The organism is Amycolatopsis sp. 3B14 (genome assembly GCF_050958625.1).
GTDB lineage: Bacteria > Actinomycetota > Actinomycetes > Mycobacteriales > Pseudonocardiaceae > Amycolatopsis_E > Amycolatopsis_E thermoflava.
In genome coordinates, this window is record NZ_JBHZEN010000020.1 from 1 (window position 1) to 56,779 (window position 56,779).

Below are 56,779 nucleotides of genomic sequence, written 5' to 3' on the forward strand. Positions count from 1 at the left end.
TGCTGCGGCCAGCCGTGCTGCTGGGGCGGCGGTGCGGACTGCTGGTAGGGGTTGTGCACCGGCGGCTGCTGGTGCGGCGCGCCCTGCTGGTACTGCCCGTGCTGGACCGGCGGCCCCTGGTTCGGGTGCGGGGGTGCGGGCTGCTGGTACGGGTTGTGGGGAACCGGCGCCTGCTGCTGCGGCCAGCCGTGCTGGACCGGCGGCCCCTGGTGCATGGGTCCGCCCTGGTGCGGCGGCTGCTGCTGGTGCACGTGCGTCGCGGGGGGTTGTTCCGACCGGCGGAACGGGTTCCAGCCGGCGGGCTGCGGCATTTCGCCGTCCAGCCGGTTCCGCAGCGCGTTGCCGTCCGCGGAGTTCCAAACTGGCTCGCTGCGCTCGGGACCCCCGCCGAGCAGCTCGCTGATCCGGTTGACCGACGGTTCCGGCTGGGCGGCCGGCGCCGGCTCGCTGCGGTTGGCCAGCGGAGTGCCGTCCCCGGTGTGGGTCTGCATCAGGTGCACACCGGACGGGTTCGGCGGCAGGTCGGCGAGCCGGTTCGTCATCGGGTCGACCAGCGCCACGCCGTGCTCGGTGTTGACCACGCTGAAGGCGCGCTGCCCATCCGGCGTGTCGACCGACAGCACGGCCCGCGAGCCGACCGGCTGCCCGGCCATCTCGCGCACCGCGCTGTTGTAGTCCGGCACCTGGTGGAATTCGCCACCGAGCTGCCGGGACAGGAAGTCCCTGCCGCGCGGGTCGTCCAGCTTGCCCGGTTGCGCGTCGACCTGGAGGCCGTCCATCCGCATCTCGAACGCGAGCACGGACTCGGCCGAGTTGTTCCGGTAGGCCTCCGGCATGCCGTCGGCGTAGTAGCCGCGGGTGTTGACGTCCGCGATCTCCGGCAGGTGCTCGCGGAGGAACCGCACCTCCTGGTGGGCGTTGCGGGTCGGGACGCTGGGACCGGTGCTCTGGACCGTCGGGTCCACCGGGTCCGTGCTGCGTGCGTGGATCGCCGGCTCACCGACGACGTCGGACGACCGGCGGATGTCGCCCCAGCCGTTCACCGGCTCGCCGATCTTCCGGGGCTTCGGCGTCTCCGTCCCGGGGCCGGTCTCCGGCTCGGACTTCGACGGGAGGTCGGCCACCGCGGCCTCGCCGCCGAACGCCCGCGCGAAGTCGCGCCTGGACGCCGCCGCGATCTCCGCTTCCTGGACATCGGCCAGGTCGCGGTTGCGGTCCATCTGCTGCTTGGCGGCATCCGGGGGGAGGTAGCGCGGGTCGTCCGGGGTGATCTCCTCGAGCCGGATCACCCACTTCTTGCCGCCGCTGGGGGTCTCGACCTCGATCTTTTCCTTGACCACCAGCTGGGTGCCGGGCTTGTACAGGACCTCGTGTTCCGCCTTGTTCGAGGCCAGCGACTCGATGTACCGACCGGTCTTGCCCTCGATGATCATTTCGACGTCGCCGGGCCACTTCGCCGAGCCGAGGTCGGCGCGGCTCGAACTGAGGAACTGCGATTCGACCACGACCGCGCCGGGCTCGTACCGGCCGGCGACGATAGCCGCCGCCTCGCCTCGCACGTTGACCCGGCGCACCGTCTCGCCCTGATAGGCGGGCATCTCGTTCAGGCCGGACGCGAGCGCACGGACCATCGGCATGACTTCGTCGAGGCTCCGGCCGGTGCGCAGCGCCTCGTTGATCTGGTCGAAGACCGCGCTCGAGGTGTAGCTGTGCACGGCGTAGGCGCCCTGGTCGCTCATGTGCCGCAGGGCCGCGTCCAGATCGCGCATCGCCAGCGCTTCGAGGAATTCGTGCTCGTGGGTGAGCCGGCCCGTGCGCTCGTCGACGATGCCGGTCGCGAGCTGGGCCTCGCCGAGGGCGTCGAAGTCGGCGCGGTCGTAGGTGCGGAAGTTCGGGTCCGCGATGTACGGCTCGTCGACCACCGGACGGTCGCTCCGGGGGGCCGCGTTGTCGGCGGCCCGCTCCGGCTGGGGTGCGCTGTCCTGGTGGGGCGGGCTCTGGTCGGTGGCCGGTGCCTCGTCGCGGGGCGGAGTGGGCTTGTCTTCGGCCGGGTCGGACTGGCTGCGCTCGGCCGCGGGGGCATCGTCCGTTCGGGGCGGCGCCTCGTCGAACGGGCTCCGCTCCGCGGTGGGTGTCTCGTCGCGGACGGGTGTGGCGGTGTCCTGGGCGGGGTCGAAGGGGGTCCGCTCGGTGGCGGGTGCCTCTTCGCGGCGTGGGGCGGCGGTGTCTTCCGCGGGGTCGAACGGGCTCCGCTCCGAGGCAGGGGTCTCGTCGCGCACGGGGGTGGCCGTGTCCTGCGCCGGGTCGAACGGGCTGCGCTCGGTGGTGGGTGTTTCGTCGCGCACGGGGGTGGCCGTGTCCTGCGCCGGGTCGAACGGGCTGCGCTCGGTGGTGGGTGTTTCGTCGCGCACGGGGGTGGCCGTGTCCTGCGCCGGGTCGAAGGGGCTGCGCTCGGTGGCGGATGGCTCCTCGCGGCGTGGGGTGGCGGTGTCTTCCGCGGGGTCGAACGGGCTCCGCTCCGAGGCAGGGGTCTCGTCGCGGACAGGGGTGGCCGTGTCCTGCGCCGGGTCGAACGGGGTCCGCTCGGCGGTAGGCGCCTCCTCGCGGCGTGGGCCCGCGTCGAACGGGCTGCGGTCGGTCGCGGGCGTCTGCTGTGCAGTGGGGGTCCGCTCGGCGGGCAGCGCCGTATCGCCGGTCCGGGGTGCCGGGGTCTCGGCGGGCGGGCCCGCCTGGTGGACCTGCTCCGGCGGGCGCGCCAGCATCCAGCGCGGGTCGACGGGCGCGCCAGGACGGCCACCCTGCTGCGTGGGCGGGCCGTACCCGCCCTGCGGCGGACGTTGCGTGGGCCCGTACGCCGGCGGCTGCCCACCTCGCGGCGGCTGTTGCTGCGGCGGACCGTAGCCGCCCTGAGGCGGATGCGGCGGACCACCGTTCGGCGGCGCACCCATCGGGCCCCGCGGGCCCTGCGGCGGCTGACCTTGGAACGGCGCACCCTGGACGGGACCGCCTTGGGGCGCGCGGTTCGGCCCGCCCTGGACGGGGCCGCCTTGAGGCGGCTGCACCGGGCCACCCTGCACAGGCCTGCCCTGGACAGGGCCGCCCTGGCGCGGTTGCTGGGGACCGCCTTGCGTGGGGTTCCCTTGGAACGGGGTGCCCTGGCGTGGCTGGTGAGGTGCGCCTTGCGTGGGGTTGCCCTGGAACGGCGCGCCTTGGATGGGGCCGCCCTGGGGCGGCCGGGTGGGTGTGCCTTGGGTGGGGTTGCCCTGGAACGGCGCGCCCTGGATGGGGCCGCCCTGGGGCGGCCGGGTGGGTGTGCCTTGGGTGGGGTTGCCCTGGAACGGTGCGCCCTGGCTGGGGCCGCCTTGCGGTGGCCGGTTCGGGCCGCCTTGGAAGGGTGTGCCCTGCGGGGGGCCGGCCTGAGGTGGCCGGTTGGGTGCGCCTTGGGTGGGGTTGCCCTGGAACGGCGCGCCCTGGGGCGGGCCGTACTGAGGGGCGCGCGGCGGCTGTCCGCCCGGCCCGTAGCCCTGCGGCGCGCCGCCGGGATAGCCCTGCACCGGCGCGGCGGGAGGCGTCTGTGGCGACTGCTGTTGAGGCGCTCGGTCGCCCGGTTGGGGGGCGCCGCCGGTCGGGCCGAAGGCGCCGGGGGCGTAGCCGGCGGCGGTCACGCCGTCCGGGCGCGTCGACGGCGGGTCGTTGGGCCCGAACCCGCTGCCCGGCTGCACCGGACTCGCTCCCGCCGGGACCGGCATCCGGTCCGCGCCGCTCACCGGGGCGCCATCCGACCCCACGGCCGACCCACGGGACGCCCCGGCCGAGGACGCGGAACCGGCCGACGAGCTCACCGGGGACCCACCGCCGATCGAGGAACCGGCTGAGGAACCAGCGGCGCCGGCTGAGGAACCCACCGAGCCTGCCGACGAGCCGGCCGAATAGGAGGCTGCCGAGGAGCTCGGCGAGCCCGCCGAAGAGGAGCCCGCGGAGCCTGCTGACGAGCTGGCTGCGCCTGCGGAGGAGCCGGCCGAACTGGCCGAACCTGCCGAGGAGCTCGGCGAGCCCGCCGAGGATCCTGCCGAACCGGCCGACGAACCAGCCGAACCGGCGGAAGAACCGGCCGAACCAGCGGAACCTGCCGAGGAGCTCGGCGAGCCCACCGAGGATCCTGCCGAACCGGCCGAGGAACCTGTGGAACTGGCCGAAGAACCGGCCGAACCGGCCGAAGAACCAGCCGAACCGGCCGAAGAACCAGCCGAACCGGCTGATGAACCGGCGGCCGAACCCGTCGACGAACCCGTGGAACCGCCCGAGCCGGCCGAACCGGCTGGTGAACCGGTCGACGAAACTCCCGCCGTTCCCGCTGGGGAACCGCCGCCCTGGTTCGATGCGGCGGGCGCCGCTGTCGCGGGGGGCTGGCTGCCCTGGTGCGTGCCGCCACCGTCCGAAGTGGACCGTGGGGCGTCCGTCGTCGCGGTGGCCGGGCGGTCCGCCACCACGGCGGACTGGCCGCTCACCCGGTCGTTCGCGATCGCGTTCGAGACCGAGCCCGACGAACCGTCCGAGTGGGACGACGACGCGCCCGCCAGCGCCGGCTCCCGGGCACCCGACGAGCCACCCGCCGAAGAACCGGAGTCCGAGCGCGACGAACTGCCCGAATCCGACGAACCCGACGACGAACCACCCGAGTCCGACGAGCCGGAATCCACCGGCGACCCGTCGACCTTGATGTTGCCCGCCCGCACGTCGGCGTTGAAGCTCTTGATCTCGTTGATCTGGTCCTTGGCGCCACCGGTCGCGCGGTCCACGGCGCCCGCGGACGCGCCCATCGCCAGGTCCTGCATCTTCAGGTTGCCGAGGTCGCCGGTCAGCGCGGCCTGCCCGACCGTTGTGGCCACGCCTTCGACGGCCCCGCGCGCGCCCTCCCGCACGGCGCGGTCCGCGATCTGCCCGGCGACGCTGTCCTGCAGCCCCTTGGTCGCGCCCTTCGGGATCGCGTGCCCGGCCGCCCCCGCGACACCCCCGGCCACACCGCTGGCCAGCGCGCCGGCGGTCTTGTCGAAGTCCCAGCTCTTGCGGTCGCCCTTGGCCATCTGCAGCGCCTGGATGCCGCCGTCCAGCGCCAGGTTCATCGCGACGTTCATCGCGATCTCCTTGGCCAGCCGCTTCAGCAGCTGCATCGCGACCTTGCGGAAGCCCTCCTGCAGCATCTTCTGCACGAGCTGCCGGAAGACCATCTGGACGGTCATCCGCGTGGCCATCTGCGCGGGCACGATGCCCGCCGTCGACCCGCCGAACGTCACCACGGCCGCCGCGATCATCGCGGCGATCTGGATCGCCAGGATGATCAGCGACGCGATGATCATGTACTTCGTGTACTCGACGTCGAGCGCCGTCGCGTCCGCCGACTGCGCCAGCGCCTCGCACGCCTTGGTCAGGTTCGTGAAGTAGGCCTCGTCACCGGTGACGAACTTGTCCCACATCTTCTGGAACTCGACCGCGGGCTGACCGGTCCAGGTGCTGAGCGCCTCAGCCGCGGCCCCGTTGGCCTTGTCGACGATCGGCCCCAGCGCGTCGCGGGCGGCCAGCCACGCGTCCCGGACCTCGCGCAGCTTGTCCTCGTCGCCTTCCGGCCAGTGCTCGCCGACGACGATGGGCAGCAGCCACTTGACGTCCTCGGGGAACTCCATCCCCATGGTCAGACCTGACCTGTGTTCTTGATGACCTTCTCGGCGTCCTTGTGCGTGCCTTCGGTCGCGTCCGCGGCGTCCTTCACGGCCTTCGCCACGTCCTTCAGCGCCTGGCTGAGGCTCCCGAAGGCCTCGGTGCAGTTCTTCGCGGCCGGTTCGTAGTCCTTGGCGAACGCCTGGCCGGACTCGTCGTTGCCCCAGCAGGCGCCCTGCGCTTCGAGCGCGGCCTTGAGCGCCGCGCCGGCGGCCTTCAGGTCGTCACCCGCGGGCGGGAACTTCCCCGCGCCGGACCGGACCGTGTCCGGGTCCATGTCGTGGCCGGTACCGGCTCCGGTCATCGGTCACCCCGCGTCATCCAGGTGTCGGGCATTTCGTCGTCGTCGTGGGTCGGACGCGGGCGGCGCGCCGCCGGTTTCGGCGCCGGCGGGGAAATCGGCGCGTCCCGGCGCATGATCGTCTGCGACTCCGGGTCCTCGGCGGGCCGGGGCTCCGGTTCCGGCTCGGGTTCGAGGAAGTCCGGGATGTCCGGCATCAGGCCGGCCAGCGACGGCGCGCCCTCGATGAACTCGGACAGGTCCGGCAGGTCCGCGGTCAGCGGCCGGAACAACTCGGCCTGCTGCTGCTTGACCTGCAGCATCCCGCGGCGCACCAGGTCGCTGATCGTGCGCGCGAGCGCCTCCGGCCGGGTGCGGTCGAACGTCGTCGGCGCGAGCTTGAGGTCGGCGAGCGTCCCCTGTGCGTCGATGGTGACCTTGACCAGGCCGTCCGGCGAGGACAGTTCCGCGGTGAGGGCGGACGCGGCCTGCTGCGCCTCCCGCAGCTGCGCCGTCTGCTGGTGGAACTTGTCCATCAACTGGTCGACGGTCTCACGCATCGCCGCGTTGCGGGCTTCCTTCTGCGCGCGGTCGTCCCCCGGGGTGCTCACGCGGGCCACTCTAGTGGGCCGCCTTCCGCCGGTCGGCGTAATCGGGAAAATTCCGTCACTCGGTGCGGGCGCGCCGCGCGATCACCAGGTATCCGGCTGCGCCGAGCAGGTACAGCGCGGTGGCGACGAGGAGCAGCGGCACCGACCGCCCGGTCAACGGCACGATCGTCGCGGCGAGTGAGACCGCGATCACCTGCGTGATGTTGAACAGCGTGTCGTACAGGGAGAACACCCGGCCGCGGGCCTCGTCGCGCACGTCGTGCTGGATCGAGGAGTCCACGCACAGCTTCACGACCTGGCCTGCGGCGGTGATGACGAACGACGCGACCAGCACGGTCGGCAGCTGCATCGGCAGGCCGAGCCCGGCCTGCGCGACCGCGGCGACCACCAGCGCGCCGGGGATCGCGCGGCGGCGGCCGAGCCTGCGCACCAGCCGCGGGGTGAGGAAACCGGCGAACAGGATCCCGGCGCCCGCCATCGCGGCGAGCTGCCCCAGCCCGGGCAGCCCGGCCTTGAGCAAGCCGTGGTCGGTGAAGGTGAACCGCAGCAGCAGCACCGTGATCAGCAGCGAGATGCCGTAGGACGCCCGGTGCGCGAGCAGCGCGACGAACCCGGCGACGACACTGGGCGCGCCGAGCGCGGCCCTGGCGCCGTCGACGAGGCCGCGGGCCACGGCGAGCACCGCGTCACTCGGCTCGTCGACGGTGTCCGGCCCGAGCGCGCCGCGGGCGAACCGGCGCGCGATCGCGGCGGAGACGAGCGTGCCGAGCACCGCGACGGCCGTCGTCCAGCCGGAACCGGTGTTCCCGGCGCCGATCAGCGACCGCAACCCGATGGCGACCCCGCCGCCGAGCACCGCGACCAGCGAGCCGAGCGTGGTCGCCACCGCGTTGGCCGTCACCAGGGTGCCCGGTGGCACGACGTGCGGCAGCGACGCGGACAGACCGGACCCGACGAACCGGGAGATGCCCTCGACGATCAGCGCGAGCACGAACAGTTCCAGGCCGGCGAACCCGAGCCCGACCGAGACCGCCGTCGCGACGATCGCCGTGCCGCGCAGCAGGTTGGCCACGATCAGCACGCGCCGCCGGTCCCAGCGGTCCAGCAGCGCGCCGGCGAACGGCCCGATGAACGAGTACGGCAGCAGCAGGACGGCGAACCCGCCCGCGATGGTCAGCGGGTCGGCGCCGCGCTCGGGGTTGAACAGCACCGCCCCGGCCAGCCCGGCCCGGAACATGCCGTCGGAGAACTGGGCGGCGAAGCGGGTGAACAGCAGCGTGCGGAAGCCCGCCATCGCGAAGAACGCGCGCGGTGACACCTTCTCGACGGGCTGTGCACTGGCTGTCACGGCTCACCAGCTTACGGTGCCGGGGCGCCGGAAGGAGGGGGAAGATTTCGAGGGCCGGCGCACTTGGTCGCCTCTCGGCGGCATTGCGCAGTGTGGCTCCTGCCGAACGGTATTCCACAAAGGCTTTTCTTCAGTGAGCCCGGGGGACACGGAGTGCGCCGGCCACCCCGTTCAACGGGTGGGGGCCGCGCATTGTTCCCGGCCGTGCGGCCCGGTTTTGCGGGAGTGGGATCATGGGGGCGTGCCAGCGGACGCCGAGGTTGAACCGGGATCGCTCCTGGTCGCCGCTCCTACGATGTTCGATCCCAACTTCCGCCGCACGGTGGTGTTCGTCATCGACCACCGGGAGGAGGGAACGCTCGGGGTCGTCCTGAACCGCCCGAGCGACGTGCCGGTCGACGACGTGCTGCCCAGCTGGGGACGGCACGTGGTGGAGCCGCAGTCGGTGTTCGTTGGCGGCCCGGTGGAGAAGAAGACCGCGTTGTGCCTGGCCGCGCTGCGAGCCGGGGAGACCGCGTCGGGCGTGCCGGGGCTGATCGGAGTGCGCGGTCCGGTGGCGCTGGTCGACCTGGACGCCGATCCGGACGCGCTGGTGCCGAAGGTGCGTGGCCTGCGGGTGTTCGCGGGGTACGCGGGCTGGGACTCCGGCCAGCTGGACGGCGAGATCGACCGCGGTGACTGGCTCATCGTCCCGGCGCTGCCCAGCGACGTGCTGGCCACGCCGGAGCGGGACCTGTGGGGCCAGGTCCTGCGCCGCCAGGGTGTGCCGACGGCCTTGCTGGCCACGCACCCGGGCGACTTGCAGCGAAACTAGGGCCAGCCCCTCGCCCGACCACCACCCCTCAAGGTGGCGCTGCGCGCCGCTGTCATGCCTGCACGGCGCAGCCACCGCAAGCGCAACCGGAGCACCCGGCCGGCGCGGCGGGAGCGGGCGGCGGCACGGCGGCCGCGGCCCGGTTGCCCAGCACGCCACCACCGGCGACCAGGGCGAACATGCCGACCAGGCCGATCGCGGTCGCGGTCAGGACACCCGCGGTGCCGGGCATGAGCAGGCCGGCGATCCCGGCCACGATCCCGACCACCCCGGCGACCATCGTGGGCAGCCCGGCGACCCGGTTCGCGACGCGGAACGCCTCGTCGGAGCGCAGGGTGGCGGCCGTGCGAACCCCGGCGCCGCGGTCGCGCGGGAGTTTCTCCCGCCAGCCGAGCAGGCCTCCCCAGCCCACGACGACACCCAGTACGAGCGGAACCAGCGCGACTACGAACACGTCAACGAGCATAAGCGTGATGTTGGCGCTACCCGCTGGACACCCACATGCGCTGTGCTGCACGCCATGCTGAAGCGACTCTCGGTCGGCGCACTCGCCGGCTCTCTGCTCTTGACCGTCGCTCCCGCCGCACAGGCCGCTCCCGCGCCCGTGCGTTTCCTGGGGGAACAAATCATCTCGCACGCGCTGCCCGTCGGCGACTACACGATCGGGGAGTTGTCGAGCATCGACTACGACCCGCGCACCGGCGAGTACGTGTTCATCGCCGACGACACCTCCGAGGCGCCCGCGCGGTTCTTCACCGCGAAGGTTCCGGTGTCCGCCAACGGGCTCGGCCCGGTCACCTTCACCGGCGCGCAGCTGTTCCGGCAGCCGGACGGCGGCACCTACCCGGAGGACTCGGTCGACCCCGAGGAGATGCGGGTCGACCCGTGGACCGGCGCCTACTTCTGGAGCCAGGAGGGCATCCGGTCGGACACCGCGCTGATCGACCCGTCGGTGCAGGTGGCCCGGCGCGACGGCGGTTACGTGCGCACCCTGCCCACGCCGGACAACGAGCGGATGCGCCCGGACTCCGGCCCGCGCCGCAACCTCGTGCTGGAAGGGCTCACCTTCGCCGCCGCGGGCACGCTCGTCGTCAGCTCGGTGGAGGGCCCGCTGCTGCAGGACGGCCCGGTGGCCACACCCGAGCGGGGCGCGCTGTCCCGGATCACCGTCCAGGCCCGCACCGGTTCCGTCCTCGCGCAGTACGCCTACCCGCAGGAGCCGGTCTTCGCCGACTCGAACCCGCCCGGCGGCACCACCGACACCGGCGTCTCGTCGATCCTCGCCGCCGATCCGCTCGACCCGACGCGCTTCCTCGTGATGGAGCGCTCCTACGTGTCCGGCGTCGGCAACAAGGTGCGGATCTACGAGATCGACACGGCCGGCGCCACGAACGTCCTGCACACCCCGTCCCTGGACGGCGCGAAGGTGCGGCCCGTGCGGAAGAAGCTGCTCCTCGACCTGGCCGACTACCCGCTGTCCAAGGTCGACAACCTGGAGGGGATGACCTGGGGGCCGCGTCTGCCGAGCGGCGAGCGGACCCTGCTGCTGGTCAGCGACGACAACCTGTCGACCCGCCAGATCACGCAGGTCATCGCATTCGCGGTGCGCTGAGAGCCGGGCAGGCCGGGCCGCTTACCATGGTTGGGTGAGTGAAGCAATCGAGGAAACGCCCGGCCACCGGTACAACGCCGAGCTGGCCGGTCGGGTCGAGCTGCGCTGGCAGAACTACTGGGCCGATCACGGCACCTTCCACGCACCGAACCCGGCCGGCTCGCTGGCGACCGACTCCAGCGTTCCCTCGGACAAGCTCTTCGTGCAGGACATGTTCCCCTACCCGTCGGGGGCCGGTCTGCACGTCGGGCACCCGCTGGGCTTCATCGCCACCGACGTCTACGCCCGCTATCACCGGATGATCGGGCGCAACGTCCTGCACACCATGGGCTTCGACGCGTTCGGCCTGCCCGCGGAGCAGTACGCGGTGCAGACGGGGCAGCACCCGCGCACGACGACCGAGCAGAACATGGAGACCTACCTGCGGCAGATCCGCAGGCTGGGCCTTGGCCACGACGAGCGCCGCCGGATCGCGACGATCGATCCGGAGTACTACAAGTGGACCCAGTGGATCTTCCTGAAGATCTACAACTCCTGGTACGACGAGAAGCTGGGCAAGGCCCGCCCCATCGTCGAGCTGGAGGCCGAGTACGCGCAGGACAAGCGCCGCACGCCCGACGGCCGCGGCTGGTGCGAGCTGACCCGCGCCGAGCAGCTGAAGATCCTGGACGAGCACCGGCTGGCCTACATCTCCGAGGCGCCGGTGAACTGGTGCCCAGGCCTCGGCACGGTGCTGTCCAACGAGGAGGTCACGCCGGACGGCCGCAGCGAGCGCGGCAACTTCCCGGTGTTCCGCCGCAACCTGCGCCAGTGGATGATGCGCATCACCGCCTACGCCGACCGCCTGGTCGACGACCTGGACCGGCTGGAGTGGCCGGAGAAGGTCAAGTCGATGCAGCGCAACTGGATCGGCCGCTCGCACGGCGCGCGCGTCACCTTCGCCGCCGGTGAGCACAAGATCGAGGTCTTCACCACCCGCCCGGACACGCTGTTCGGCGCCACGTACATGGTGCTGGCGCCCGAGCACCCGCTGGTCGACGAGCTGACCACCCCGGAATGGCCGTCCGATGTGGACGAGCGGTGGACCGGCGGGGCCGCCACCCCGGCCGAGGCCGTCGCCGCCTACCGCCGCGCCGCGTCCCGCAAGTCCGAACTGGATCGCCAGGAGAGCAAGGACAAGACGGGCGTCTTCGTCGGCTCGTACGCGGTGAACCCGGTCAACGGCAAGGAGATCCCGGTCTTCATCGCCGACTACGTGCTGATGGGCTACGGCACCGGCGCGATCATGGCGGTGCCGGCGCAGGACCAGCGCGACTGGGACTTCGCGGAGAAGTTCGGCCTGGAGATCGTGCGCACGGTCCAGCCGAGCGAGGGCTTCGACGGAAAGGCGTTCACCGGCGACGGGGTCGCGATCAACAGTGGCTTCCTGGACGGGATGAACGTCGACGACGCCAAGAAGACGATCATCCAGTGGCTGGAGGAGAACGGCCACGGCGCCGGCACGGTGCAGTACAAGCTGCGCGACTGGCTGTTCTCGCGGCAGCGGTACTGGGGCGAGCCGTTCCCCATCGTGTACGACGAGGACGGCCAGGCGCACGCGATCCCGGAGCACATGCTGCCGGTCGAGCTGCCCGAGGTGGACGACTACTCGCCGCGCACGTTCGACCCGGAGGACGCCGACAGCGAGCCGTCGCCGCCGCTGTCCCGCGCGAGCGACTGGGTCGAGGTCGAGCTGGACCTCGGCGACGGCAAGAAGACCTACCGCCGCGACACCAACACGATGCCGAACTGGGCCGGTTCCTGCTGGTACCAGCTGCGCTACATCGACCCGGACAACGCGGAGCGGTTCGTCGACGCGGGCAACGAGCAGTACTGGATGGGTCCGCGCCCGGCCGAGCACGGCGTCAACGACCCGGGCGGTGTCGACCTGTACGTCGGCGGCGTCGAGCACGCGGTGCTGCACCTGCTGTACTCGCGGTTCTGGCAGAAGGTGCTGTTCGACCTGGGGTACGTCAGCGCCGAGGAGCCGTACCGGCGGCTGTTCAACCAGGGCTACATCCAGGCCTACGCCTACACCGACGAGCGCGGCTTCTACGTCCCGGCCGAGGAGGTCGAGGAGAAGGACGGCAAGTTCTTCCACCAGGGCAAGGAAGTCAAGCAAGAGTACGGGAAGATGGGCAAGAGCCTGAAGAACGTGGTCACGCCCGACCAGATGGCGGCGGACTACGGGGCCGACACCTTCCGGTTCTACGAGATGTCGATGGGCCCGCTGGCCGACTCCCGGCCGTGGGCGACCAAGGACGTCGTCGGCGCCCACCGGTTCCTGCAGCGCGTGTGGCGGCTGGTGGTCTCCGAGCAGACCGGTGAGTTGCGCGTGTCCGGCGCGGAGGCGACGGACGAGGACCGCCGGATCCTGCACAAGACCATCGCCGGGGTCCGCGACGACTACTCGGGCCTGCGGTTCAACACCGCCGGCGCGAAGCTGATCGAGTACAACAACCACCTCACCAAGGTCTACGGCGCCGCCGAGGCGACGCCGCGCGAGCTGGTCGAGCCGCTGGTGCTGATGCTGGCGCCGCTGTGCCCGCACATCGCCGAGGAGCTGTGGCACCGGCTGGGCCACGAGGACTCGCTGGTGCACGGCCCGTTCCCGGTCGCGGACGAGAAGTTCCTGGTCGAGGACACGGTGGAGTACCCGATCCAGGTCAACGGCAAGGTCCGCGCCCGGATCCAGGTGCCCGCCGACGCGGCGAAGGACGCCGTCGAGGCGGCGGCGCTGGCCGACGAGAAGATCGCGGCGCTGCTGAACGGCGGCACGCCGCGCAAGGTCATCGTGGTGCCGGGCCGCCTGGTGAACGTGGTCCTCTAGGCGGTGTCGAGGCCGATCTCGCGCGCGAGGTCGGCCAGCAGCGCGTCGAACACGGCGTCCGGCTTGGACATCGGGATCGGGTAGTTGCCGAACACCTCGAGTGTCACGTGCCCGTAGAGGCGGGCCCAGAACTGGATCATCACGTACGTGGTGCCCAGGTCGAGCTTGTCCGGCGGGAAGTCGACCCCGGACTCGCGCAGCACCGCCAGCAGGTCGTCCTGGAACGCGGCCAGGTCGTCGTGCAGTTCGACGGGCACCGCTTCGGCGGGCGGGATCTCCAGCTGGAAGTTGGCCAGTAGGTGCCCGGCCGCGGTGAGGAAGATCCGGCCGAACGGCTCGTTGGCCCGGTTCAGGGTCGCCACGCTGCCCGCGGCCGAGCCGACGTCGCCGGTCGGCGACGCGAACACGAGCGTGAACTCCTTGGTGTGGGTGAGCGCCCAGCGCCGGAAGCCGCGGCAGATCGCGAAGAGCTGGACCGCGCCGTCGTCGGGCAGCCCGGAGAGTTCTTCGGTGAGTTCGGCGGCCAGGTCGGCGACGACGTCGAGGCGGAGGTGCTCGACGAGGTCGTCGCGTGAGCCGTAGTACCGGTAGAGGGCGGGTGCGGTGATGCCGAGCTCGCGGGCGATGGCCCGCAGGGTCACGGCTTCCGGTCCGCGCTCGACGAGGAGCTTGCGCGCGGTGCGGCGGATGTCCTGATCGGTCGCCGCGCGCTCGCGACCCCGTCGGGTCGGCTTGTCCATCCCGGCATTCTAGAAGGTGAGTGCGGCATTTCCGACGGATTCGGGCGCCGCCGGTACCGATCGCTCGGGGGGCTACGCGATCGGTACCAGCGACCCGATGCCCGGCTTCCGGTGGCGCAACCGGTGCCGGACGCCAAGTGAGAGCCCGCGTGAACCCTGGCGGGACGGCCCGATGTCGAGATTGCCCCGATCGGGTGACGTCGCGGACGCTCACTCTAGTGTCGCACCATCAGCCGCAGAAGTTACAAGAATCTTCACGTTTGCATAGGGAAGAGTGCCCGGACGGGCTCCCGCCCGCTCTGGTCGCGGTCCGGCGGCTGCGGAAGCCGCGGGTTCGTGGAACGCTGGTCGGGAACGGATCCGGAGAGGGTATGGTCTAGACCATGTCGGAAACGAGGCTGTCCGGGGTGCCGGTGAGCCCGGGTCGCGCGAGCGGTCCGGTCGTCGCCGTGGCCGAACCCGCAGGCGCGCCCGAGAGCGGGCCCGCACCGTCCGATCCGCAGGCCGAGGCCGCGCGGATCGCCCCCGCCGCGAGCGTGGTCGCCGAGCGGCTGGAAGCGCTTGCGGGCCAGGCGTCCGGCGACGCCGCGACGATCCTGCTGACCAGCGCGGCGATGGCGGGCGATCCGGCGCTGATCAGCGAGGCGGAACGGTTGGTGGCCGCGGAAGGCAGGCCCGCCGAGCGGGCGGTCTACGAGGCGGCGAACGGCTTCGCGAAAGCGCTTGCAGCAGCCGGCGGGTACATGGCCGAGCGGGTCCGCGACATCGAGGACATCCGGGACCGCGTGATCGCGGAGCTGCGGGGTGTCGCGCCGCCGGGCGTGCCCGACCTGGCCGGCCCGAGCGTGCTCGTCGCGCGCGACCTGGCGCCTGCCGACACGGCGGGCCTCGACCCGGCGCAGGTGCTCGCCCTGGTGACCGAGGAGGGCGGGCCGACCAGCCACACCGCGATCCTGGCCCGGTCGCTGGGCATCCCGGCGGTGGTGGCGGTGCGCGGGGTCCTCGCGCTGGAGGCGGACGCGCTGCTGGTGGACGGCGACACCGGCGTGGTGGAGGTTGTCGCGGCGGACGCCCCGGTGCTCGCCGCGACGCGCGAGGGCGCGTCGGAGTGGAACGGCATCGGCGCGACGGCGGACGACCACCGGGTCAAGGTGCTCGGCAACGTCGGCTCACCCGCAGACGCGCGGGCCGCCGCGGACGCGGGCGCGGAGGGCGTCGGCCTGTTCCGCACGGAGTTCTGCTACCTGGACGCACCGGCCGAGCCGCCGGTCGGCGAGCAGCGTGCCGCGTACGCCGCGGTGCTGGCGCCGTTCGCAGGGAAGCCGGTTGTCGTGCGGACGCTGGACGCGGGCGCCGACAAGCCGCTGGCCTTCCTGTCCCCGGCGGCGGAGCCGAACCCGGCGCTCGGCGTGCGGGGCCTGCGCGTGGCGTTCGACCGACCGGACGTGCTGGACCGGCAGCTGGAGGCGATTGCCGGCGCGGCGGCGGATTCGGGCGCCGAGGTGTCGGTGATGGCGCCGATGGTGGCGACAGCCGAGGAGGCGGCGTGGTTCGCGGAACGCGTGCGGGCGGCCGGGATCGCGCGGGCCGGGGTGATGATCGAGGTGCCCGCGGCGGCACTGGCGGCCGAGGAAATCCTGGCTGCGGTCGACTTCGTCTCGGTCGGCACGAACGACCTGGCGCAGTACACGTTCGCCGCGGACCGGCAGCTGGGCGCGGTGGCGGGCCTGAACGACCCGTGGCAGCCCGCGCTGCTACGGCTGATCGCGATGATCGGCGCGGCCGCGAAGGCGAGCGGCAAACCGGCGGGCGTGTGCGGTGAGGCGGCTGCGGACCCACTGCTGGCCCGCGTGCTCACCGGCCTGGGCATGACGAGCCTGTCGATGAACGCGAGCGCGATCCGCGCCGTGGGAGCCAGCCTGGCCACAGCCACGCTGGCGGACTGCGAAGCGGCCGCCCAGGCAGCACTCAAGGCCGCGACACCTGCCGAGGCCCGCGCCGCCGCAAGGGGCTGACCCGCACACCGCTGGTGGGCGGTGCTGTTCGCGGGGTGTTGCCGAGGGGTTGCCGCGCGCGGAGTCCGCCGCGCCGCAGCCCTCCCGGAGCGCGCGGCCCTGGGCGCCGGGGAATGACTGCCTGCAGCTGATGGTGCCCACCGCTGGTGGGGCAGTGCTGCTGGCGATGTGCTGCTCGCGAAGTGCTGCTGGCGCCAGGGGTTGCCCGCGCGTCAGGTCACGCGTCACAGCCACCCGCAGCGCCCTGGGCACCCGGGAATGACCGCCCGCAGCTGATGGCGCCCACGGACCGTGGCGCCCCGCCCGAGGGTGCGCCGCCCTCGGGCGGTCTGTCGTTTCGGCGGATGTGCCGGCCCTCCGGAGCTGACCGCCGGGCGGTGGCACCCTCCGGCGCGAGTGCGCCACCGAGGTGGGCGCCGGCGCGACCGCCCCTCAGCCGCGCCGGCGCCCACCGCTCTCCGGCACCCCGCCTCGCCGACTCCTCCGGCGCGCTTACCCGCGCACCACGGGCGCCCTCCGCCCCCGACGCCATCGCGCCTCCGGCGCGCCGCCCCCGACTGCCGCTACAGGCCGAAGATCCCGCGCCGCGGGTGGCGGATCACCAGCGAGCCCCCGTGCAAGCGTCCGGCGAACACCAGCCGTGGGTTGCCCGGCCGGCCATCCGAACCCGTCTTGTCCTGCAGCGAGCCGTACTTGATCTCGGTGATCGCGTTCAGGTCGACCGCCGCGTGCTCGGGGATGATCACCTCGACCGACCCCCACTTGCAGTCCAGCTCGACTCGCACCACCGGGCTGCTCACCTGCGCCTCGCTGAAGTCGAGCTTCGTCGAGCCGTACCGGTTGCGCACCACGACCTCCGGCGGCACCAGCCAGCGGCCGTTGCGTACCAGCGCCGAGTACTTCGCGTTCAGCTCGAGCCGCTGGTCCGGCGAGTACGACACCGGGGGCGCGGCCGGATACACGTCGGGGTGCACCAGCCCGGGCAGGTCCGCGAGCACCGCGTTCAGCTCGCCCCGCGTCCGCGCCGCGAGCGCCGTGTCCGTGCGCTCGGTGAACTCGTCCAGGTCGATCATGCCGCGGCCGATCGCCTTCTGCAGCACCTCGACGACGTGCTCGCGCTCCGCGTCCGACACCCGCAGGTCGCGCGGGCTCATCGGCTTGGTCCCGGTCTCCTCGCCCATGCCACCACGCTACGGCCGCGGACCCCGAGCCGAGATCCGGGAAAATCCCTAGTCTTTGTCCAGCCCGTGCTCGATCGCGTAGCGCGCGAGCTCCACGCGGTTGTGCAGCTGCAGCTTCCGCAGCGTCGACTGCACGTGGTTCTCCACCGTCCGGTGCGACAACACGAGCCGCTCGGCGATCTGCCGCGCCGTGAGGCCCTTCGCGACCAGCCGCAGCACGTCGGTCTCCCGTTCGGTCAGCCGCGGCGGCGCCACCCCGCCCGCAGGCGCGTCCGCCATCCGCCGGTACTCGCCCAGCACCAGGCCGGCCAGCCCGGGCGTGAACACCGGGTCGCCCTCCGCCGTCCGGCGCACCGCTTCGACCAGTTCCCGCACCGACGCCGACTTCACCAGGTACCCGGACGCCCCGGCCTTGACCGCCTCCAGCACGTCGCTGTGCTCGCCGCTGGCCGACAGCACCAGCACCCGGGTGTCCGGCAGCGACGTGGTGATCTCGCGCGTCGCGTCCACCCCGGAGGTGCTGCCCAGGTTCATGTCCATCAGCACCACGTCGGGCCGGACCGCGGCCGCGATGCGTACCGCGGCGGTGGCGTCCGGCGCGGTCGCCCGCACGTCGAAGCCGTTCTCGGTCAGGTCGCGCGCCACGCCGTCCCGCCAGATCGGGTGGTCGTCGACGACCATCACGCTGATCATTTCCTCGGCACCCGGATCTCCCATTCGGTCCCCTGCCCTGGCGCGGTCTCCAGGGAGATCGTGCCACCGAGTTCCGCCACACGTCCCCCCATCGAGCGAACAACGCCCAACCGGCCCTCACCCTCCGCATCCGCGAGCCGCCCCTCGGGAATGCCGGGACCGTCGTCCCGCACGGTCACCACCACCTCGCGGCCGACGTCCTCCAGTAGCACCCACGCCTTGGCCGCCGGGCCGGCGTGCTTGTCGACGTTGGTCAGGGCCTCGCGGACGACGGCGACCAGCTCCGCGGTCGTGCGCGACGGCAGGTTCACCTCACCGGCCGGAGCGGCGACCTGCACCTTCGACGACCCCAGCAGCTGCAGCGCGGCACGCAGGTCGGTCTCGCCGGTGCTGTGCCTCGTCGGCCCGGTGGTGACCAGCGCCCGCAGCGCGATCTCCTGCTCGCCGGCCAGTTCGGCGAGCTCGGCCGCCTCCCCGCCCAGTTCGGCGCCGCGCCGCCGGACGCGCGCCAAAACCTGCAGCACGCTGTCGTGGATGTCGCGCGCCAGCCGTTCCCGCTCGGCGTTCGCGACCTCGGTGCGCAGCGCCTCGGCGAGCACCGCCGCCGACTTGCGGGCGGTCGTCGCGCTCATCCCGATCAGCAGTCCGCTCGCGACCAGCAGCACCCCGTCGCGCGCCACGTCGAGCGTGAACCCCTGCCGCGCGATCCCCGTCGCGGCCGCGACCACCAGTCCCGCGGCCACGCCACCGACCCCGCCGAAGCGGGTGCCCGCGGCGACCGGCGCGCCGGCCACCCACACGGTGGTGATCAGCGGCGCGACGGCCGCGTTCTGCGCGTCGGTCAGAATCCACGGCGAGGTCAGCATCAGGGCGCAGGTGACCACGACGTCGGCGAGGACGAACCAGCGCCACCGCCACCGCAGCGCCTCCCGCGCGTACACCAGCGCGGTCGCGACCGTCCACAACGCCATCGCGCCGAGCACGGTCCAGGCCAGCCACGGGCGCTGGTAGCCGTCGCTGTGCACGATCACCGCGCCCAGCGCGAACAGCAGCGTCAGCACGCGCAGGCCGATCGTGCCCCACCACAGCGGGGTGGCCGGTTCGCGCGCCGTCGGGCCGAACCGGCGGCTCACGACTTGCCCGGTTCGCCGGGCTCCTTGTCCGCCTCCGCGGGGTCGGCGTTGGGCACGGCTTCGATGTCGTGCAGGACGTCGACCTCGGACGGGTCCGGATCGGTCTCGTGCAGCAGCGAGCGCACCCCGGCGTTGATGATCGACATCAGCGGCACCGCGAGCAACGCGCCCGGGATGCCGTAGATGACGAGGCCTGCGGCGATGCCGAGCACCACGGCCAGCGGGTGCAGCTTCACGGCCCGGCCGAGCAGCAGCGGCTGCAGGATGTGGCTCTCCAGCTGCATCACGGCGATCAGGATCGCCAGCACGATCAGCGCGGTGACGAATCCCTTGGTGACAAGTGCGACGAGCACGGCGACCGCACCGGTGATCACCGCGCCGAAGATCGGGATGAACGCGCCGAGGAACACCAGCGTGGACAGCGGGATCGCGAGCGGGACGCCGAGGATCGCCAGGCCGATCCCGACGCCGACGGCGTCCACGACCGCGACCGCGGCGGTGGCGCGGACGAACGCGACCAGCGAGGCGAAGCCGCGCCGGCCCGCGACGTCCACCCGCTGCCGGACCTGGCCAGGGACGCCCAGCATCAGCCAGCTCCAGATCTTGTCCCCGCCTGCCAGGAAGAAGATCGTGACGAACAGCGTCAGCACGAACCCGGTGAGGATCTCGCCGACGGTGGTCGCCGTGGTGAGCGCGCTGTTGGTGAACGCCGCCTGGTTGTCCTGCAGGAAGGCGATCGAGTTGTCGAGGAACTGCTGGATCTGCTCCTGCTTGAGGTGCAGGTCGTTGATCAGCCAGTCGCGGATCTGGTCGAGGCTGTTGTTGACCTGGCTGGTCAGCGCGGGCAGACCGTCGGTGACGTTGATGACCACGAACGCGAGCAGCCCGCCGAGCACCGCGAGCCCGCCGATTAGCACGATCGCCGTCGCGAGGCCACGGGGCACCCGGATCTGCACCAGCCGCGCCACCGCCGGGGCGAGCAGCGCGGCGAGCAGCAGCGCGATCGCCACCGGGATCACCACGACCGACAGGAAGGCGAGCAGCCGCAGGATCAGGTAGGCGGCCGCGGCCACCACGAGGAACCGCCAGCTGAACGCGGCGCTGACCCGGAGCCCGCGCGGGACGACCGAGTCGTCGCTCAGGAATCCGTACTTCGGGGGCTGCGGCTCACTCACGGATCCACCCTATCGAGCCGGACGAATACGGCAGCGCAACTCGCGCGAGCGGCGTCCCGCCCAGGTCGTCACACGATCAGGCGCAGTGCCGGCAGCCGGCCAGCGCAGGTTCCGGCGGTATGTCAATCTCGGTCAAGATCGACACTGCGTGATCGCGTTGAGCACCCAGCGCGATGAGGGGAGTGGAAACTTCTCCATGTCGCGACGGACCTCGGCCGGGACCACCCCGGTGCGCGTGCTGCTCGGCATCGCCGGGGCGTTCGCGATCACGCTGGTGTCCTGGCTCCTCGCCTCGTCGGCGTCGGCCGCCGACGAGCGGCCGGATCCGCTGGCCCCGTTGACCGACCTGGTCGGCGCGACGACGGAACCGGTGCACGAGGTCGTGCGGCAGGTGACCGAGGTGGTCGTGCCGCCGCTGCGGACCGACCGGATCGTCGCGGAGCTGACCGGCACCACGCCGGTGCTCCGCGAACCGGTGCGCGCGACCGGCAACACCAGCACGACCCGGGCGAGCGCCCCACCACCGGCCGCGCCGGAACGCCGAGCCACCGCGAAGCCGCGACCGCCGGAGCGGCAACCGGTCCCGGTGCGCATCACGCCACCGGCGCCGCAGGTGGTCAAAGACGTCGTCGCGCCGGTCCGGCTCCCGGAACCGGCGCCGGAAGCGGCGCCGGACGCGCCGCGGCTGGTGGAGCCGAGGCCGGGCGCGCCGGAACCGGCGACTCCGGTGCCGCCCGCCAACGGAGTCTGCACGGCTCCGGTGCACGCGACGGACACGGCAGGCGCGTGCCCGCCACGTCCGGCGCCGCCGCCGGTGCCTGCCGGAATGGCCGCCCGGCCCCGTCCGGCCTTCACCGAATTCATCCGGGCGGACCGCCCGCAGGTCTCCCCCGACTGATTCCGGCGCAATTCGCCGAGTCGTTTCCAACTGTTTTTCTTCGTGTCCATTTTTAGCCGCTCTGACCAGCCGCGGAGCGGCTGTTTGTGCTGCCCGGAAACGCTTTCTTCACACTTCCGGGTAGTCGATCTGGTGAATTCTTCCATTCGACGTTTAACGTCATTTGCGACGGGAGTGCGTGGAACTTCCGGCCGAATGAAGAGGAGTGCACTGACGATGTTCAGCAAATTCCGCAAGACGACGGCGGCGGCGGTGCTGGTGGGGGCCGGCCTGCTCGCGATGGGCGCCACCGGGGGGACGGCGTCGGCGGCGACGGGATCGGAACCGTCCGGCCTGACCTGCCCCGCGCAGGTGCCGTCGCAGCCGACCGGCGCCGACTACGTCAACGCGTGGAACCAGTCCGGGGCCTGCTTCGGCGCCGGCGCCGCGGGGCTGGTCAGCTCGGCGTGGGCGGGTGCGATCCCGTCGATCCTGCAGGGGGCGGCGGGGGCCACCGGCGTCCGGGACGACAGCGGGCTGACCGCTCCGGTGGTCGTGCCGTCGCACCCGACGGGCGCGGACTACGTCAACGCCTGGAACGAGTCCGGCGCGCTCGCCGGCGCGGGTGCCGCCGGCCTCGTCAGCTCTGCCTGGGCGGGCGCGATCCCGTCCATCGTGCAGGGCGCCCTCGGATAGCGCTTTCACCCAAGAACACCGCAAACAAAGGAGTGCATGTCATGCGCAAGACCCTGATCCGCGGCACCGCCGCTTTCGCTCTCGCCCTCGGCGCCTTCGCCTTCGCCGGAACGGCGTCGGCCGACGAGCTGAGCGCTCCGGTCGTGGTGCCGTCGTATCCGACGGGCGCGGACTACGTCAACGCCTGGAACGAGTCCGGTGCGCTCGCCGGCGCGGGTGCCGCCGGCCTCGTCAGCTCTGCCTGGGCGGGCGCGATCCCGTCCATCGTGCAGGGCGCGCTGGGCTGATTTCCCTTGGTGCGCCCAGGATCCCTCGCATCCTGGGCGCACCGGGGCCCGGTCACCTCCCGTGAGGCCCGACCACACCCAGTGTTCTTCACACGATCGTGCGATCAAGTCGTGTCGAAGGTGCGAGGGCCGCCCGGGGTTTGGTTATCTCGACAGCGCAAGCGGTTACCGCATCAATGCGAATACGTTTCGGACACGGTCCGGCGGGGAAACCGCGATCAACTTTTTCGACAGGAGAACGGTGTTGCAGGCGAACGCGGCCATGGGACGGGGTACGGCATCCGCCGTGCGCTGGCTCGTCCGCGCCCTGCTCGTGATCGCCGGTGCCGCGCTCGGCACAGCGGCCGCCTGGCTGATCGGCGACGCCACCGCCTCCGCCACCCAGATCGCCCCCGCTCCCGCCGACACGCGCACGAGCGGTGACGAGCCGACCCCGGTCACCGACCGCGTGGTCACCGCGACCGACGACCTCACCTGGGGCGCGTCCGACCTGGTCGGCAACGCCACGGCGACCGTGCTGGAGTACGGCATGGCCGGCGGTCCGGTGGACCCCGCCCGCGGCGAGGAGGCCGCGTCGGACCTGCGCCAGACGATCCACTCGTTCACGCGCGACGCGGTGCTGCACCCGGTCGAGCGCACCCTCGGCACGGCCGAGCACATCAGCCGCAAGCCGCAGGACGCGCCGCAGGTGATCGGACAGGCGCTGACCCCGCCGCCCGCGGTCAAGGACTTCGGCAACAAGGTGTGGAACATCCTGCACCCGGCGGGCGCAAGCCTGATCAAGCTGCCGAGCCTGGACGGCTCGGGCGACGACGGACAGCCTGCCGCGCTGCCCGCGGCCGAGGTCCTGCCCGCTCCCGCTGCCGAAGCCGTGATGGGCCCGGTCGCCAACGCGCTTCCGGACAGCACGCACGGTCAGTCGGCCACGGCCGGTCAGCGCGACCGCGCCGCCGACCGTACCGATGGCGAGCACGGGGACCAGTTCCCGTACTCGCCGCTGCGCGGACCGCTCGCGCCCGCGGGCGTTCCGTTCTCCCCCGGTGGCGCTGTCACCGGTGGTCACATCGACGGCCTGCTGTTCGGCGTTCCCGCCGGCGGCCCGGCCGTGCGTGGTGTGGACGACCGCAGTGCCGTCCGCATCGTTTCCCGGCACACGCCGGTTCAGCCGGGCGAGCAGCCCGGTGTCACTCCTGACTGATTTCCGCGCGGGGTAGCTCGAAGCGCCGCCCTGTTCGCCGTGCCCCTTCTTCGGGCCGGTGTCGCGCGCGCAACCAGAGCACCCCGCTTTTCAGCCCTCGCGGGCGCACTCACCCATGCCCGCGAACCCCGGTGCTCCGTTAGCGCACCGACCCTCAAGCCCCGCAAGGGAACCCGAAGAAAAGGAGAAACCCTCGATGCAGACCTGGGCAAAGCGCGGAATCCAAACCGCGCTGGTCACGGGTGGCTTGCTGATGCTGGGTACCGGCATCGCATCTGCCGACGAGAACGTCAACCCGGACAGTCCGGCCGGTCCGCTGGACGTCAACCTGAGCGTGCCGGTCGACATCCAGGACAACGCCCTGGGCACCCTGGGCAAGCAGATCAACCTGCCTGAGGTCCACAAGGAGATCAGCACCAAGCCGATCACCGACGCCGCCAACAAGGCCGCCGCCCCGGTCACCAAGACCGGCGCCCTCAAGCCCGCCGCCCCGGCGATGGGCGCCGCCAACGGCGTGGTCGCCAAGGCCACCGACGCCGCCACCGGTGCGGCGCAGCGCGTGGGCCAGGCCACCAACCCGGGTGCGCAGCGCGCCACGGTCGCGCAGGACGCCGCTCCGTCCGTGCAGGACAACGGCGACCCGTTCCACGGCAACAAGGTCTCGCTGAACGCCGCCCTGCCGATCCTGATCAGCGGCAACGCGCTCGGTGTGCTGGGTGACGCGGCCGTCGAGTCGGACGCCACGCAGACCTACGAGCACAACTCGGACATCAACACCGACGGCTCGCACGGCGGCCTCGCCGGCAACGTCGTCGCGCTGGACTGGGCCCTGCCCGTCCAGATCTCGGGCAACGCGCTCGGCCTCGTCGGCAGCGGCCACACCTCGGGCAGCGCGACCCAGGAGGCGTCGACCACCGGTGACATCGTCACCGACGGCACCAACGGCGGCCTGGCCGGCAACGTCATCGCCCCGCAGGGCGCGACCCCGCTGCAGGTTTCGGGCAACGCGCTGGGCTGGTTCCTCGGCCACGCCGAGACCGACTTCGAAGGCTCCAGCGAGGCGGAGTCCGGCGGCTCGATCGAGACGCACGGCTCGAAGGGCGCGGGCACCGGCAACGTCGCGGGCGTCCCGGTGGCCCTGCCCGCCAAGGTGTCCGGCAACGCCATCTCCTGGGGTGGCGACGCCGACGTCCCGGCCGGCTCGTACGACGCCGAGGCCGAGGCCGGCGACACCGCCGACGGCCCGCGTGGCCCGAGCTACATCCAGACCGACGGTGACGACTCGTTCCTGGCGGGCAACGTCGCGCAGCCGCAGCCCGCGGTGCCGGCGACCGTCGCGGGCAACGCCGCGGCCTGGATCGGCAACTCGCTCGTCGGCGGTGGCGCGGACCGCCAGGCCGGTGGCGTGGACCTCGGCAGCGAGGCCACCTCGGGCGGGACCACCAGCACCAGCGGTGAGAACGCGGCCGGCTCCGGCAACATCGCCGACGCGCCCGTCGCCCTGCCCGTCGAGGCGTTCTGCGTCGGCGGCACCTGGATCGGCAACGCGCACGCCAACGGCTGCGACAACGAGACCGAGGCGCAGGCCGGTTCGGACACCTTCACCTCCGGCAACGGCAGCTTCCTCGGCGGCAACAGTGTTTCGGCTCCGCCGGCGGGCACCGTCGAGGTGTTCGGCGTGGGCGGCTCGTGGATCGGCAACGCCTCGGGCAGCGCGACCGAGACGAAGGACGTCAAGGCCGGTGGCTACACCGGGACGCTGGGCAACGACTCGGCGGGCTCCGGCAACGCCGTGCAGGTCCCGGTGGCTGTGCCCGCCGAGATCTTCGGCGTCGGCGGCTCGTGGATCGGTCAGGGGGCCGGGGAGGCTTCCGAGACCAAGACCGTGACCTCCGGTGGCGACGGCAACACCCAGGACGACAACGCCGCGGCCTCCGCGAACCTGGTCCAGGTTCCGGTGTCGGCCCCGGTTCAGGTGTTCGGCATCGGTGGCGCGTGGATCGGCCAGGGCGCCGGTGCGGCCACGACCGACACCACCTCGACCGCGGGTGGCGACGGCAAGGCGACCGGCAAGGAAGGCTTCGCGGCAGGCAACCTCGCCGCGGTGCCGGTTTCGCTGCCCGCCCAGGTGCACGGCCTCGGCGCCGCGTGGATCGGCAACGGCTTCGGCGAGTCGGAGAACGTGACCGACTCGACCGCGGGCGGCGACCTGAACACCACCGGTGAGGGCGGCTCCGTCGCGGGCAACATCGTCGAGGCGCCGGTCGGCGCCGTGGCCACCGTCTTCGGTGACGCCGCGGTGTGGGGCGGCGTGGTCAAGGGCGACGCGTCCAACGACGTCGTCTCGACCGCTGGTGGCGACGCCGAGACCAACGGCGAGGGCGGCTCGATCGCGGGCGACGTGATCGCGGCGCAGGCGCTGCCGGTGGCCCAGGTGTTCGGCAACGCCGCGAGCCTGGTCGGTGTCGCGCACGCGGCCGGTGTCAACAACACCGAGGCCAACTCGGGTGGCGACATCACCACCTCGGGCGAGGGCGGCGCGCTGTCCGGCGACATCTTCGACGTCCCGGCCGCGGCCGTGGCGCAGGTGTTCGGCAACGCCCTTTCCGTCGGCGGGGTCGCGCACGCGGTGGCCGACAACACCACCACCGGGACCGTGGGCGGCACGGACACCACGTCCGGCCCGGCCAAGGCGCTGTCCGGGATCAGCAAGCAGGTGCCGCTGGGTGTCGTCGCCCAGGTGTACGACATCCCGCTGGGCCTGATCGCGGTCACCAGCACGACGGTCAGCAACGCGACGGACATCTCGGTCGCGGGCAAGGAGCCGCAGATCGACCTGCCGATCACGATGCCGGAGATGGGCGCCACCGCCCTGCCGACGCTGCCGGCGCTGCCCGCTCGCTCGGAGCGCTCCGCGCTGCCGCAGGTCAACACGCTCCCGGTCGAGCTGCCTGCGGGCGTCGAGGGTGTCCTGCCCGCCGGTGACCTCCCGGCCATCGCGCAGCTGGACTCCAACCCGACCGCTGTCTTCCAGCAGGTCAACGACCTGGTCAGCGGTAAGGGGATCAACATCAAGGGCTGACGCCCTGACGAAGTGAAAACGGGCCCGGTGGTGCTTCCGGGCCCGTTTTCCTTTGCCTCAACCGATCTGCACGGACCGTTTCGCGAGGCCGTACCAGTAGCCGTCGATGACCGTTTCCGGCCTGGCGTCCTCGGAACCGGCGCCGAGGCTGACGAACAACGGCGCGAAGTGCTCGATGCGCGGGTGCGCGAGCGTCGCGGCGGGCGCCTTGTGGCGGAAGTCGAGGAGCGCGTCGATGTCGTTGGCCTGCAACGTTTCCGCGCCCCACTGGTCGAACTCGGTGGACCACTGCGGCGGGTTGCCGTCCACGCCGACGCCCATCGCGGAGAGGTTGTGCGTGAAGAACCCGCTGCCGATGATCAGCACGCCTTCGTCCCGCAGCGGCTTCAGCTTGCGGCCCAGCTCGAACAGCTTGTGCGGGTCCAGCGTCGGCATGGACATCTGCAGCACCGGCACGTCCGCGGCGGGGTACATCTCGACGAGCGGCACGTAGGCGCCGTGGTCGAGGCCGCGGTCGGGAGCCTCGTGCACCTCGGTCCCGGGGCCGGACAGGAGTTTCCGCACCTTCGCGGCCAGCTCGGGCGCGCCGGGCGCCGGGTAGGTCACGGTGTAGTAGTGCTCGGGGAAGCCCCAGAAGTCGTAGACCAGCGGAACCGTGGTGGTCGCGCCGACGGTGACCGGCGCCTCCTCCCAGTGTGCCGAGACGACGAGGATCGCCTTGGGCTTGGGCAGGTTCGCCGACCAGTCGGCCAGCTGACGGGTCCACCGGGCGTCGTCGGCGAGCGGCGGCGCGCCATGGCTCAGGTAGAGCACGGGAGTCGCACTCATCGCAGCCTCCATGTTTGAAAGTTCAACTACTACGGTACCCGACGCCCCGGAGGCGCGCAGTATTCCCGCGCGCGGAACCGGTACAGAGTGGCCGTACCCGGACGGCGCGCGCCTATCCTGAGCCATGGTGGTCAACGTGGCGATCTACCTGGTCGTGTGTGCCACGCCGCCGGTGCTGTTCTGGCTCGCGAGCAAGGCGCCCGCGGTGGCCGCCGCCTTCCGTCGCCGCCGCGAACCGGCGCCCTCCGGCCTGCCCATCGAACGCCTCGCGGCGGACCTGCGCCGGGTGCACCGCTGCCTGACGGACCTTGCCCCGGACGCGCCGATGCTGCGCCGCCGCGCGACCCACCAGGCCTACGACGCGTTACTGGTCCAGGCGTGCGCGGCGCTCGGCCTGCCGCACTGGCTGGACGAGCTGCCCGAAGGCGTGGAACGCGACATCGAGCGGCTGCGGGTGGAGGAGTCGTTGCGCCGGGCCGGGTTAGTGGTTCCCTGACAGCCGGGCCAGGTGCCGCCCGGTCTTCGACCCCGGCTGACGGGCCAGCTCCGCGGGCGGTCCCTGGAACAGCACCCGCCCGCCGTGCCTGCCCGCCCCCGGACCCAGGTCGACCACCCAGTCCGCACTGGCGATCATGTCGAGGTTGTGCTCGATGACGACGACGGTCGAGCCGGCCGCCACCAGCCGGTCGAACAGCTCGACCAGGCCGGCGACGTCGGAGGGGTGCAGTCCGGTGGTGGGTTCGTCGAAGACGTAGGTCCGGCCGGGGCGGGACAGTTCGACGGCGAGCTTCAGGCGCTGGCGTTCCCCGCCGGACAGCGTGTTCAGGGGTTGCCCGAGCGACAGGTACCCGAGGCCGACGTCGACGAGCCGGTCCAGCATCGGCTCGTCGGGGAACACGCTCCGCGCGTCCCGCGCGGACAGGTCGAGCACCTCGCTGATCGTGTGGCCGCGGTAGGTGTGGCGCAGGACGTCTTCGACGAACCGGCGTCCCTGGCACTCCTCGCACGTCGTGACCATCGGGTCGAGGAAGGCCAGATCCGTGTAGATCACGCCGAGGCCGTTACAGCGCGGGCAGGCGCCGTCCGAGTTGGCGCTGAACAGCGAGGCGCTGACCCCGTTCGCGGCGGCGAACCGCTGCCGGATGCCGTCGAGCATCCCGGTGAACGTCGCCGGGCTCGACCGGCGTGATCCGCGGATCGGGCTCTGGTCGACCGACACCGCGTCCGGGACGAACCCGTGCACCAGCGTGCTCTTGCCGGACCCGGCCACCCCGGTGACCACCGTCAGCAGACCCAGCGGGATGTCCACGTCGACCCCGCGGAGGTTGTGCCGCGTGGCGCCGCGGATCTCCAGGAACCGCTCGGCCGGGCGCGGGTTCTCCTTGATCCGCGGACGGTGCCGCAGGTAGCGGCCGGTCGGCGTGTCGGCCAGTCCGGCGACCGCGCCCTGGTAGACCACCTGGCCACCGTCCTGCCCAGCGCCGGGCCCGAGGTCGACGACGTGGTCGGCCGCGGCGATCACGTCCGGGTCGTGCTCGACCACCAGTACGGTGTTCCCCTTGTCCCGCAGGCTCTTCAGCAGGGCGACCAGCTGGGTCACGTCGTCCGGGTGCAGCCCGACGCTCGGCTCGTCGAACACGTAGAGCATGTCGGTGAGGCTGCTGCCCAGGTGGCGCACCATCTTCACGCGCTGCGACTCGCCGCCGGACAGGGTCGACGTCGGGCGGTCCATTGTGAGGTAGCCGAGGCCGATCGACACGAGCCGCCGCAACTGCGCGGCCAGCCCGGCGACCACCGGCTCCGGTTCGGTCAGCGTCCGCACGAAGGCCAGCAGGTCCTCGGCCTCCATCGCGGCGCACTCGGCGATCGACCGTCCGGCCACTTTGGACGCCAGCGCCTCCGGCGACAGTCGCGCGCCGTGGCACTTCGGGCACGTCTCCTGGGTGACGACCCGCTCGAAGGCCTCGCGGGTGCGGCCCTTCAGCGAGTCGGCGTCCTTCGGCAGCCAGATGCGTTCGAACCGCGGCAGCAGCCCTTCGTACTTCGCGGACGGCGCGTCCGGCGCGCCGTGCAGGAACGCGTCCCACTCCGCGGGCGTGTACTCGGCGAGCGGTTTGTCCAGGTCGAACAGGCCGGAGTCGGCGAAGGTGCGCCACATCCAACCGCCGGGCTGGAACGTGGGGAACCGGATCGCGCCCTCGTTGAGCGAGCGGCTGCGGTCGATGAGTTCGTCTACCACGATCGTCCGTGCGGTGCCCAGCCCGGTGCAGCGCGGGCACATCCCCTGGGGGTCGTTGAAGGAGAACGCGTTCGAGTACCCGGCGAACGGCCGGCCTGCGCGCGACCAGAGCAACCGCATCAGCGAGTAGATGTCGGTGACCGTGCCGACCGTCGAACGCGGTCCGCCACCGAGGCGTTTCTGGTCCACCACGATCGCGGCGGACAGGTTCTCGATCGCGTCCACGTCGGGCTGGCCGTAGCGGGGCAGCCGGTTGCGCACGAAGGTGGTGAACGTCTCGTTGAGCTGCCGCTGGGACTCGGCCGCGATCGTGTCGAAGACCAGCGAGGACTTGCCCGACCCGGACACCCCGGTGACCACAGTGAACGCGTGCTTCGGCAGTGCGACGGTGACGTCCCGGAGGTTGTGCTCGCGGGCGCCAACGACCCGTAGTTCAGTCATGCCGTCGACGCTAGGAACGATCGCGGCCACATCCTGGCCGCGATTCCTGCGACCATCGATCCGTGCACGGACCGAGCGCGCGGATGCTGGAGCTGCTGTCGTTGCTGCAGACCGGCCGCACCTGGAGCGGCGCTGATCTCGCCGAGCGGCTGGGTGTCTCGCCGCGCACCCTGCGCCGGGACGTCGAACGGCTGCGCGAGCTGGGCTTCCCGGTCTCGTCGGTGTCCGGGCCCGGCGGCCGCTACCAGCTCGCGGCGGGCAGCGCGATGCCCCCGCTGCTGCTCACCGACGAGGAGGCGGTGGCCACGGTCGTCGGGCTGCGCTTCGCGGCACTGGCGCAGGTGGACGGCGCCACGGGCGCTGCCGACGGTGCGCTGCGGAAGCTGGAACAGGTGCTGCCGTCGCGGTTGCGGTACCGGATCGCGGCGGTGCTGGCCTCGACCGAGGCGGTCTCCCGGGCGGTGGGCCTGCTCGACCTGCGCGTGCTCCAGCTGCTGGCCACCGCCGCGCACGCCCACCAGGACGTGCGGTTCGGGTACACGACGCGCGCCGGGGAACGGAGCGAACGCCGGGCCGAGCCGTACCGCCAGGTGCTGCTGGGCAAGCGGTGGTACCTGCTGGCCTGGGACGTCGACCGCCGCGACTGGCGGACCTTCCGGATCGACCGGATCACCGACGTGACCGTGCCCGGGACGACGTTCACCCCGCGACCGCTGCCGCCGGACCCGGTGAGCTTCGTGCAGTCCAGCGCGAACTTCCCGCTCAGCAGGCACCGCGGGGTCGTCCGGTTCGACGCGCCGGTCTCCGTCGTGTCCGAGCGGCTGATGACCGAGGCCGGCACGCTCGAGGCGCTCGACGAGCACAGTTGCCGGTTCGTCACGCCCGTGGACTCGTGGGAATGGCTGGCGGTGACCTTGCCGATGGTCGGCGTGCCGTACACCATCGAAGGTCCGCCGGAACTCGTCGAGCGGTCCCGCGAACTCGCCGACCGCATCCGCGCCGCGACGGGAGGGTGAGGCCGTGAGCGTTCCGCTGCACCACCGCGCGGGTCCCTCCGTGTACTGGTCCCGCGCGCCACACCCCGGCCTTCAACGGCTGGTCGCCGCGGCGTGGGTGGGGAGACCGGGGTGGGTCCGGGACATCCGGGTGCTGCCGGACGGGTGCGTCGACGTGGTGTGGGACGGGCGCGAGCTGGCGGCGATCGTGACCCGGGACGCGGCCCTGCGCGTGCCGCTGCGCTCGTCGTGGTCGGCCGGTCTGCGGTTGCGCTGCGGTGTGGCCGGATCGCTGCTCGGCACCTCCATCGCGGACCTGCCACCGGGCGCGACGCCGCTGCGGGACCTGTGGCCGGAGGTCCGCGCGGACCGGTTCGCCGCGTGCGCCACCCCGGCGCAAGCGCTTGCGCAGCTGGAGGACCTGGTCGGCGGCCGTGCGGTGGAGCCGGATCCGGTGGTGTCCGCGGCGGTCTCCCTGCTGTCCGGGGCCCCGGTGCCTGCCCTGGCGGCAGGCACCGGGACGAGCGAGCGCGTGTTGCGCCGCCGGTTCACCCACGAAGTCGGCATGTCGCCGAAGCGGCTGCAGCGGGTGCTGCGGTTCCAGGCCTTCCTGGCCGGGTTGACGCAGGCGACCCCACTGGCCACGGCGGCCGCCGAGCACGGCTACGCCGACCAGTCCCACCTCGGCCGGGAGACGCGACGGCTCACCGGCTCCTCGCCCGCCGAGCTGGTGCGCGGCAGGCGGTTGGCCGAAACGTTCCAGACGCCGGGGCCCGGCGAGCCGCAGGATCGTGGCCATGAGCTTCCGGCTGACGATCCCGGTGCGCACTGACGACCTCGACCTCAACGGGCACGTCCGTGGCCCGGCCTACCTCGCCTACGCCGACCACGCGCGGTGGGAATGCCTGTGGGCGGCCGGGATCGACCCGGACCGGCTGCGGGAGAAGGATCTCGGGCCGGTCAACCTGGAGACCACGATCCGGTTCCGCCGCGAGCTGCGGGCGCGCGCGACGATCACGGTGACCACGGACTTCACCTGGGGCACCGGCAAGGTCTCGCGGGTGTCGCAGGAGTTCCACGACCCGGACGGCGTGCTGGTGGCCGAGGTGACGAGCGTGTCCGGACTGCTCGACCTGACTCGGCGGCGACTGGTCGAGCAGCCCGGCGACTACTGGCGGGCGCTCGCGGACCGGCCCGAGCTGCTCGGCCTATGAGGTGAGGAACTCGCCGATCACGTGCCCGAGCTCGGGTTGCGCGACCGCGCTGAGGTGGTTGCCCGGCACGCTCACGTACCGCCCGTTCGGCAGCGCCGCCGCCAGGTCCGGGGCGGTCTTGTTGTGCGGGTCCTCGGTGCCGGCCACGACCAGCGTCGGCGTGTCGAGGCGCGCGAGGTCCGCGCGGGGCGTGTCGACTGCGGTGTCCAGGACGTGCAGCAGCGCGTCGCGGTCGCCGCCGATCTGCTTGAAGAACGCCTCCGCCCGCCACTCCGCGGTGCCGCGCTCGAAGGTGCCCAGACCGGTGAGCACCTTGCGGAAGTGCGCGTTGCCGCCGCCGGTGTGCTCGATGCCGTGCAGCCCCATCCCGGCGACGACCGCCCGGCGCGGCCGGGCCCCGCGCACGAGCATGCGGATGGTCGTCCGGCCGCCCAGCGAGTAGCCGCCCAGGTCGTAGTCGGCCAGCCCGAGGTGCTCGACCAGGTCGAACGCGTCGTCGGCGAGCACGTCCGGCGGGTAGGCGGCCGGGTCGTGCGGCTTCGCACTTTCGCCGTGCCCGCGCAGGTCCGGTGTGATCACGCGGAACCCGAGGCCGGCGAGGTGCGCGGCGTGGCCGTAGCTGATCCAGTTGACCTGCGACGTGGAGAAGTAGCCGTGGATCAGCACCAGCGGACGGCCCGCGCCGGTCTCCCGGTACGCCAGCTCGGCCCCGTCGCGCGCGGTGAAACGCCGGAGCGCGGTGCTGGTCGTCTCCGGGCCGGTCAACTCTGGGCCGGTCAACTCTGGGCCAGGTCGGCGAACCGGCTGTAGTGCAGCTGGTGCGCGACGACGATGGTGCTGGTCGGGCCGGCGCGGTGCTTCGCCAGGATCAGGTCGGCCTCGCCCGCGCGCGGGTCGTCCCGCTCCCACGCGTCCGGCCGGTTGATCAGGATGACCATGTCGGCGTCCTGCTCCAGCGAGCCGGACTCACGCAGGTCGGACAGCATCGGGCGCTTGTCGGTGCGTTGTTCCGGACCGCGGTTCAGCTGGCTGATCGCGATCACCGGCACCTCGAGCTCCTTCGCCAGCAGCTTGAGCTGACGGGAGAACTCCGAGACCTCCTGCTGCCGCGACTCGACGCGCTTGCCCGACGTCATCAGCTGCATGTAGTCCAGCACCACGAGCTTGAGGTCGTTGCGCTGCTTGAGCCGCCGCGCCTTGGCGCGGATCTCCATCATGGTCATGTTCGGCGAGTCGTCGATGAACAGCGGCGCCTCGCTGATCTCGCTCATCCGACGGGCCAGCCGGGTCCAGTCGTCGTCGGACATGCGGCCGCTGCGCATGTCGGCGAGCCGGATCCGGGCCTCCGCGGAGAGCATGCGCATGACGATCTCGATGCGGCTCATCTCCAGGGAGAAGATGACACTGGTCATGCCGTGCTTGATGGAGCAGGATCGCGCGAAGTCCAGGCCCAGGGTCGACTTGCCGACACCGGGACGCGCCGCGACGATCACCATCTGGCCGGGGTGCAGGCCGTTGGTCACCTCGTCGAGGTCGGCGAAGCCGGTCGGCACGCCCTGCGACACCCCGCCGCGGGAGGCGATCGCGTCGATCTCGTCCATCGTCGGCTGGAGCAGTTCCTCCAGCGCCACATAGTCCTCGCTGGTGCGCCGCTCGGTGACGTCGTAGATCGCGGCCTGCGCGCGGTCCACGACCTCGTCGATGTCGCCGCCGTCGTTCGCGGCGCCGTAGCCGTACTGCACGATCCGCGTGCCCGCCTCGACCAGGCGCCGCAGCACGGCCTTCTCCGCGACGATCTGCGCGTAGTAGCCGGCGTTGGCCGCGGTCGGCACGGTCGCGATCAGGGTGTGCAGGTAGGGCGCGCCGCCGACGCGGGCGAGCTCGCCGCGGCGTTCCAGTTCGGCGGACACGGTGATCGGGTCGGCAGGCTCGCCGCGCGCGTAGAGGTCGAGGACGCAGTCGTAGACCGCCTGGTGCTTGGGCAGGTAGAAGTCGTTGGGCGAGAGCACCTCGACGACGTCGGCGATGGCGTCCTTGGACAGCAGCATGCCGCCGAGCACGGACTGCTCGGCCGGGATGTCCTGCGGCGGCTGACGGTCGAACTCGCCGTACCGCGGCCCCGGGTCCTCGGGGCCGGGATCGGACGGATAGGCCGGACCACGGTCGTCAGTCAGCGCCACCGCGCGGATACCTCCCAGACAGCGAACACCAGTTCGATTATGCCGGATCCCCGGCCGGAGTGTGGGACCGGCGCGACCCGCGGGAACCGTGTCCCGCGGCCACCCAGTGCTACTACTCCGGCGGGCACCGTAGATCGCTCGGACGGACCAGTGCAAACCTGCTTGGGGACCGCTCTGTGGACAGCCTGTGGAGGAGCGGGGTCAACCAGTCACAGGCACGCCGCACCCTGTGGACAAGCTGGGGGCAACTCCGGGGACCACTAGGAAAACCCCAGGTCAGACCCTGTGGGTAACCTGTGGAGAACTCTGCTGAAAAAACTTCGGCGTGTCGCCGGGAAGCCGATCTTCGGCGTGTCGCGGCCGAGTGCAGGCCTCGACCTGTGGATGAGCCTACGGACAGTAGAAGACCCCCCACTCGGCCGAGTGGGGGGTCCGACGTGTCGATCAGCCCAGAGATCGAATCGCGTTGTGTAGTCGTTCACCGATCGCTTGCGGGGTGCCGGGAGTCAGCACGATCAGCGACTCGCCGGTGCCCGGCCGCTCCTCCATCAGCCAGCGGCCCTCGGCCGTGTCGATGAAGTTCAGCGCGCGGTCGCACCGCTTGCGCGTGCCGGCGCGGGTGCGGGCAGCGGCGTACAGACTGCCGGCCGCGACCCGCGGCGCCTCGAGGATGCGCTTGATCTCCTTGCCTGGCTCGGCTGCCGTCCGGCCACCGCCACGCATGATCGACACGTCCTCGCCGGACGAGCGGCGCCCGCCGCCGTAGACCTCGCTCTTCGGAGCGACGATCGGGCTGCTGCCACCCGGCGGCACCCGGGGGATCTGGTCCAGGAACGCCGGGAGCAGCTGGTCCGGACGCTGCGGCCGCATCACCACGACGTCTTCCTTGATGTGCCGGGCGAGGACGAACCCACCACCGGGGCCGCTGCCCGCGAGCACCGCGAAGTTCTGCGGCGCGTCGTCCGGGAACGAGCCCTCGAACCAGCCGTAGAACTCCACCCCCGGCCGCGCGATCGACTCGATCATCGCCGCGAACTCGCGATCCATGCCCCGCGGGCCCATCAGCCCGTGGTGCGCGAGGACCGCGTTGACCTGCTGGTCGATGATCCGCTGGGCGGTCTCGTCGTACCAGGTCGGCGTGGGCGACAGCGTGTTGTGCGGTTCCGCACCCCGGCGCTGCAGCAGGTTGAGCAGCGTCGGGGTGGTGATCGTCAGCGGCCGGTTCACCGGCATCGTCCCGGGCCTCATTCGCCGATGACGGGCGGAGCCGTCAGCTCGTCGGTCCCGAACAGCTCGTTCGGGTCGTCACCCACCATGTACTTGTTCTGGTGCTCTTCGTCTTCCTCGCCCTCGCTGCGACCACCGCGGCCGCCCATGCCCGGCGCCCCGGCCATACCGGCGCGGCCCGCGCCACGGCCGGATCGCCCGCCCGCGCCACCGGCGCCCGCGCCACCAGCCCCGGCGCCCGTGCCCGCCGTCGCGCCCGTGCCGATCCCGGCGCCCGGCCCGAACCCGGCTCCGAACCCGGAAGCGCCGACACCACCGCCACCGGCCCCGGCGCCGCCCGCGCCGGCCCCGCCACCGGGGCCGAACCCGCTGGTGGAGGTCGGCGTGTAGCCCGCCGCCGTGGTCCCGTCGAAGGCCGGGTTGTACCCACCCGAACCGGTGCCCGGCGTGAAGCCGGCCGGGGTCGGGGTCTTCGGGACGGTCGCCGACGGGTTGGTGGAGTTGAACTGCGGCAGGTCACCGGTGCTCGCCGGCTTGAAGTCGCCCGGCATGCCCGACGCGCTGGGCATGTTCCCGGCGCCGCCGACCCCGCCGGGCACACCGCCCGGAACGCCGCCGCCGGAGAAGACGTTGCCCTGCCACGCGGTGTACTGCGGCATCCCGCCCGCGTTGTTCATGCTGGCCTGGTAGTAGGCGTTGAACGCGTCGACGTTCGCCTTGCCGCGCTGGTTGTACTGCTCGATCTGGTCGTCGACGTCGGACAACGGGTTGATGCCGTCGAGGAAGTTGCCGTCCGGCGGCTGCGCAGGCACCTCCTGGACCTTGGACTTCACGGTGTCGAAAGCCGTGGCCTGGTCGTTGAGGTAGGTGTGGCTCTTGCCGAGGTTCGTGGCCGAGTCCTGCAACCAGATGCCCAGCGGGTGCGCGCCTGCCTGCGCCTGACCGGATGCCATGCCCTTCCAGGCGTTGTCCATCAGGTCGTTGATCTGCTGGATGAGCCGCCCGCGCTCCTCGTGCACGCTCTTCAGGCTGTTCGCCGCGTTGGCGGCGGTCACCAGCGAGGTCGCGTTGCCCGGGCTGATCTGCTCCCAGATCTGCCGCGCGTCGATGGTGCGGCCGGCGATGTTCGCCTCGTGGTGTTCCGCCTCGGGCGTGCTCATCAGGCCGACGAGACCGCCGACGACCGCGCCGACGCCGGCGCCGACCGCCGTGCCGACACCCGGGACGACCGAGCCGACCGCCGCGCCGACGGCCGCGCCCGTCGCGACGCGCCCGACCGTGTAGTCGTCAACCATGGCTCCACCCCTCCTGCTGCCGAATCTGCATCACGCGTCCCCCTTCAGGTGCTGAACCATCGCGACGGCGACCTCTTCGACGATGGGACAAGGATTCGTGGCGTTGGGACCGACGAGGATGCTCGACGTGACCCCGACCGCCAGCTGGTCGGTGACGCCGACCCACAACGCGCACGAGCCGTTGGGCCGGAGGTCGGCGTTGTCCGCGTACACCGCCGGGTAGCCGGCGACGGTCGTCGGTTCGAAGTACTTCGACGCTCCCCTGGTGGCGTAGACCCCGGTCAGGCCGTTGTCCTGCACGGCGAGCGGCGAGATGAAGATCTTGTTGGCGTCGTGCGCGGCCGACTGCCACTGGCACCGCGAACCGGTCTGGCCCGGGATGACCTCGCCCGGGGTGGCGAGCCCGATGGCGCTCGCCTGGCCGTCCGACAGTCCCGCGCACGGGTTGCCGGTCAGCGCGTCGGCGGCCAGCGGGGCGGGCACCCGCAGCGACGGGTCGATCGACGGGGCGGTGCTCGGTGCGGCGGTGCCCCCGCTCGACGAGCAGCCGATGAGGAGTGCGGCGGCAGCCACGGTGGCGGCCGCCAGGCACGTGCGGATCATGCTCAGACTTCCCGGTACCGGCCCACCGACTGGTGCGTATCGGCCTCGTGCTCTTCGACGATGCCCGCGGCCTTCTCCAGCGCCGCGATGTAGTTCTGGACGTAGTCGACCATCCGCTGGTGCTGCAGCAGGAGGGTCTCGCCGGAGGCCTTGGCCGCCTTGTTGACGAAGTCGCCGCTGGCGAACTCCTTGCCGGGGGGCGCGACGCGTGCGACCGCCTGCGCGTTCGCCAGGTCCGTCTGGAGGTCGTCGCGCAGCTCTTTCCACTTGCTGATCACGCCGCGCACCTCGTCCGGGGAGAACTGGTACCCGCCCGGGCTGCCGTTGCCGCCCACTTGGATCGGTGCCGGTGGCGGCACCTCCGTGAGCCTGTCGGTCGGCTTCTCACCGGTCATCGCCAGGAACCCCCTACGTTCTCGCCGGTCCGCGTTGATCGCCCGGATTGGATGCTAGCGCAGGCCACCTGGTTCCGGGCTCGAACAGCAAAAACCGGGCAGGCCCCGCGACCTGCGGAAACCTGCCCGGTTCTCGGTTCGACGACCTACTGGCCCGCCTTCACCTCGAGGCGGACCGAGGCCTGCACCTCGGGGTGCAGGCGCGCGTTCACCGCGTGCTTGCCGACGGTCTTGATGTGCCCGTCGGTCTCCAGGACGCGCTTGTCGAGCAGCGGGCCGCCCGCCGCCTTGATCGCGTTCGCGATGTCGGCGGTGGTGACCGAGCCGAAGAGCTTCTTCGAGCCCTCGGCGGCCTTCGCGGTCAGCTCGACGGTGCCGAGACCCTCCAGCGCGGCCTTGACCTCACGAGCGTGGTCGAGGTCGCGGATGCGGCGGGACTCCTGCGCGCGACGGATGGTCTGCACGTTCTTCTCGGCGCCCTTGGTGGCCTGGATGGCGTAACCGCGGGGCAGCAGGAAGTTGCGCGCGTAGCCGTCCTTGACCTCGACGATGTCGCCGGGGCCGCCGAGGTTCGCCACGTCAGTGGTGAGGATGATCTTCGCCATGATGTGGTCCCTCCTCAGCGCGCGGTCGAGGTGTAGGGCAGCAGCGCCATCTCGCGGGAGTTCTTGACCGCGGTGGCGATGTCGCGCTGGTGCTGGCTGCAGTTGCCGGTCACCCGGCGGGCACGGATCTTGCCGCGGTCGGAGATGTACTTCCGCAGCAGGTTGGTGTCCTTGTAGTCGATGAGTTCCGGGTGGCCCTTCTGCTCGGCCTTGCAGAACACGCAGACCTTCTTCTTGGGCTTGCGGATGGGTGGCTTGGCCACGGTGATGCTCCTGGGAATTCAGTACGAGTGGTTGGTCAGAAGGGGGGCTCGTCGGCGAAACCGCCGCTGTCGCCCGCAGGCGGGGCGGAACCCCACGGGTCGTCGGCGGGGGCACCACCGCCGGTGTTCCCGCCGTAGCCGCCGCCACCGCCGCCGCTGCCGCGGCTGACCTTGTTCACCTTGGCGGTGGCGTAGCGCAGCGACGGACCGATCTCGTCGACCTCGAGCTCGACGACGGTCCGCTTCTCGCCTTCCTTGGTTTCGAACGACCGCTGCTTGAGGCGGCCCTGCACGACGACGCGGGCACCGCGCGTCAGGCTCTCCGCGACGTTCTCCGCCGCCTGCCGCCAGATGTTGCAGCGCAGGAACAGCGCCTCGCCGTCCTTCCACTCGCCGGACTGGCGGTCGAAGGTGCGCGGCGTGGACGCGACGGTGAAGTTCGCGACCGCGGCGCCGGACGGGGTGAACCGCAGCTCGGGGTCGGACGTCAGGTTGCCGACCACGGTGATGACGGTGTCTCCAGCCATGGGCTATCCGCCTCAGGCCTTCGCCGCGGCCTTGGCGGCCTTGCGCGGGACCGGCTTGCGGACGACCTTGGTGCGGAGCACGGTCTCCTGCAGCGACAGCTGCCGGTCGAGCTCCTTCACCGCGTCGGGCTCGCTGTTGAGGTCCAGCACCGCGTAGATGCCCTCGGCGTGCTTCTTGATCTCGTACGAGAGCCGGCGACGGCCCCACACGTCGACCTTCTCCACGCTTCCGCCGGACGTGCGGATGACGTTGAGGAACGTGTCCAGAGTCGGGGCGACCTTACGCTCGTCGAGCGTGGGGTCGAGGATGACCATCACCTCGTAATGGCGCGACACAACCACTCACCTCCTGTGGGCTTCACGGCCACGGGCTTTCCGTGGCAGGAGGGTTTGCCGGTTGTCCAGTCTAGGCCGTGCCCGCGGAGCGGCTCCGTTGAGGGTGGTGGTGGGAGACGGGTGGGCCTACGGGGTGGCTACGACAGTTTGCGCAGCACCCAGGTCCGCACCAGCGCGGCGCTCACCCCGGCCAGCGCGACGACCGCCAGGAGCATCGGCAGCTGGACGTTGCCCGTGGCCGGCTCGCCGCCGATCGCGCTGGCGTTGCCCGCGTTGCGCACGTCCGCCTGGCCGCCGGCCGAGGTGGACTGGCCGCCCAGCACGCCGACCTGCGGCAGCGCCTGGTCGGGCAGCGTGGCCGAGGACGGGTAGAGCGCGCTCGGCGGCACCGCGGCGCCTGCCACGCCGGGCACGGCCGCCGGGATGTTGCCGTAGTTGCGCGGCGGCGCGGTGGCCGAGCCGGTGCCCGAGATGCCCGGGACGGTCGTGGCCGCCGGGGTGCCGGGCGCGGGTGCGGTCGTGCCGGGCTGCGAGGAGGGGAGGCCGGGCTGGGTGTAGTTGTTCGCGTAGGTGGTCAGCCCGCAGTTGCCGGTGACCTTGTTCGTGATCGCGTCGAGGGTCTTCTTCTGCTGGTCGCCGCCGATGCCGAGGCCGACCGCGTACGGGTCGCCCGCGTTCTTCAGCGTGGTCGCGACGGCGGTGGCGATCGCGTCGCCCGCGATCGCGCCGCTGGCCGCGTTCGCCGGGATCTGGCCGACGGTGATCGCGCCGGCCTTGCTGACCGTGTCCGCCACCTTCTGCGGGTCCACGCCGTTGAGGTGCAGGAACCACTCCTGCTCCTGCGCGCCTGCCTTGACCACGCCCGCGAGGTCCTTGCCCTGCACCGCGACGCTGTCGCTGAGGGCGCCGATGACGGTGCCGGTGCATGCCTGCGACAGCACGGTGCTCGCCGACGCGGTGCCCGCGGACAGGAGCGAACCGCCGACGATGGCCGCGGCGACGGCGGTGGCGGTGAGCGCTCTACGGGTGGTCTTCATCAGGCCGGTGTTGCGCACGAGCGCGGACCTCCAGTGATCGCAGGCGTGTGTCCCCGGAAGGGATTAACGACGAGCGGACCCAAAGGATACTAAGCGGTAGCTCCGCGTAAGACCCACGAGCGTACGAGAGCGGCGCTGACACCCGATAGAGCGACAACGGCGATGAGCATCGGTAGCGCGACGTTGCCGCCGCCGCCCGAACCGCTCGGCAGCGCCTCGGCCTGGCCCGCGTTCTGCACCGCCTGGCCGGACTGCGCGGGCTGGCCGAGCGCGCCGTACTGGGGCGCGTAACCGGGGATCTGGCCGCCGTAGCGCAGGCCCGGCGAGGGCGCCCACAGCGCGGACACCGCGAACGGCAGGCCCGCGTAGTTGCGCATCGGCGCGTACGCGCTGCCCGAGCCGAACGGCAGGAAGTCGAAGGTGGACGGGTCGCCGGCCAGCACGGGGCTGGTCGACCCGGGGATCGCGGCCGGCGCGGCGCCCTCGGTGCGGCCGGGCGTGACTCCCGGCGGCGTCTGCTGGTTGCCGCCGCCCGGCGGGGTCTGCGGCTGCGGCTGGCTCCCGCCGCCCCCGCTGAGCGCCTTGCCCGTCTGGTCGACCGCGCCGGTCAGGCCGTTGGTGGTGCCCGCCACCGCGCCGTTGACCGCGCTCGCCGCCGGCGCCCCGACGACCGGCAGCGGTTCGACGACCGTGTCCACGACCTTGACGGTGATCTGGCACAGCCCGCCGAGCAGGCCGCCGACGATTGAGGTCAGCCCGTCGGTGACGGTCTTCAGGCCGAGCGGGGTCTTGATGACGTCGCCGGGCTTGGCCGTCACGGTGTCGCCGCACTGGGCGCTGATCGTCTCCGCGCTCGCGGTCGCGGGCAGAGCGAGCGAGACCGATCCGGCCAGTGCGAATGCGGCGGCGCCCACCGCGGCGGTCCTGCGTGTCCGACCCTGCATCTTCGTCCTCCAGCGCGTCGCTACTGGTTCCAACGAAGCTAGGGCAGGTGCGTGACGCCCGCACCCCGGAACGTGACCGTCAGGCGCGGCGCATCCAGGCGCGGGTCAGCGCGGCGGCCACGACCGCGAGCGCGAACACCGCGATGATCAGCGGCAACCGGGCGGGAGCCGCCGACGACGGCATCGCCTCGGCGGTGCCGGAGTTCTGCGTGACCAGCGGCGGCTGCGTCCCAGCCGGTGGGACGAGCCCTGGCGCAGCGGGCGGGACGACGCCGGGCTGGATCAGCGCCGACAGCGGTGGCGTCAGCGGGGCGATCCCGGACCCGGCAGGCAAGCCGCCGACGACGAACGACGCGGGCACGATCCCGCCGTTCGCGGCCGGGAGCGTGGGCGCCGGGGTCACGTCCTGGCCGGGCTGGGGTGCGCCGGGCGCGGGCTCGCCGGGGGCGGGTTGGCCGGGCGCGGGGCTGGACGGCGGGTCGAGCGGCTCACCGGAGACGACGCTCTGGGTGGCCGCGGACAGCGTGTTCACCGTGCCCTGCACGCCGGGGCACAGCTGCTCGGCCGCCAGGTCGCCGACGACGGGCGCGTCCCCGACACCCAGCGCCTTCGCCAGGTCCGCGACCGGCAGCGCCAGCAGCGGGTCGCGCTGGTCCGGGCCGGTTGGCGCGGGCTCGCTGCCGGTGCCGACGGTGAGCACACCGGGCCGGTCGAGCGGGGCGCCGACGTCGAGGGTGAGGGCATCGCCCGGCTCGTCCCGCAGGGTCGCCCCGCAGCTGCCGGCCAGCGCGGGATCGGCCTCCTCGGCGAACGCGCCCGGCGCGGCCAACGTGGCCGACAGCGCCAGCACGAACCCGGCCACCCCGGCACGGCGTGCGGTCTTCCCCATGAGTCCCCCTCACGTGTCACGGACCGCGCTCACGGTACTTCATAGCGTTCCCGAGGTTGGCGAGAACCGAGCCGATTCCGCCGGTAGCGTGGCCCCATGCAGATCGGTGCGCACGTCCGTGACGACGACCCGCTGACCGCGGCCGGGGAGCGCTCGGCCGACGTGGTGCAGTTCTTCCTGGCCGACCCCCAGGGCTGGAAGAAGCCCGTCGCCCAGCCGCCGCGGGCGGACATCGAGGCGGCCGGGGTGGAGGTGTTCATCCACTCCCCCTACATCGTCAACGTGGCCTCGCTGAACAACCGGATCCGCATCCCGTCGCGCAAGCTGGCCGCCCAGCACGCGGCCGCCGCGGCCGAGATCGGCGCGAAGGGCCTGATCGTGCACGGCGGTCACGTCGGCCGCGGCGAGGACGTCGCGGAGGGCCTGGCGAACTGGCGCAAGCTGTTCGAACGGCAGGCGGCCGACGGCGGTTTCGCGGTGCCGATCCTGATCGAGAACACCGCGGGCGGCGCCGGCGCGATGGCGCGCGAGATGGACGTGCTGGCGCGGCTGTGGGACGAGGTGGCCGAGTTCGGCGCCGGGTTCTGCCTGGACACCTGCCACGCGTTCGCCGCGGGCTGGGAGCTGGACGACGTGGTCGAGAAGGTCATGTCGATCACCGGCCGCATCGACCTGGTGCACCTGAACAACTCGCGCGACGAGTTCGGGTCCGGGCGGGACCACCACGCGAACGTGGTGCACGGCGGCGGCACGATCGACCCGGAGGCGCTGGTGGCCGTCGCGGCGGCCGCGGGCGCGCCCGTGGTGGTCGAGACCCCGGCCGACGGCCAGGCCGACGACATCGCCTACCTGCGGGAAAAGCTCGGCTGACCCGTCGCGGTGAGCACGGGCAGCTACCGGCAGCGGAAGGGCCAGGACCCGGCGCACTGGTTGCCCAGGGATCACCGCTGCGCCTACGCCGCGCTTAACGTGCAGGCCAAGGCGACCTACCGGCTCGCGGTGGACCACGCCGAGAAGACCGCGCTGTCCGGTGTGCTGTGGGGGCTGCTGACTCAGACCGCGTGCCGGGCCCGGCGCCGCGGGAGCACCACCACGTCGCGGGCCCGGTCCAGCACCCCGCCTGCCGGGTCGTCGTCGCCTGCGACGCGCACCAGGTCCTCGGCCGGGCGGTAGATCTCCCGCAGCACCAGCACGCACAGCCCGACCACGGCCAGGTCCCGCAGCGCGACGAACCCGAGGAACCAGTCCGGCGGCAGTCCCTTGTGGTCGGTGCCGAGGTAGTAGAACATCCGCGGCACCCACACCAGCGCGTCCAGCAGCATCCACCCGAGCAGCAGCCGCCACCGCGGAATCGCCAGCACCGCGAACGGCACCAGCCACAGCGAGTACTGCGGGCTCCACACCTTGTTGGTCAGCAGGAACGCGGCCACCACCAGGAAGCACAGCTGCGCCAGCCGCGGCCGCACCGGCGCGGACAGCCCGACGTAGGCGATCCCCGCGCAGCAGGCCAGGAACAGCGTGCCGCTGACGATGTTCAGCCAGGTCGGCGTCTGCCCGGCCGCGAGCGGGCCGTCGAAGCCGGCCCAGCCGGTGAAGTAGGAGATCACGTTGTAGATCGAGTCCGGGTCCATCCCGCGTTGCGCGTTGAGCCGGAAGAACTCCTGCCAGCCCGCGTTCAGCGTGAGCGCGATCGGCAGGTTCACGGCCAGCCAGGTGCCGACCGCGGCGCCGGCCGTGATCGCCCACGGGCGGAGCTTCCCGGCGCGGATGCACAGGATGAGCAGCGGTCCGAGCAGGAACAACGGGTACAGCTTCGCGGCCGCGCCGAGCCCGATCAGCAGCCCGGCGACCGCCGGTTTGCGCCGCGCCCACGCCAGCAGGCCGGTGGCGGCGAACGCGGTGGCCAGCGTGTCGAAGTTGGTGAACGCGTGCACCAGCACCAGCGGTGAGATCGCCGCAAGGCACGCGTCCCACGGTCGGCGGTTCGCGGTGCGGCCCACCGCCCACACCGTGACCAGCCAGGCCAGCGCGAGCCAGAACGCGGTGATGTTGAAGTAGATCGCCACCGGCAGCGCGCCGGGCAGCCAGCCGGTGTCGGAGATCGCCTTCCACGCTTGCGTGATCTTCGCGTTGGCCCACTGGAACAGCCCGGTCAGCACCGGGTACTCCATGTAGCGGACGTGCGCGTTCGCCGTGCCCGCGTCGTCGACCCAGCTCGTCCGGTACGGGAAGGTGCCGGGCTGGTCCAGCCGCTCGGCGCTGAACAGCGGGACGACGTCGCTGTAGCACATCGCGACGTACGGGCGGCCGGACCGCCAGTCCAGCTGGGTCTGCCCGTTCTCGTCGACGTACTGCTGGATGCAGCTGGCCTTGCCGAACCAGCACAGCATCAGCGCCAGCGTGGCCAGCGCCAGCCCGACCCGCTGCGGCGTCCAGAACCAGTGCCGCCCCACGGCCGCGTGCTCGCCGAGCGGACCGCCGATCGGTCTGCTCGCGGCCGCGACCAGCGGATCGGTCCGGGACGGCGCGACCCGCTGACCGGCGTCGAGTGACGCCGGCGCGGGTTCGGCCGAGGTGGTCTCGTCGGTCGGGCTGGACACCCGCGCGATGTTACGGCCTCCGGCGTGAGCCGGGGATCAGCCGTTGTCGCGGGTGTTCGTCGGCCCGAAGTCGTCGCCGCCGCCGGGGAACGTGAAGGTCGGCGTATTCCGGCGGCTCGATGTCGTGTCGGTCGACTCCGGGGTGCTCGGCGGAGCCGACGGCGGCGGCGACGACGGCGTGCTGGAGTTCGTCGTGCTCGGCCTGCTGGTCGACGGCTTCGTCGAGGACGAGGCGTCGTCGCTGGCGGTCGCGCTCTTGCCGATCGGCGACACCGTCGGGAACTTCTCGCTGGGCTTGCCCTTGAGGTAGTCGTTCATGAACTGCTGCCAGATCTTGGCAGGTAGACCGGTCGACGAGATCGCTTCGCCGTTCTTGTCGTGCAGCGGCTGGTTGCTGCCGGTGCCGACCCAGGCGGCCGCGGAGACCGACGGCGTGTACCCGACCATCCACACCTGCGAGTTGTCCTTCGAGGTGCCGCTGGCGTTGGCGCCGCTGGCGTCGTACTGCTGGGTACCGGTCTTGCCAGCGCACTCGTGGCCGCTCGGGCAGCTCAGCTTCGAGAACTCGATGACCGGCTTGAGCGCGTTGGTCACGTTGCCCGCGATCTGCTTGCTCTTGCTCGCGTCGCCGTCGGCGAACGCCGGCTTCGGGTTGCTCGACGGCTGGTACACGATGTCGCCGCCCGGTGTGGTCACCTTCTGCACGAAGTGCCGGTCCAGGTAGGTGCCGTTGTCGGCGATCGTCGCGTAGCCGGACGCCATGTCCAGCGGCGTGACCTCGGTCGTGCCACCACCGAGCGAGATGTTGTTGTCGACCGCCTTCAGCGAGGTGACCCCGGCCTCCTGGGCCGCGTCGGCCACCGCCTGCGGCCCGGTCACGTTGGCCACCATGTCGAAGAACACGGTGTTGGTCGAGCGCATGGTGGCCTCGGCGACCGTGCACTCCTTCGAGCAGCTGTTGGACGCGCCGGCGTTGTTGATGTAGCGCGGCTGCCCGTTGGGCAGCACGCCGAACTGGCGGTGGGTGCTGCCGTCGAACGTCTCGCCGAGCCCCTTGCCCATCTTCAGGAACGCGACGAGGTCGAACGTCTTGAACGACGAGCCGGGGTTGCGCTTGGTGTTGGCCCAGTCGCGCTGGTCGGCCTTGTTGTTCGGCCCGCCGTAGTAGGCGATCACACCCCTGGTCTTCGGGTCGACCGCGACCAGCGCCTCCTTGAGCGCGTCCGGCTGTCCCTGCATCACGTCGTTGACGGCCTTCTCGGCCAGCCGCTGCGCGTTGGGGTCGATCGTCGTGTAGACGTTGTAGCCGTTGGCCTGGATCTTCTCCTTGGAGTAACCCGCCGCTTCGAGTTCGGCCTCCACCTGGCCCTGGACGAACGCGTTCGGACCGGTGATCGCCTGCGGCTTGGTCTGGTCCTTCGGCAACGGCGCCGGGTACTGGGCGGACTGGCGGTCGGCCTCCGTGATCCACTTGTACTTGACCATCTGGTCCATCACGTAGTTCCAGCGCCAGGTGGTGTACTCGGCGTTCTCCGACTTGCCAGGACCCTGGATCATGCCGGCCAGCAGCGCCGCCTCGGACTGGGTCAGCTCCGCCGAGGTCTTGTTGAAGTACGCGTGCGCGGCCGCCTCGATGCCGTACGCGCCACGTCCGAAGTAGACGATGTTCAGGTAGGCCGTGATGATGTCCTCTTTGGACTGCGTTTGGTTCATCTTGAACGACTTGACCAGCTCGGTCGCCTTGCGGGTGAGCGTGGGCGCCTCGTTCTCGGTGGCCTTCTTGATGTACTGCTGGGAGATGGTCGAACCACCGCCGGAGCCGCCGGTCAGGTTGTTGTAGACCGCGCCGAGGATGCCCATCACGTCGAACCCGTTGTTGGTCTCGAACGTCGCGTCCTCGGCCGCGTACACGGCGTGCTTGACGGTTTCCGGGATCTGCCCCGGCTTGAGGATCTGGCGGTTCCCGCTGTCCGGGATCTCCTTGCCCATCACCGAGCCGTCGCTGTAGTAGTAGGTCACCACCTGGTCCTGCTGGGCCAGGACCTCCTCCGGCGTCGGCACGTCGACCAGGAAGTAGGCGATCGTGAACGCGATCGCGGGCAGCACCACGAACACGCCGAAGAAGGCGTACAGGGTGCGCCGGATGATCTTCCAGCGCCGCTTCTTGCGCTGCTTCGGCGTCAGGGCCGCCTTGCCCTTCTTCCCCTTCCCGGTCTCCTCGGGCGCGTCGTCCTCGGGGCCGGAGTCGTCCAGGGGCTCGTCGACGTAGTCGTCGTAGTCGTCGTGGTACCCGCCGGAGCGCAGCTCGGCGTGGGTGAGCAGGCCGGGCTCGGAGTCGCCCATGCCGGGACGGCGGCCGGCGGCGCCTGCGGCGGCACCGGCGCCGGCGCCTGCGGCGGCCGGGCCCGCGGGCGGGCGGTAGCGGCCGCGCATCGGCCGGTCGGCCGGGTTCTGCGGTCCACCGTTCTGCGGTCCACCGTTCTGGGGTCCACCTGTCTGGGGCCCGGGCGGCGGGCCGGGGCGGCGCGGCGGCGGAGGCATCCGGTTGCCCGCGGGCGGGACGCGGCGGGCGCCACGCGGGGCGTCCGGGTCCTGGCCGCCCGGCCAGCCGGGGCCACCGCCCTCGCCCGGCCACTGCGGGCCCTGCGGGCCACGGGCCTGCGGGCGCTGGGGAGGCGCGGGACGCCGCGGTGGTTCGTCACCGCTCGGCCAGGCCGGGCCGCCGCCCTCGCGCGGCCACTGGGCACGACGGGGTTCATCAGGCTCCTGACCAGGCCAGGAGCGATTGCGGTGGTCGTTCACGAGTGAGCCTCCCAGACCGGCGGTACACCGGGCGCCGTTCTGTGATCGAGTGCCAGCGCTGCGCTACGTCCCCTCACTGCCCGGCCGTCCTCCGGGACGGGCCGTGCGGGGTTCCGTTGCCCGAGACGTACGAACGCACCAGGTGGTTCCAGCGGCACGTCCGGCACACCTCCACCACATGGACGTTGAACTCCCCGACCAGGTTGGCCAGGCGGGCCAGTTCCGTCGGTGTCCTTGCCGAGCCGGAGACGTGCTTGAGCTGTTCCCCGAACACCCAGGACACGTTCGTCAGGCCGTCCTTCCCGCACAGCGGGCAGGGGGCCTCGCTCGGTTCGCCGTGGAACCGGGCAGCTCTGAGCAGGTACGGATCGGCGTCGCAGACGTCGCGCGTGCCGACACGACCGGAGCGGACGCCTGCCAGCAGCGCACGGCGCTGCAGGGCGTAGTCCACCACCTGTCGCTGGTTCTGCACGGTGACAGAGTACGTGGCCGCCGTGTGTCCGCCATGAGCTGTGCGGACTAACGGTCTGGACCGCGTGCGCGACACGCCGACCCTTCCATAACGCTCTGGTGAACATCACGGGTGTGGTTCAGGCCGCATTGGGTGATCATTGGTGTTGGCTACACCACTTCGATGTATCGGCCCGATATAATTCGGCGTTAGGTTGCCGGAGTGTCGTGGAAGTCCTCGAAAGGGGGTGCACCGTGCTGGAGTTCGCCATCCTGGGGCTGCTGCACGAGGCACCGATGCACGGCTACGTGCTGCGCAAACGGCTGCACGACACGCTCGGCATGTTCCGCACCTTCTCGTACGGCTCGCTGTACCCGACTTTGCGCCGGTTGCAGCGGGCGGGGTTCATCGAAGAGGCCGACAGTGACGTCGGGGGAGCCGGCGAGCCCGTCAAGGGCTGGGGCCGGCGGGCTCGGACGGTGTACAAGCTCACAGCGGAGGGTAAGGAGCACTTCGCGAAGCTGCTCGTCGACGCCGGGCCGCAGACCTGGGAGGACGAAGGGTTCGGGGTCCACCTGGCCTTCTTCTCCCGGACACCGGCCGATGTCAGGATGCGGATCCTGGAGGGCAGGCGCCGCCGGGTCGAGGAACGCCGTGAAGGACTCCGGGCGGCGCTCGCCCGGGCCGAGGAGAAGATCGACCGGTACACGCGTGAGCTGCACCGCCTGGGGCTGGAGAGCAGCGAGCGCGAGGTGCGCTGGCTGAACGAACTGATCGCGCACGAGCAGGACGAGCAGAACCGCGGGCTTCAGAGCTGAGACCGCATCCGAAATCGGCAAGACATCACTGAACGAAGGAGAAACCGGCATGGGCGACAACAGCGGCCGCGTACGGGTGGCCATCGTTGGCGTCGGAAACTGTGCGGCGTCGCTGGTGCAGGGGGTGCACTACTACCGCGACGCCGACCCGGCCTCGCGGGTGCCCGGCCTGATGCACGTGCGGTTCGGCCAGTACCACGTCGGTGACGTGGAGTTCGTGGCCGCGTTCGACGTCGACGCCAAGAAGGTCGGCCAGGACCTGTCGTCCGCGATCCTCGCCAGCGAGAACAACACGATCAAGATCACCGACGTGCCGCCGCTCGGTGTGCCGGTCCTGCGCGGCCCCACGATGGACGGTCTCGGCCGCTTCTACCAGGAGACCATCGAGGAGTCCGACGAGGAGCCGGTCGACGTCGTCGCCGCGCTGCGCGAGGCCCAGGTCGACGTGCTGGTCTCGTACCTGCCGGTCGGGTCGGAGGAGGCCCAGAAGTTCTACGCCCAGTGCGCCATCGATGCCGGCGTGGCCTTCGTCAACGCGATCCCGGTGTTCATCGCCTCGAACCCGGAGTGGGCGCAGAAGTTCACCGACGCGGGTGTCCCGATCGTCGGTGACGACATCAAGTCCCAGGTCGGCGCCACCATCACGCACCGCGTGCTGGCGAAGCTGTTCGAGGACCGCGGGGTCCAGCTCGACCGCACCATGCAGCTGAACGTGGGCGGCAACATGGACTTCAAGAACATGAAGGAACTGGAGCGCCTGGAGTCCAAGAAGGTCTCCAAGACCCAGGCCGTCACCTCACAGATCGACCGCGACCTCGGCAAGGCCAACGTCCACGTCGGTCCGTCGGACTACGTGCAGTGGCTGGAAGACCGCAAGTGGGCCTACGTCCGGCTGGAGGGCCGCGCGTTCGGTGACGTGCCGCTGAACCTGGAGTACAAGCTCGAGGTGTGGGACTCGCCGAACTCGGCGGGCATCATCATCGACGCGGTGCGCGCCGCGAAGATCGCCCTCGACCGCGGTGTCGGCGGCCCGCTGCTGTCCGCGTCGTCCTACTTCATGAAGTCGCCGCCGGAGCAGTACGACGACTCGACCGCGCGGGACGCGGTGGAGAAGTTCATCACCGGCGACATCGAGCGCTGACTGCCGAGGGCCCGGTCCTGGACCGGGCCCTTGTTCATCCCCGGAGCGCGGCGGGCAGGTCCGCGACGGTGTCCAGCACTCGGTGGACCTGCGCCAGCACGGCCGGATCCGGCGGGAAGTGCGGGTTGGGCACGGCGTAGACGGTCATGCCCGCGGCCAGCGCCGCCTTGAGCCCGTTTGTGGTGTCCTCGACGGCAGCGCACCGCGCGGGGTCCTTGCCCAGCCTGCGCGCGGCTTCGAGGTACACGTCCGGCGCCGGCTTGCCCGCGGCGACCTGCTCGCTGGACAGCGCCACCTCCACCAGCCCGGTCAGGCCGGTGGCCTCCAGGAACGCCTGGATCAGCACCGGCGGCGACGAGCTGGCGATGGCCACCGGGTACCGCTCGCCGACCGCGTGCACGGCCGCCGCGGCGCCGGGCAGCACGGGTGGCCCGCCCGCGTAGCGCTGGGCCATCTGGTCGATCACGACCTGGGCGATCCGGTCCGGCGTGAGCCGCGCGCCCAGGTGTTCGACCAGGTAGCGCGCCCATTCCGGGGTGCTCATCCCCTGCATCGCCCTGGTCGCCGTGGCCGTCCAGCTGCCACCGTGGTCGGCGACCACCGCCCGGCGGACCTCGTCCCAGGTCTGCTCGGAGTCCACGAGCACCCCGTCGAGGTCGAAAACCACCGCGTCCATGCTCGTGACCGTACCTACTCGTCCGCCGCGAGGCGCAGGATCGGGTCGAGCAGGCCGGGGAAGCGTTCGCCCAGGTCGTCGCGGCGGACCCGGATCCGCCGGTGCCTGCCGTCCACCGTCATGGTGATCACCCCCGCCTCCCGCAGGATCCGCCAGTGGTTGGTCAGGGTGGACATCGGCACGTCCAGGCCGTCCGCCAGCACGGCGCAGGTCGATCCCGGGCTGCCGGAGGCGCGCCGCACCAGTTCGAGCCGCACCGGGTCGCCGAGCGCGTGCAGGACCGGTGCGAGTGTCAGCGACTCGCGTTCGGGGTGGGGTAGCGATCGCATGCGGCGAGGGTAGCAAATAGTTCGACACTTCGGGATTGCCGAACTATTGTCCGTCCGCATGACGAAGATCGGAACGCGCGCCGGGAGCCGGGCGGCGCTGCTCACGCTGACCTGCCTCGGCCAGTTCATGGTGCTGCTCGACAGCACCATCGTCGGCGCGGCGCTGCCCGACATGCAGGAGCGTTTGCACGTCGGGATCAGCGGGCTGCAGTGGATCGTCGACGCCTACGTGCTGCTGGTCGCCATGCTGTTGCTGTCCGGCGGGGTGTTCGCCGACCGGTTCGGCCGCAAGCGCGTGTTCCTCGCCGGGGTGGCGGTGTTCACGGCCGCGTCCGTGGTGTGTGCCGTCGCGCCGTCGATCGGCTGGCTGATCGCCGGGCGGGTGGTGCAGGGCATCGGCGCGGCGGCGTTGAGCCCCGCCGCGCTGGCCCTGCTCAGCGCCGCGTACCCGGTTCCGGCCGAGCGGGTCAGGGCGATCGGGCTGTGGGCCGGGCTCAGCGGGATCGGGCTGGCGGCCGGGCCGCTGGCGGGCGGTGTCCTGGTCGAGGCCTTCGCCTGGCCGTCGATCTTCCTGGTGAACCTGCCCGTCGGTGTGGCCCTGCTGGTGGCCGGCCTGCGTGTCCTGGGCGAGTCGCGCAACCCGGACGCGCCCGCGATCGACGTCCCGGGCACGGTGTTGTCGGTGGTGGGCGTTGGTGCGCTGACCTACGGCCTGATCGAGGGTGGGTCGCGCGGCTGGACCTCGCCGGTGATCCTGGGCAGTTTCGCCGTGGCGGTGGTGGTGCTCGCCGGGTTCGTCGCCGTGGAGGCTCGCCGCGCGGCGCCGGTGCTGCCGTTGCGGCTGTTCCGGGAGCGGTTGTTCACGGTGTCGAACACGGCCATGGTCGTGGTGGGTTTCGCGTTGATGGGCTCGTCGTTCTTCTTCTCGCAGTTCTTCGTGCAGGTCCAGGGCAGCTCGATCCTCGTCGCCGGGTTGCGGACGCTGCCCGCGTCGCTCGGCATGGTGGTGGTGAGCCCGTTCGCGGGCAGGCTCGCGGCGCGGCACGGGTTCCGAATCGTGGTCACCAGTGGCCTGGTGCTGGCCGGGGTGGGCCTGCTGGTGCTCGGGTTCGTGGACGCGGACACCGGCTACGGCAACGTGTGGTGGCGGCTCGCGGTGGTCGGCGTCGGGTTCGCGCTGGCGATGTCGCCGCTGACCGGGGCCGCGATCCAGGCGGTGAGCCCGCGGGAGGGCGGGCTGGCGTCCGGGATCAGCAGCACGACCAGGCAGATCGGGGCGGTGCTCGGTGTGGCGGTGCTGGGCGCGGTCGTGCAGACCGGGGTCGGCCTCGGCAGCGCGTTCGTGGTGGCCGGGGCGGTCACGTTGGCAGGCGCCGCGCTGACCGGGCTGTGGTTGACCAAGTCGCTGTGAGCCGAACAACTTAGACAACCTAAGCAATAAAGATTAGGATAGCTAAGTGAATCCAGGAGTAGCAGAGCTCGCGCACGAGCTGCGCCCGCTGGTCTTCCGCCTCTACTACGTGGTCCGGCGGCTGACCCCGCAGCACCAGCTCACCCTGACCCAGGGATCGGTGCTCAGCGAGCTGGTCCACGGCGGCCCGCGGCGCATGAGCGTCCTCGCCGAGCTGGAGGGCGTGCGGCAGCCGTCGATGACGGACCTGGTCCGCAGGCTGGAGCGGCTCGGTCTGGTGAGCAGGCGCCCCGATCCGGACGACCGGCGCGCGGTGCTCATCGCGGCGACCGAGTCGGGCACGCGGTACGTGACCGACCTGATCACGGCCCGCGAGGAGTTCCTGCGCGAGCGTCTGGCCGCCCTGGATCCGGCCGACCGCGACGCGATCGACGCGGCGCTGCCGGCCTTGCGGAGGCTCATCGATCCGGTCAAGAAGGAGGAACTGCTCGCATGAGCAGTCACAGTCACGGGAGCCTGCTGGACGCGCTGAAGAACCAGCCGAAGCAGGTGTGGATCACGGCGTTCGCCGCGGTCATCGCGTTCATGGGGATCGGCCTGGTGGACCCGATCCTGCTGTCCATCGCCGAGGGCCTGCACGCCACGCCGTCGCAGGTGACCCTGCTGTTCTCGTCCTACCTGGGCGTCCAGGTGATCGCGATGCTGGTCACCGGCGCGGCGAGCGCGAAGTTCGGTCCGAAGCGGACGGTCCTCACCGGGCTGGCGCTGATCGTGGTCGCGACCGCGCTGTGCGCCGCGGCCGGGTCGATCGAACAGCTCGTCGCGCTGCGCGCGGTGTGGGGTCTCGGCAACGCGTTCTTCATCGCCACCGCGCTGTCGGTGATCGTCGGCGCCGCGACCGGCGGGCAGGCCGGGGCGATCCTGCTCTACGAGGCCGCGCTCGGCGTCGGTCTCGCGGTCGGTCCGCTGCTCGGCGCCCTCCTCGGCAGCATCTCCTGGCGCGGGCCGTTCGTCGGCACCGCCGTGCTGATGGCCGCCGCCCTGGTGCTGTGCTCGATCTTCCTGGCGAGCGACAAGCACGAGAAGCGGGCCCCGATCCGGCTGCTCGACCCGCTGCGCGCGCTGAAGCACGCCGGGCTGCTGCGCACCTCGATCGGCTCGGCGTTCTACACCGCCGCGTTCTTCACCGTCCTGGCGTGGACGCCGTTCGTGCTGGACTGGAGCGCCGTCGCGGTCGGGCTGATCTTCTGCGGCTGGGGACTGTGCGTCGCGGTCGCCGGGGTGGTGCTCGCGCCGAAACTGGCGGCCCGGCTCGGTGAGCGGCACGCGACCGTGGTGTCCGTGCTCGGCTACGCGGTGCTGATGGTGGTGCTCGTGGTGCCGAGCAAGCCGGTGATCGTGGTCGGCGTGATCGTGTCCGGGCTGGTCTCCGGCCTGCTGAACACCCTGTTCACCGGCACCGCGATGTCGATCAGCGGCGCGCCCCGGCCGGTGGCCAGCGCGGGCTACAACTTCTGCCGCTGGCTCGGCGGCGCCGTGGCCGCCACCCTCGTCGGGCACGTCGCCGAATGGCTCGGGTCGGAGCACGCCCCGTTCGTCATCGCCGCGATCCTATGCGTGCTGGCCGGCGGGCTACTCGCGGTCCGGACGAACAGCGCGGATCCGCACCGCGTGCCGCGTGAGGCAGCTCTCGTCGGGGAAGAGCTTTGACTGCCGTTCACCTGTAGTTTGAGGACACCTGGCCTCTGTCGCTTAACGTCACCAGCGTTTCCCCTGACTGAGTGACTGGAGACCAGGTGTCCTTCACCCCCGGGCGGCTGCTGCCCCTCCTTACCCACACGAGCGGCCGGTCCGCCACCACGTGCATCTACCGTTGCGGCAACCAGTGCGCTCACGAAGCGCCCAACGAGTCGTCGAACGAGTACTTCGGTGACGTCGTCAAGGGCATGTCGCGTCGCGGCGTGTTCAAGGCCGGCGCGGTCATGGCCGCCGCTGCCGGCGGGTTCGCCGCCCTGAACGCGGGCGCCACCGCCTCCGCCGCGGTCCCGCCCGCGCTGGCGGGCAAGCGCCCCGGCCGCCCCGCGCCCGGCACGGACTTCACCCCGGTCGCGCCGAACAAGGCCGACGCGGTCGTCATCCCGGACGGCTGGGAGCAGAACGTCGTGATCCGCTGGGGCGACCCGGTCGTCACCGGCGCGCCGGAGTTCGACATCGCCAAGCAGACCGCGGCCGCGCAGGCGAAGCAGTTCGGCTACAACAACGACTTCGTCGGCCTCATCCCGCAGGACCGCCAGGGCAAGCGCTTCCTGATGGTCGTGAACCACGAGTACACGACCGAGACGCAGATGTTCCCGGCGGGCCAGTACGACCCGGCGAACCCGACCGAGGAGCAGGTCAAGATCGGCTGGGCCGCGCACGGCCTGTCCGTCGTGCTAGTGGAGAAGCAGCGCGACGGTGGCCTCGAGGTCGTGCCGAGCCGCTACGGGCGACGCATCACGTTGGACACCACCTTCGAGGTGCGCGGCCCGGCCGCCGGCTCGAAGTACCTGAAGACCTCCGCCGACCCGACCGGCACCAAGGTGCGCGGCACCCAGAACAACTGCGCCGGCGGCGTGACGCCGTGGGGCACCGTCCTGTCCGGCGAGGAGAACTTCCACCAGTACTTCGCCAACTCGGACAAGATCACCGACCCGGTCGTGCAGGCGCGGCTGACCCGTTACGGCATCGGCAAGGGCACCACGACCCGCAAGTGGGAGCGCTTCGACAAGCGCTGGGACGTGCCGCAGGAACCCAACGAGGTCAACCGGTTCGGCTGGGTCGTCGAGATCGACCCCAACGACCCGGACTCGACGCCGATCAAGCACACCGCGCTGGGCCGCTTCAAGCACGAGGCCGCCAACGTCAAGATCACCAAGGACGGCCGGGTCGCCGTCTACTCCGGTGACGACGAGCGCTTCGAGTACATCTACAAGTTCGTGTCGAAGGGCAAGTACAAGCCGGGCACCAGCGCCCACGCCCGCCGCCACAACTCGGCGCTGCTCGACGAGGGCACCCTGTACGTCGGCAAGTTCACCGGCGACAGCCCGGCGAGCCAGATCGACGGCACCGGCAAGCTCCCGTCCGACGGCGAGTTCGACGGCCGCGGCGAGTGGATCCCGCTGGCCAGCGGTGACAAGTCCTTCGTGGACGGCTTCACCGCCGAGGAGGTCTACGTCTTCACGCGCCAGGCCGCGGACAAGGCGGGCGCGACCAAGATGGACCGTCCCGAGGACATCGAGCCGAACCCGGTCAACGGCCGCATCTACGCCGCGCTGACCAACAACAGCGACCGCGGCGCGGCGGGCAAGGCCGGCGTCGACGAGGCGAACCCGCGCATCGGCAACAAGAACGGCCACGTGCTGGAGTGGGAGGAGGACCGCGGCGACGCGGCCTCGACGAAGTTCTCCTGGCGCCTGCTGCTGGTCTGCGGTGACCCGGCCACGGCCGACACCTACTTCGGCGGTTTCCCGAAGGACCAGGTCAGCCCGATCTCCTGCCCGGACAACGTGGCGTTCGACCCGTACGGCAACCTGTGGATCTCCACCGACGGCAACGCGCTGGGCATGAACGACGGCCTGTTCGCGGTGCCGGTCGACGGCCCGAACCGCGGCCAGGTCAAGCAGTTCCTCACGGTGCCGATCGGCGCGGAGACCTGTGGCCCCAACGTGACGAGCGACTTCGTCACGGTCGCGGTGCAGCACCCCGGTGAGGGCGGCACGGTGACCAACCCGCAGTCGCACTGGCCGGACGGCGGGACGAACCTGCCCCGCCCCGCCGTCGTCTCGGTGTGGCGCAAGCGCCGCTGACCGCCGGCTGAAGAAGCCCCGGGGAACGTGCTTTCCCGGGGCTTCGTCGTACCGGCGTGAACGAGACGTTGCAACGGCTGATCGACGTACTGCCGCCGCCGCTCGCCCGGCCCGAGCCGCCGCCCTGGGACCGCGCCGTCGAGGAGATCGGCTTCCAGTTCCCGTCCGACTACCGGGCCTTCGTCGATCGCTACGGCGGGGGCGCGATCAACGAGGAACTGCATGTCAGTTGCCCGACCGAATTTCCGTACGAACCAGGGGTGTCTCCAGGCTTCGCCGGCTACCTCGAGGCGATGGACCTGGGCGTCGGCGACGCGTACCGCAGCATGCGCGACAGCTTCCCGGAGGACTACCCCTACCCG

At 71.7% G+C, this 56,779-nt stretch carries 51 protein-coding genes (1 of these 51 cut by a window edge); 21 read left to right on the forward strand and 30 right to left on the reverse strand.

The genetic code is table 11. From position 1 onward, the window contains the following. The 4 genes from ACCP09_RS10245 to ACCP09_RS10260 form a co-directional block, all read right to left on the reverse strand. A partial coding sequence (locus ACCP09_RS10245; protein WP_433745304.1) for an ADP-ribosyltransferase domain-containing protein occupies window positions 1-5,687 on the reverse strand: 5,687 nt, incomplete at its 3' end. A 2-nt stretch (window positions 5,688-5,689) separates the two neighbouring features. After that, complete coding sequence (locus ACCP09_RS10250; protein WP_123684380.1) at window positions 5,690-6,019, reverse strand: WXG100 family type VII secretion target; 330 nt, start codon at window positions 6,017-6,019, stop codon at window positions 5,690-5,692. Next, on the reverse strand, window positions 6,016-6,606 hold the full coding sequence (locus tag ACCP09_RS10255; RefSeq protein ID WP_027933206.1) for a YbaB/EbfC family nucleoid-associated protein: 591 nt from the start codon (window positions 6,604-6,606) through the stop codon (window positions 6,016-6,018). Before ACCP09_RS10255 ends, ACCP09_RS10250 begins: the two co-directional genes overlap by 4 nt. Window positions 6,607-6,661: 55 nt before the next feature. Further along, window positions 6,662-7,900: an MFS transporter gene (locus ACCP09_RS10260; protein WP_037324097.1), complete on the reverse strand. Its 1,239-nt coding sequence runs from the start codon at window positions 7,898-7,900 to the stop codon at window positions 6,662-6,664. A 271-nt stretch (window positions 7,901-8,171) separates the two neighbouring features. Here ACCP09_RS10260 and ACCP09_RS10265 point away from each other — a divergent pair, with 271 nt between their 5' ends. Next, window positions 8,172-8,768, forward strand: a complete 597-nt coding sequence (locus ACCP09_RS10265) for a YqgE/AlgH family protein (RefSeq protein WP_267283905.1) — start codon at window positions 8,172-8,174, stop codon at window positions 8,766-8,768. A gap of 52 nt (window positions 8,769-8,820) precedes the next feature. Here ACCP09_RS10265 and ACCP09_RS10270 read toward each other — a convergent pair whose 3' ends face one another. Continuing rightward, the gene (locus tag ACCP09_RS10270) at window positions 8,821-9,222 is read right to left on the reverse strand and encodes an SdpI family protein (RefSeq protein WP_433745309.1); all 402 of its coding nucleotides are present in this window, start codon (window positions 9,220-9,222) and stop codon (window positions 8,821-8,823) included. A 66-nt stretch (window positions 9,223-9,288) separates the two neighbouring features. Between ACCP09_RS10270 and ACCP09_RS10275 the strand changes: the two genes are divergently transcribed. Both ACCP09_RS10275 and leuS read left to right on the forward strand, forming a co-directional pair. Then, a complete protein-coding gene (locus ACCP09_RS10275; RefSeq protein WP_433745312.1) occupies window positions 9,289-10,380 on the forward strand; it encodes an esterase-like activity of phytase family protein in 1,092 nt (363 codons plus the stop codon). Between the two features lie 34 nt (window positions 10,381-10,414). Beyond that, window positions 10,415-13,249, forward strand: coding sequence for a leucine--tRNA ligase (gene leuS, locus ACCP09_RS10280; RefSeq protein WP_433745315.1), 2,835 nt, complete (start codon window positions 10,415-10,417; stop codon window positions 13,247-13,249). Here leuS and ACCP09_RS10285 read toward each other — a convergent pair. Beyond that, window positions 13,246-13,989, reverse strand: a complete 744-nt coding sequence (locus tag ACCP09_RS10285) for a TetR/AcrR family transcriptional regulator (protein WP_433745318.1) — start codon at window positions 13,987-13,989, stop codon at window positions 13,246-13,248. The genes leuS and ACCP09_RS10285 overlap by 4 nt on opposite strands. Window positions 13,990-14,372: 383 nt before the next feature. Between ACCP09_RS10285 and ptsP the strand changes: the two genes are divergently transcribed. After that, window positions 14,373-16,004 (forward strand): phosphoenolpyruvate--protein phosphotransferase, encoded by a 1,632-nt coding sequence (gene ptsP, locus ACCP09_RS10290; RefSeq protein ID WP_433745321.1) that lies wholly within the window; start codon window positions 14,373-14,375, stop codon window positions 16,002-16,004. A gap of 563 nt (window positions 16,005-16,567) precedes the next feature. Here the strand turns inward: ptsP and ACCP09_RS10295 are convergent. The 4 genes from ACCP09_RS10295 to ACCP09_RS10310 are packed head-to-tail and all read right to left on the reverse strand — an operon-like array spanning window position 16,568 to window position 20,186. After that, complete coding sequence (locus tag ACCP09_RS10295) at window positions 16,568-17,185, reverse strand: DUF1707 SHOCT-like domain-containing protein (RefSeq protein WP_017985909.1); 618 nt, start codon at window positions 17,183-17,185, stop codon at window positions 16,568-16,570. Window positions 17,186-17,233: 48 nt separating this feature from the next. Further along, the gene (locus ACCP09_RS10300; protein ID WP_037322754.1) at window positions 17,234-17,878 is read right to left on the reverse strand and encodes a response regulator; all 645 of its coding nucleotides are present in this window, start codon (window positions 17,876-17,878) and stop codon (window positions 17,234-17,236) included. Next, a complete protein-coding gene (gene macS / locus ACCP09_RS10305) occupies window positions 17,875-19,011 on the reverse strand; it encodes a MacS family sensor histidine kinase (protein WP_433745326.1) in 1,137 nt (378 codons plus the stop codon). The genes ACCP09_RS10300 and macS overlap by 4 nt, the downstream gene beginning before the upstream one ends. Next, the gene (locus ACCP09_RS10310; RefSeq protein WP_123684383.1) at window positions 19,008-20,186 is read right to left on the reverse strand and encodes an AI-2E family transporter; all 1,179 of its coding nucleotides are present in this window, start codon (window positions 20,184-20,186) and stop codon (window positions 19,008-19,010) included. Before ACCP09_RS10310 ends, macS begins: the two co-directional genes overlap by 4 nt. Before the next feature lie 196 nt (window positions 20,187-20,382). On the opposite strand from ACCP09_RS10310, the gene ACCP09_RS10315 reads away from it, so the two are divergent. The 5 genes from ACCP09_RS10315 (at window position 20,383) to ACCP09_RS10335 (ending at window position 26,326) form a co-directional block, all read left to right on the forward strand. Next, the gene (locus ACCP09_RS10315; protein WP_433745329.1) at window positions 20,383-21,084 is read left to right on the forward strand and encodes a hypothetical protein; all 702 of its coding nucleotides are present in this window, start codon (window positions 20,383-20,385) and stop codon (window positions 21,082-21,084) included. 216 nt (window positions 21,085-21,300) lie between these two features. Further along, complete coding sequence (locus ACCP09_RS10320; RefSeq protein ID WP_027933218.1) at window positions 21,301-21,759, forward strand: hypothetical protein; 459 nt, start codon at window positions 21,301-21,303, stop codon at window positions 21,757-21,759. A 41-nt stretch (window positions 21,760-21,800) separates the two neighbouring features. Further along, window positions 21,801-22,046 carry a hypothetical protein gene (locus tag ACCP09_RS10325; protein ID WP_027933219.1) on the forward strand — a complete coding sequence of 82 codons (246 nt, stop codon included), beginning with the start codon at window positions 21,801-21,803 and terminating at the stop codon, window positions 22,044-22,046. Window positions 22,047-22,332: 286 nt separating this feature from the next. Beyond that, window positions 22,333-23,244, forward strand: a complete 912-nt coding sequence (locus ACCP09_RS10330) for a hypothetical protein (RefSeq protein WP_228685006.1) — start codon at window positions 22,333-22,335, stop codon at window positions 23,242-23,244. A gap of 196 nt (window positions 23,245-23,440) precedes the next feature. Then, window positions 23,441-26,326, forward strand: a complete 2,886-nt coding sequence (locus ACCP09_RS10335) for a hypothetical protein (protein WP_123684385.1) — start codon at window positions 23,441-23,443, stop codon at window positions 26,324-26,326. A gap of 57 nt (window positions 26,327-26,383) precedes the next feature. Here ACCP09_RS10335 and ACCP09_RS10340 read toward each other — a convergent pair whose 3' ends face one another. Beyond that, complete coding sequence (locus tag ACCP09_RS10340) at window positions 26,384-27,154, reverse strand: dioxygenase family protein (RefSeq protein ID WP_433745334.1); 771 nt, start codon at window positions 27,152-27,154, stop codon at window positions 26,384-26,386. Window positions 27,155-27,278: 124 nt separating this feature from the next. On the opposite strand from ACCP09_RS10340, the gene ACCP09_RS10345 reads away from it, so the two are divergent. Then, a complete protein-coding gene (locus tag ACCP09_RS10345) occupies window positions 27,279-27,650 on the forward strand; it encodes a hypothetical protein (RefSeq protein WP_027933223.1) in 372 nt (123 codons plus the stop codon). Here ACCP09_RS10345 and ACCP09_RS10350 read toward each other — a convergent pair. Further along, complete coding sequence (locus ACCP09_RS10350) at window positions 27,636-29,834, reverse strand: excinuclease ABC subunit UvrA (RefSeq protein WP_433745337.1); 2,199 nt, start codon at window positions 29,832-29,834, stop codon at window positions 27,636-27,638. The genes ACCP09_RS10345 and ACCP09_RS10350 overlap by 15 nt on opposite strands. An 83-nt stretch (window positions 29,835-29,917) precedes the next feature. Between ACCP09_RS10350 and ACCP09_RS10355 the strand changes: the two genes are divergently transcribed. The 3 genes from ACCP09_RS10355 to ACCP09_RS10365 are packed head-to-tail and all read left to right on the forward strand — an operon-like array spanning window position 29,918 to window position 32,043. After that, complete coding sequence (locus tag ACCP09_RS10355; protein WP_433745564.1) at window positions 29,918-30,850, forward strand: helix-turn-helix transcriptional regulator; 933 nt, start codon at window positions 29,918-29,920, stop codon at window positions 30,848-30,850. Window positions 30,851-30,854: 4 nt separating this feature from the next. Further along, entirely contained in the window at window positions 30,855-31,661 is an 807-nt protein-coding gene (locus tag ACCP09_RS10360; RefSeq protein WP_433745340.1) for a helix-turn-helix domain-containing protein, read from the forward strand. Continuing rightward, window positions 31,627-32,043, forward strand: a complete 417-nt coding sequence (locus ACCP09_RS10365; RefSeq protein ID WP_400982601.1) for an acyl-CoA thioesterase — start codon at window positions 31,627-31,629, stop codon at window positions 32,041-32,043. The genes ACCP09_RS10360 and ACCP09_RS10365 overlap by 35 nt, the downstream gene beginning before the upstream one ends. Here the strand turns inward: ACCP09_RS10365 and ACCP09_RS10370 are convergent. The 13 genes from ACCP09_RS10370 to ACCP09_RS10430 form a co-directional block, all read right to left on the reverse strand. Continuing rightward, window positions 32,038-32,823: an alpha/beta fold hydrolase gene (locus tag ACCP09_RS10370; RefSeq protein ID WP_231960694.1), complete on the reverse strand. Its 786-nt coding sequence runs from the start codon at window positions 32,821-32,823 to the stop codon at window positions 32,038-32,040. The genes ACCP09_RS10365 and ACCP09_RS10370 overlap by 6 nt on opposite strands. Continuing rightward, window positions 32,820-34,223: a replicative DNA helicase gene (gene dnaB, locus ACCP09_RS10375; protein WP_017985894.1), complete on the reverse strand. Its 1,404-nt coding sequence runs from the start codon at window positions 34,221-34,223 to the stop codon at window positions 32,820-32,822. The genes ACCP09_RS10370 and dnaB overlap by 4 nt, the downstream gene beginning before the upstream one ends. A gap of 444 nt (window positions 34,224-34,667) precedes the next feature. Next, window positions 34,668-35,456, reverse strand: coding sequence for an ESX secretion-associated protein EspG (locus ACCP09_RS10380; RefSeq protein ID WP_017985893.1), 789 nt, complete (start codon window positions 35,454-35,456; stop codon window positions 34,668-34,670). An 11-nt stretch (window positions 35,457-35,467) separates the two neighbouring features. Next, window positions 35,468-36,745 (reverse strand): glycine zipper domain-containing protein, encoded by a 1,278-nt coding sequence (locus ACCP09_RS10385; protein WP_433745345.1) that lies wholly within the window; start codon window positions 36,743-36,745, stop codon window positions 35,468-35,470. Window positions 36,746-36,775: 30 nt separating this feature from the next. Beyond that, window positions 36,776-37,348, reverse strand: coding sequence for a DUF3558 domain-containing protein (locus ACCP09_RS10390; protein ID WP_433745348.1), 573 nt, complete (start codon window positions 37,346-37,348; stop codon window positions 36,776-36,778). A 2-nt stretch (window positions 37,349-37,350) separates the two neighbouring features. Further along, complete coding sequence (locus tag ACCP09_RS10395; RefSeq protein ID WP_123684393.1) at window positions 37,351-37,743, reverse strand: hypothetical protein; 393 nt, start codon at window positions 37,741-37,743, stop codon at window positions 37,351-37,353. 146 nt (window positions 37,744-37,889) lie between these two features. Next, window positions 37,890-38,348 (reverse strand): 50S ribosomal protein L9, encoded by a 459-nt coding sequence (gene rplI / locus ACCP09_RS10400; RefSeq protein WP_017985889.1) that lies wholly within the window; start codon window positions 38,346-38,348, stop codon window positions 37,890-37,892. Between the two features lie 14 nt (window positions 38,349-38,362). Continuing rightward, the gene (rpsR, locus tag ACCP09_RS10405; RefSeq protein ID WP_020423407.1) at window positions 38,363-38,611 is read right to left on the reverse strand and encodes a 30S ribosomal protein S18; all 249 of its coding nucleotides are present in this window, start codon (window positions 38,609-38,611) and stop codon (window positions 38,363-38,365) included. 35 nt (window positions 38,612-38,646) lie between these two features. Beyond that, window positions 38,647-39,138 carry a single-stranded DNA-binding protein gene (locus ACCP09_RS10410; protein ID WP_017985887.1) on the reverse strand — a complete coding sequence of 164 codons (492 nt, stop codon included), beginning with the start codon at window positions 39,136-39,138 and terminating at the stop codon, window positions 38,647-38,649. Window positions 39,139-39,150: 12 nt separating this feature from the next. Then, window positions 39,151-39,474 (reverse strand): 30S ribosomal protein S6, encoded by a 324-nt coding sequence (rpsF, locus tag ACCP09_RS10415; protein ID WP_020423406.1) that lies wholly within the window; start codon window positions 39,472-39,474, stop codon window positions 39,151-39,153. A 137-nt stretch (window positions 39,475-39,611) separates the two neighbouring features. Continuing rightward, window positions 39,612-40,529, reverse strand: coding sequence for a hypothetical protein (locus ACCP09_RS10420; RefSeq protein ID WP_027933231.1), 918 nt, complete (start codon window positions 40,527-40,529; stop codon window positions 39,612-39,614). A 71-nt stretch (window positions 40,530-40,600) separates the two neighbouring features. Further along, a complete protein-coding gene (locus ACCP09_RS10425; RefSeq protein ID WP_123684394.1) occupies window positions 40,601-41,425 on the reverse strand; it encodes a hypothetical protein in 825 nt (274 codons plus the stop codon). 109 nt (window positions 41,426-41,534) lie between these two features. Beyond that, window positions 41,535-42,344, reverse strand: a complete 810-nt coding sequence (locus ACCP09_RS10430; protein WP_433745355.1) for a hypothetical protein — start codon at window positions 42,342-42,344, stop codon at window positions 41,535-41,537. Window positions 42,345-42,440: 96 nt separating this feature from the next. On the opposite strand from ACCP09_RS10430, the gene ACCP09_RS10435 reads away from it, so the two are divergent. Further along, window positions 42,441-43,214 (forward strand): deoxyribonuclease IV, encoded by a 774-nt coding sequence (locus ACCP09_RS10435; RefSeq protein WP_027933234.1) that lies wholly within the window; start codon window positions 42,441-42,443, stop codon window positions 43,212-43,214. Between the two features lie 182 nt (window positions 43,215-43,396). On the opposite strand, the gene ACCP09_RS10440 is transcribed toward ACCP09_RS10435, so the two are convergent. From ACCP09_RS10440 to ACCP09_RS10450, 3 genes are all read right to left on the reverse strand, one after another. After that, entirely contained in the window at window positions 43,397-44,944 is a 1,548-nt protein-coding gene (locus ACCP09_RS10440) for a glycosyltransferase family 87 protein (protein ID WP_378362253.1), read from the reverse strand. Between the two features lie 36 nt (window positions 44,945-44,980). After that, on the reverse strand, window positions 44,981-47,377 hold the full coding sequence (locus ACCP09_RS10445) for a transglycosylase domain-containing protein (RefSeq protein ID WP_433745360.1): 2,397 nt from the start codon (window positions 47,375-47,377) through the stop codon (window positions 44,981-44,983). Between the two features lie 442 nt (window positions 47,378-47,819). Further along, the gene (locus ACCP09_RS10450; protein WP_027933235.1) at window positions 47,820-48,218 is read right to left on the reverse strand and encodes a DUF5318 family protein; all 399 of its coding nucleotides are present in this window, start codon (window positions 48,216-48,218) and stop codon (window positions 47,820-47,822) included. Window positions 48,219-48,451: 233 nt separating this feature from the next. Between ACCP09_RS10450 and ACCP09_RS10455 the strand changes: the two genes are divergently transcribed. Further along, window positions 48,452-49,015, forward strand: coding sequence for a PadR family transcriptional regulator (locus ACCP09_RS10455; RefSeq protein WP_017985876.1), 564 nt, complete (start codon window positions 48,452-48,454; stop codon window positions 49,013-49,015). Between the two features lie 49 nt (window positions 49,016-49,064). Further along, entirely contained in the window at window positions 49,065-50,156 is a 1,092-nt protein-coding gene (locus ACCP09_RS10460) for an inositol-3-phosphate synthase (RefSeq protein WP_027933236.1), read from the forward strand. Between the two features lie 34 nt (window positions 50,157-50,190). Here ACCP09_RS10460 and ACCP09_RS10465 read toward each other — a convergent pair whose 3' ends face one another. Both ACCP09_RS10465 and ACCP09_RS10470 read right to left on the reverse strand, forming a co-directional pair. Beyond that, window positions 50,191-50,832, reverse strand: coding sequence for an HAD family hydrolase (locus ACCP09_RS10465; protein ID WP_027933237.1), 642 nt, complete (start codon window positions 50,830-50,832; stop codon window positions 50,191-50,193). A gap of 14 nt (window positions 50,833-50,846) precedes the next feature. Further along, complete coding sequence (locus ACCP09_RS10470) at window positions 50,847-51,161, reverse strand: ArsR/SmtB family transcription factor (protein ID WP_027933238.1); 315 nt, start codon at window positions 51,159-51,161, stop codon at window positions 50,847-50,849. 58 nt (window positions 51,162-51,219) lie between these two features. Here ACCP09_RS10470 and ACCP09_RS10475 point away from each other — a divergent pair, with 58 nt between their 5' ends. The 5 genes from ACCP09_RS10475 to ACCP09_RS10495 form a co-directional block, all read left to right on the forward strand. Beyond that, a complete protein-coding gene (locus ACCP09_RS10475; protein WP_123684398.1) occupies window positions 51,220-52,572 on the forward strand; it encodes a DHA2 family efflux MFS transporter permease subunit in 1,353 nt (450 codons plus the stop codon). Window positions 52,573-52,618: 46 nt separating this feature from the next. Then, complete coding sequence (locus tag ACCP09_RS10480) at window positions 52,619-53,068, forward strand: MarR family winged helix-turn-helix transcriptional regulator (RefSeq protein ID WP_027933239.1); 450 nt, start codon at window positions 52,619-52,621, stop codon at window positions 53,066-53,068. After that, window positions 53,065-54,282, forward strand: a complete 1,218-nt coding sequence (locus ACCP09_RS10485) for an MFS transporter (protein ID WP_027933240.1) — start codon at window positions 53,065-53,067, stop codon at window positions 54,280-54,282. Before ACCP09_RS10480 ends, ACCP09_RS10485 begins: the two co-directional genes overlap by 4 nt. 86 nt (window positions 54,283-54,368) lie before the next feature. Continuing rightward, a complete protein-coding gene (locus tag ACCP09_RS10490; protein WP_123684399.1) occupies window positions 54,369-56,417 on the forward strand; it encodes a PhoX family protein in 2,049 nt (682 codons plus the stop codon). A 56-nt stretch (window positions 56,418-56,473) separates the two neighbouring features. Next, window positions 56,474-56,779, forward strand: partial view of an SMI1/KNR4 family protein gene (locus ACCP09_RS10495; RefSeq protein WP_051362850.1) — the 5' portion only. It continues 282 nt past the right edge of the window; the window shows 306 of its 588 coding nt (coding positions 1-306); it begins with the start codon at window positions 56,474-56,476; the stop codon falls past the right edge of the window.

What these genes read in the sequence shown, in the direction of transcription:
- ACCP09_RS10250 (WP_123684380.1), bottom strand. Translation starts at nt 6,019, where the DNA reads ATGACCGGAGCCGGTACCGGCCACGACATGGACCCGGACACGGTCCGG.
- ACCP09_RS10260 (WP_037324097.1), bottom strand. Translation starts at nt 7,900, where the DNA reads ATGGCGGGCTTCCGCACGCTGCTGTTCACCCGCTTCGCCGCCCAGTTC.
- ACCP09_RS10275 (WP_433745312.1), top strand. Translation starts at nt 9,289, where the DNA reads ATGCTGAAGCGACTCTCGGTCGGCGCACTCGCCGGCTCTCTGCTCTTG.
- ACCP09_RS10285 (WP_433745318.1), bottom strand. Translation starts at nt 13,989, where the DNA reads ATGGACAAGCCGACCCGACGGGGTCGCGAGCGCGCGGCGACCGATCAG.
- ptsP (WP_433745321.1), top strand. Translation starts at nt 14,373, where the DNA reads ATGTCGGAAACGAGGCTGTCCGGGGTGCCGGTGAGCCCGGGTCGCGCG.
- ACCP09_RS10295 (WP_017985909.1), bottom strand. Translation starts at nt 17,185, where the DNA reads ATGGGCGAGGAGACCGGGACCAAGCCGATGAGCCCGCGCGACCTGCGG.
- ACCP09_RS10300 (WP_037322754.1), bottom strand. Translation starts at nt 17,878, where the DNA reads ATGATCAGCGTGATGGTCGTCGACGACCACCCGATCTGGCGGGACGGC.
- ACCP09_RS10315 (WP_433745329.1), top strand. Translation starts at nt 20,383, where the DNA reads ATGTCGCGACGGACCTCGGCCGGGACCACCCCGGTGCGCGTGCTGCTC.
- ACCP09_RS10320 (WP_027933218.1), top strand. Translation starts at nt 21,301, where the DNA reads ATGTTCAGCAAATTCCGCAAGACGACGGCGGCGGCGGTGCTGGTGGGG.
- ACCP09_RS10325 (WP_027933219.1), top strand. Translation starts at nt 21,801, where the DNA reads ATGCGCAAGACCCTGATCCGCGGCACCGCCGCTTTCGCTCTCGCCCTC.
- ACCP09_RS10335 (WP_123684385.1), top strand. Translation starts at nt 23,441, where the DNA reads ATGCAGACCTGGGCAAAGCGCGGAATCCAAACCGCGCTGGTCACGGGT.
- ACCP09_RS10340 (WP_433745334.1), bottom strand. Translation starts at nt 27,154, where the DNA reads ATGAGTGCGACTCCCGTGCTCTACCTGAGCCATGGCGCGCCGCCGCTC.
- ACCP09_RS10345 (WP_027933223.1), top strand. Translation starts at nt 27,279, where the DNA reads ATGGTGGTCAACGTGGCGATCTACCTGGTCGTGTGTGCCACGCCGCCG.
- ACCP09_RS10350 (WP_433745337.1), bottom strand. Translation starts at nt 29,834, where the DNA reads ATGACTGAACTACGGGTCGTTGGCGCCCGCGAGCACAACCTCCGGGAC.
- ACCP09_RS10355 (WP_433745564.1), top strand. Translation starts at nt 29,918, where the DNA reads ATGCTGGAGCTGCTGTCGTTGCTGCAGACCGGCCGCACCTGGAGCGGC.
- ACCP09_RS10365 (WP_400982601.1), top strand. Translation starts at nt 31,627, where the DNA reads ATGAGCTTCCGGCTGACGATCCCGGTGCGCACTGACGACCTCGACCTC.
- ACCP09_RS10380 (WP_017985893.1), bottom strand. Translation starts at nt 35,456, where the DNA reads ATGCCGGTGAACCGGCCGCTGACGATCACCACCCCGACGCTGCTCAAC.
- ACCP09_RS10385 (WP_433745345.1), bottom strand. Translation starts at nt 36,745, where the DNA reads ATGGTTGACGACTACACGGTCGGGCGCGTCGCGACGGGCGCGGCCGTC.
- ACCP09_RS10390 (WP_433745348.1), bottom strand. Translation starts at nt 37,348, where the DNA reads ATGATCCGCACGTGCCTGGCGGCCGCCACCGTGGCTGCCGCCGCACTC.
- ACCP09_RS10395 (WP_123684393.1), bottom strand. Translation starts at nt 37,743, where the DNA reads ATGACCGGTGAGAAGCCGACCGACAGGCTCACGGAGGTGCCGCCACCG.
- rplI (WP_017985889.1), bottom strand. Translation starts at nt 38,348, where the DNA reads ATGGCGAAGATCATCCTCACCACTGACGTGGCGAACCTCGGCGGCCCC.
- ACCP09_RS10410 (WP_017985887.1), bottom strand. Translation starts at nt 39,138, where the DNA reads ATGGCTGGAGACACCGTCATCACCGTGGTCGGCAACCTGACGTCCGAC.
- ACCP09_RS10430 (WP_433745355.1), bottom strand. Translation starts at nt 42,344, where the DNA reads ATGGGGAAGACCGCACGCCGTGCCGGGGTGGCCGGGTTCGTGCTGGCG.
- ACCP09_RS10435 (WP_027933234.1), top strand. Translation starts at nt 42,441, where the DNA reads ATGCAGATCGGTGCGCACGTCCGTGACGACGACCCGCTGACCGCGGCC.
- ACCP09_RS10445 (WP_433745360.1), bottom strand. Translation starts at nt 47,377, where the DNA reads ATGCGCGGCCGCTACCGCCCGCCCGCGGGCCCGGCCGCCGCAGGCGCC.
- ACCP09_RS10460 (WP_027933236.1), top strand. Translation starts at nt 49,065, where the DNA reads ATGGGCGACAACAGCGGCCGCGTACGGGTGGCCATCGTTGGCGTCGGA.
- ACCP09_RS10465 (WP_027933237.1), bottom strand. Translation starts at nt 50,832, where the DNA reads ATGGACGCGGTGGTTTTCGACCTCGACGGGGTGCTCGTGGACTCCGAG.
- ACCP09_RS10470 (WP_027933238.1), bottom strand. Translation starts at nt 51,161, where the DNA reads ATGCGATCGCTACCCCACCCCGAACGCGAGTCGCTGACACTCGCACCG.
- ACCP09_RS10475 (WP_123684398.1), top strand. Translation starts at nt 51,220, where the DNA reads ATGACGAAGATCGGAACGCGCGCCGGGAGCCGGGCGGCGCTGCTCACG.
- ACCP09_RS10485 (WP_027933240.1), top strand. Translation starts at nt 53,065, where the DNA reads ATGAGCAGTCACAGTCACGGGAGCCTGCTGGACGCGCTGAAGAACCAG.